Below are 57,671 nucleotides of genomic sequence, written 5' to 3' on the forward strand. Positions count from 1 at the left end.
CGCGCTGAGTACGCTTTCTGTTTGAAGAAACTAGCTTTTCCATCATAGGTCTCCAATGTGTAAACCTATTTCAGGACGGGACACTTGTTCAAAAAAAGCCCGGTTATTATAACCGGGCTTTTTTATTGAGCTGTGTATGACAGCAGCTTAAGCAGTGCCACCAACAGTGAGCAGATCCAGCTTGATGGTTGGCTGACCAACCCCTACAGGAACACTCTGGCCATCTTTGCCACACACGCCCACACCTTTATCCAAGGCAAGGTCATTACCTACCATGGAGATTTGCTGCATCGCTTCTGCACCCATGCCAATCAACGTCGCGCCTTTGATTGGGGCGCCCAATTTGCCATTCTCGATCAGGTAGGCTTCTGAAGCAGAGAATACAAATCGGCCCGAGGTAATATCAACCTGACCTCCGCCAAAGTTAGGGGCGTAAATGCCCTTCTCAACAGAGCCAATAATCTCTTCTGGCGAGTGCTGCCCAGGCAGCATATAGGTATTGGTCATGCGCGGCATTGGTAAGTGCGCATAAGACTCACGACGCCCATTACCCGTAGGTTTTTCACCCATCAAGTGAGCATTGAGCTTGTCCTGCATATAGCCCTTGAGAATGCCGTTTTCAATCAACGTGGTGTACTGGCCTGGCGTGCCTTCATCATCCATCGACAAAGAACCACGTCGGCCCTGCAATGTAGCGTCATCGACCACAGTGCAAAGTGGGCTCGCGACCTGCTGCCCCACTTTACCTGAAAACGCCGATGTGCCTTTTCTGTTGAAATCGCCTTCAAGCCCGTGACCGACCGCCTCATGCAATAACACGCCCGGCCAACCGGCTGCCAGTACTACAGGCATAGTGCCCGCCGGTGCGTCTATGGCTTCAAGGTTTACCAGAGCCTGACGAACGGCTTCGCGCGCGTAACCAAGCGCCACCTTTGAGCCATTTTCCTCAGCAAAGAACATGCTGTAATCACCACGACCACCACCGCCAGCAGAGCCTCGTTCGCGCCGCCCATTGTGTTCGGCCAGCACGGTACAGTTCAGTCTCACCAAGGGACGATAATCAGCTGCCAGCGTGCCATCAGACGCTACGACCAACACTTCTTCGTAAACACCAGAAATACTTGCGATAACCTGCGTTACTCTGGAATCTATCTGCCTCGCTTCCGCTTCCATCTCATGCAATAGCGCGATCTTGGCCTGCTCATCCAAACTATTGAGTGGGTCTTCCGCTGGATACAATGCGCTAAATGCTGGCGTCTTCAGCGCAAGGGCACTTTTGCCCTCAATATCAGCTCTGGCAATACCACGTGCGGCGGAGGCGGCATTTCGGATTGCGGATTCTGATATTTCATCAGCATAAGCAAAACCGGTTTTTTCACCCTGCACAGCACGAACACCTACACCTCGTTCAATGTTAAAGCTACCCTCTTTAACAATGCCATCTTCCAACATCCAGCTTTCGTGGCGACTGGATTGAAAATAAAGATCAGAAAAATCGAGCGGTTTTTGATGCAAAAATGCGATTGTCTGCTCAAGTGAAGCGATGGTAAGTCCTGAGGGCTCAAGCAAATTTTGCTGCGCCAGTGCGATAGACATTAAGACTCCTTATCCCAATGACTGAAAAAACGGGAATGTTGCATAACAGGCATATTACTACGGACCTGAGTGAGTTTCTCCCTGTCCATTATGACGGTTACACAAGCTACACCTTTATCCTGCATGGCGAGGACTTCACCCCATGGATCAATGACCAATGAGTGGCCATAGGTTTCTCTGCCATTAGCATGCACACCGGCCTGATCTGCGGCGACAATGTAACACTGGTTCTCAATCGCTCTGGCTCTGAGTAAAGTTTGCCAGTGGGCTTCTCCCGTTACCTGGGTGAATGCTGCTGGTAGAACTATAACTTCGGCGCCCTTCGCTCTCATCCAGCGAAACAGCTCGGGGAAACGCAGGTCATAGCAGATTGCCAATCCCACTCTGCCAAGCTCGGTGTCTATCACTATTGGCTGTTTACCGGCCTGATAGATATCCGATTCACGATAACTGCCAACAGCATCAGCCACATCAACATCAAACAGGTGCAACTTGTCATACCGGCCAACTTCCTGGCCTTCAGGCCCATAAACCAGCAGAGTTGCGGTCGGTTTATCAGCTGCCTGATTCAATATAGGCAAAGAGCCAGCCGCCAACCAGATACCGTGTTTTTTCGCCAATCCACTCAGTGCTGACTGCAACTCACCACGACCATGTAGTTCTGCTACGGCAGCAGTTTGGCGCTCACCACCGCCATAACATGCCCAATTTTCGGGGAGAACTACAAGCTGCGGACGAGTATCAGGAAGGTTATCGAGGGCCTTTTCAAGGTGTGAAAGATTCTGGGTAGGATCTGGAGAGCTCACCCACTGAAGCGCAGTTAAACGCATCAGGCAGCCTCTTGCATCAGCATTTTCAGCGGGATCGCTTTACCTCCAAGCTCGTCTGAACCTGAAGACGATGCAGGCTTACTCAAAACGGTAGGAGGCTCTGCTGGCGAAGAATCATCACCAACCGGCTTAGCAGGCTCGCCAATAGCTTCAGGGGCGGCTTCTTCTCCATCCTCTTTTTTCAGGTCTTTCATCTTCATATCCTTACTCTTGCGATCAACTTCTCGCACGTTCGGATCAGATATGGTGCCATCAATCTTAAGATTTACCTGATAAACGACTTCAACCACAGGATCCAGTACTGTCGACAAGGCCAGCACATACAGCCCGGTTACCGGCGTAATCGCAAATGCGGTCAAGACTGGCAGGCTGGCGGTTAGCTTGGGATAGAAGACAACATCATAATTCAGGGTCTCATCCACCAGCGAAGTACTGCCAAGGATATCCATGGTTCCGCTGGGACCATCCATCTTCAGGTTATCGGTACTGACAACACCTTGTTTAATACCAAAGTTGCCCCGAAAGCGATTGAAGTAAAGACCTTTATCAAACATGTCACTGAAATCAAGCCGCAAACGACGAACCAGGGAGTCCAGACTGAGCAGACTAATCAAGCCCACTCCCGCGCCACCGGCTTCAACGATATAACCATTCTTCATATCCATTGAAATATCACCATTGAAGTTTTCATGGCGATACTCTTCAGGATACCCGAGCCAGGAGAGACTGAATCGCATATCCATATCGGCGTCTCTAACCACGCTCGGAAGCCCCATATACTGAGAGCTTCTACCGGTATTGCTACTGCGGATCCGGCCTTCAAACTTGGACTCCATGCCGGCTTCGCCCAGTTGCCAACCTCCGGTAACATTGACTTCACCATCTCGAGGTTTCACCTGCAATTGGCTAAGCTCCATCCCCTCTCGTCCATCTTCCCAGGGCCTAATATCTAGTTCAATTTCACCAAATGTATACTTGTCGATTCCACACCGCCCACAACGTAAAGAGATCGCGGGCAGCTCTCGTGTTTTCGCCTTATCCAAGTCCTCAGCCAGCGCCTCTTCAAACGCATCAAACTGTTCTTGAGCAGTTGACGCTTCAGCATCCGGGTCGCTCGGCAATTGTTGGCGCAAGCCAAGACGAATCGACTCTGCATCGATCACCACAGAGTCGTCGGCATAGGTAAACCGCAGATCTGTGTCGTGCCCTTTAATAAGTCCGTTATAACTGTCGCCTTCCGCATTCAATTCCAAGTTTGCCTGCTCTAATAACAGTCCACTGATAGAAAGACGCCCTACATTTGCTTTTAATCGGCTGAAGCTGACCCGGCTGGGCTCATCAGGTGGCGCAAAACCAGACGGCTCAATTTTCTCTGGATGCAGTGTTGACGCCATCTCCAACCAAAGCGACAAATCAAGAGAATCCAGACCAATGCCTACACGGACATCGCCATCTTTTAGCGTCGGCAGTTGCGCCCGACCGATAGCGACACTAATCGCATCGAGCAACAGCAGTTCACCATCATCTGTCATGGTGACTTTGGCCTCTCCACGTTCAGGCATATCAACATCGATTGCGAGAGTTTGCTGATCATGGGCAAGTGATACAAGTATTGGCCAGGCAGCATCGGACGGCTTATCAAAAGGTGCTGGCAGATCTAATTGGATCCCCTCCAAGCTGGTACGAACATCGATTTGGCTACGCACTTTTTCACCAAATGTCTGAACCACAATAGAGCCTTGCCAGTCAGTTTTTCCTTTAGCAAGCTCCAGCCTGGGGTCATCCCACAGCGCTTTCAAAGCTGTCATAGGCCAGTGACCATCGACACTGGCATCAATGCGGTAATCTTCACCCCGCACCTCACGCCCATCCAGGTCAAAACGCACTGGGTGATCATACAGATTGCCTCGCCCACTTCTTATTTTGATGCGACTATCCACAAAGCTCAGTCTGCCAACAAAGTTTTCGATTGGCGTTTCAACCGCATCAATGGTGACCGTGTTGCCATTAAATGCGACATCCCCCTTTGCTACGACCTCTGCCGCTTCATAAAGTGGAATGGTGAGCTCCAGGTTTGCATTAATTGCTCCGGTGACAGGAATATCGGTTAGAACCTCCCCAACCGAATCCGCCAACGGTGATGCCTGCATCAGGCGAGTGGCATTCGTCCCATCACTGGAAGCTTTTGCGTTGATATACAACGTTGATTCGTCTTTAAATTCAGGTATGACAGCCTTTAACTCGGACAACTCTGTTCCCATCAGCTGACCTGAGGTTGACGTAATCTCCATCCCGTCATTTTCGAATTTCAGCATCAAGTTCACTGGGTCAAGCGCGGGCCATTCTGGATCGAACTTAAAAGTCGCTTCAGCTAAATCCACATACGCCTGAAAAATGCCATCATTGTTTTCATAAGGATATTGGGCAAAGCTGCCATGCCAAAGCAGTGAACCCGACTTCGTATGCCCCCCCTGCAGAGACTCTGTCAGGTATAACACCAGTTCTTCATCCATCACTGGCAGTGGGTAATAACGGTATGCTTTGGATGCATCTTTTAGCGAAGTATCAGCATATAAATAGAGCGAGGTCTGCTCTGCAAACTCAAGCATGAAGCTCGATGTGACTCCCAGTTCGGCTGTAGCGAGTCGCACGTGGTCAGAGAACAGCTTGGTTACGCCCTCCTGCTTCAGCCAATAAAACACACCATCCATGCGCGCTAGCGCAAAAGGCTCTGCAAACATATCATCAACATCAACAGGGAGGTCACGCCCATGCAGACTCATATGGCCGGAGTCAGGGTGGATAACCAACCTTCCCTCCAAGCCAGAAACACCAGGGATCCTGTTCCAAGCACTCCACCCAAGCCCGGACAGCTCTGTCCCAAGGTGAAGCTTCTGCTGTTTGACGTCTATATAAAGCGTCAGATCGTGAAGGATCCCGCGAGGCCGAAGTCCACGTAGAGGGTCCTCGATATCAGGAGGGATCTCTGGTGCGAGAGTTAACAGTGGAAGTACCCGGCTCAAATCCAGCTCTTTCACCGACATCACCAGTTTTTCATCGTCGATAATTCCGGAGACGTCATAATCCTTCCAGGCTTGGCCGTCGGTCGCAAACTGGGTTTTTTGAGTAGCGAACTTCCAACCGCCACTGTCCGTTGGTAACCAGCTGGCAAGCCCACCGCTCAGCGTGACGGTATGACTCTCGTCCCCCGATTTCCACCCAATATGGTTCTCACCAAATGACACCAGAATGCTTTCCAGTTTTTCCCAGCCAAAGTCGATCCATACTTCAGTGCTGACCTCACTCGAAGTAACTTCATAGAAGTCACCCAACACGCGGTTAAGGTAAGGCGCCAAATTGACTCGCTTAGCATCGATGTAGAGCTGCCCTTGAAGTGACTCCTTGTTGCCCAGCTCGCCTTCCAGCTCGAGGATAAAATTTGCTAACTGTTGAGTGCGAGGTTCAAGCACCACAGAGCCCTGGCCTTGGTGGCGACCATCCCGGTTAATCCATACCACGCTTTCAATTTCGACTTTTCGCCACTGCTGATCTTGCTCTTTCAACATGACTTCAGAGTTGGTCAGTTCAAAGCGGGTAAGGTGAAGGAAGAACAGTTCAGCCAGTGTCGTTCTGATGGAGCCGTCAGCGGATGTACTCGCTTGCTGTAATGTTGGGTCAATAGACAGGCGAACACCATCAAGCGTCAGCTGCTTAAAACGCCACTCCCGATGAAGCAAGGTTTGCCAGAAATCCAATTCAACTCTGGCTTCGGCGACCGATAACTGTAAGCCATCGTCGCTGCCAGCCAGGGAGAGTCCCTGAAGCGCCAGAGATGGTCCGAGCTTTTCCCAGCGAGCAGTCAAAGTGTCTATAGACAGTTCTATCTGGTACTCTTGATACATCCAGTCGATGATCTCATCGCGGTAGTCATCCAGATAAGGCAGTAGCGCCCTGACAGCACTCACAGCCATAGCCGAAAGCACCAGCACGATCGCTAAGACCAGCCAGGCTTTCTTTAACCAATAGAGTGGAGACAGGAAGCGTTTACTCACTTACATCATCACCACATCAAACTGCTCTTGAGCATAAAGGGCTTCTTGGTGCACCGAGACCTCTTTTCCTATAAATACTTTTAGCTCTGCCAGATTATGGGATTCGTCACCCTCAAGCGATTCAGCCACCCTAGGCGAAGCGTAGACTACAAAGCGATCTGCCTCATAGGCTTTATTCACTCGTAAGATCTCTCGCAGGATCTCATAGCACACGGTTTCAACACTCTTAACAGATGCCCTGCCCTGACATTCCGGACACACTGCACACAGAACATGCTCCAGGCTTTCGCGCGTGCGTTTACGTGTCATCTCCACCAAGCCTAACGATGAGAACCCGCTGATACTGAAACGAGCCTTATCCCGTCCAAGGGCCAGCTCCAGGCTGTGCAAAACCCTGCGTTGATGATCCTCATCCACCATATCGATAAAATCGATAATAATGATGCCGCCCAGGTTTCGGAGGCGTAATTGCCTGGCAATGGCTTGGGTAGCTTCCAGATTAGTATTGAAGATGGTCTCTTCAAGGTTTCGGTGGCCAACAAACGCACCCGTATTGATGTCAATGGTGGTCATCGCTTCGGTCTGGTCCAGGATCAGATAGCCACCGGACTTGAGTTCAACCTTGCGATCCAGCGCCCTCTGGATCTCATTTTCAACATCAAACAGGTCGAAGATGGGTCGATCACCTGCGTGGTACTCTGCTTTGTCCGTCAACTCAGGAACAAAGTCCTGCAAGAACTGCTTTAATCGCTGAAAGGTCTGACGGGAATCGATACGGATCCTGTCGATGCCGGTTCCGACATAATCACGCAGGATACGAAATGCCAGCGGTAAATCTTCGTACAGAACTGAGCAAGGCTGATTGGCAGCTCGGCGCTCCTGGATCTTCTGCCACAATAGCTTCAAGAACTTGGCATCATGCTCTACTTCTAAATCGCCAACGCCTTCGGCCGCAGTGCGTACAATAAACCCACCGATCTCATCGATATGCTTACCGGCAAGATCTTTCAGCCGAGCTTTTTCCTCTTCGCTTTCAATACGCTGGGAAACACCGACATGGCTTTGCCCCGGCATAAAGACCAAATAACGAGATGGCAGAGTGATATCTGTCGTCAGCCGGGCCCCCTTGGTTCCCAACGGATCTTTGACCACCTGAACCATCAGGTTTTGGCCCTGCTGAACCAGCTCAGCGATATTACCGGCTTGAAAGTGTTCCTGTTCAACATCCGCCACGCATTCAGTATGCGGTACGATATCCGACGCATGCAGAAACGCAGCTTTGTCTAAACCAATATCAACAAAAGCAGCCTGCATACCAGGTAATACACGGCTTACCTTGCCTTGATAGATATTACCGACAATGCCGCGCTTGGCTCGCCGTTCAATATGTACTTCCTGCAAAATGCCGTTTTCAACCAGCGCTACCCTTGTTTCACTAGGCGTCACGTTTATCAAAAGTTCGACGTTCACCCGCTACTCCCGATTAATTTTTTTGAATCTGTTGGTCTACGCGCTGCAGCAACCGCTCTGTTTGCACCAGTGGTAATCCAACCACGGCGCTGTAACTACCATGGATCTTCTCTACAAAGCGGCCGCCAAGGCCCTGAATGCCATAAGCACCGGCTTTATCAGCAGGTTCGCCTGTCGCCCAGTAGTCTGAAATGTCCTGAGGCGAAAGCATCCGAAACCAAACATTTGTGGTGATGCACTCTACGTCGCAGCGGCTGCCACAGGCTACCGCAATGGCCGTCATCACCTGATGTTCATTACCTGATAGTAATCCGAGAATGCGCGCGGCGTCTTGATCATCAATGGGTTTTCCCAAAATCTGGCCTTGAGCAACCACAATGGTATCGGATGCCAGTACCAATGCATCAGCGTGATTTTTCGCAATATGCAGTGCCTTTTGTTTTGCCAACCGGCAAACATGGGCTTCTGGAAGTTCACCTGGCAACGCTGATTCATCAATATCAGCAGGAAGCACATCAAAGGTAGGGCAAATCTGTGAAAGCAGCTCTTTTCTTCGGGGCGACGCAGAAGCCAAGATGAGAGGCGCACTAAATAGCCTGGTCATCACTTACTCCTTAACGAACTTTAAAACGCCGACGGATCTTTCTCAGCAGCAAAAACAACCAGGGCCAAAGCACCATACTGCTCACCACTGGAAGCAATATCCAGTAGGAGAGGGAAACATCATCGAATAGATATGCTGCCCAGAATCTGAGTAGCTGATGAAGGACACAGGTCACACCTACTAACAGTGACTGCTGCCATAAGGAAAAGTTTCTAAAGCGCTGGAAGTTAAGAGCAAAAATATAGCAGGCCAGGCTATAGGAGAGCGCATGGACGCCAAGAGGTGCACCAAGCAATACATCCTGAAGCAACCCAAACAACCAGGCATTACCCACATTGACCCGGTGTGGCAACGCCATGGTCCAGTAAAGCAATACCAGTAACACCCAGGTAGGACGCCATGCTGATGCAATGGCTGGCATCGGCATGATGGTCAGAACCAATGCCAGTAGTAATGAACCAATAATGACGATTCGGCCGTTAGGAAGCTGCAGATTCACTAATTTGCTCCCTCACTAAGTGGCTGGTCTATGGCATTTGGCCACAGCAACAACAGATAACGTAAGCGATCCAGTTCAGCAATGGGGCGAGCGGTCACCTGGGCGAAAGGAAAACTTTCATCGCGAACAACACTGGTGACTCTTGCCACGGGATATCCCTCAGGGAATCTCCCCCCCAAGCCCGATGAAATCAGCAGATCACCAATCCGAATATCGGTACTGTGCGCCACGTACTGAAGAACCAGTTTATCTACTTCACCGGTTCCCGTAACGATCGCTCGAACGTCATTTCGATGGATGCGCACCGGGATGGAATGAACACTATCACCGATCAAGATGACGCGACTGGTGGTTGACCCAACTTCATCGACCTGCCCCACCACACCATTATGATCCAACACAGGTTGACCAACATAAGCGCCATCGAAGCTGCCTTTATCAATCACTACCTGCAGACTGTACTGGTCGCTGTTAACGGAAAACACTTCTGCAACCATTTTGCGGACAGAGGAGCGTTCGGAGCTTCCCAGCAACTGCCGCAAACGCAGATTTTCCTGAGTTAGCTGCGCCAAAAGCTGCAGCTCAGCGCTGTCGATCAACGCCTGCTCTCTGAGTTTGCTGTTTTCTTCGATTAATTTCTGACGCGACTTGAGATGTTCGACAGCCCATGTCAGAGCACTCTGCGGCGCATTAGCCAGGTACTGCAAAGGGCTGACCAAGGTAGAAAGATAAAATTTAAACTGCGAAACCTGAGGCAGCGATTTATCAGCTGCCATCAGCGACAGTGATAGCAGCACGGCAATCACCAGCCTGAGTTGAAGTGAGGGGCCTCGGCCAAAGATAGGTTTCATAAAACAGGCCAACTCCTGACTGAAGTTGGCCTGTTTTCAGGGCGCATTTGCAAACGGCCCTTACTCATAGGTGAACAGGTCACCACCATGTACGTCTATCATTTCAAGGGCTTTACCACCACCGCGCGCCACACAGGTAAGAGGATCATCGGCAACCACCACAGGGATACCCGTTTCTTCCATCAGCAGTCGGTCGAGATCTTTCAGCAGACCACCACCACCGGTGAGCATCATGCCGCGCTCAGAAATGTCCGATGCCAGCTCAGGCGGAGACTGTTCCAGCGCTACCATCACAGCACTGACGATACCTGTCAGCGGCTCCTGTAGGGCCTCGAGAATTTCATTTGAATTCAATGTAAAGCTGCGTGGTACACCTTCCGCGAGGTTACGACCGCGCACTTCAATTTCGCGCAGCTCTTCGCCCGGGTAAGCCGAGCCAATTTCATGTTTGATACGCTCAGCAGTCGCTTCACCAATCAAGCTGCCGTAGTTGCGGCGTACATAGTTGATAATCGCTTCATCAAACTTGTCACCACCGATACGGACTGACGATGAGTAAACCACACCGTTCAGAGAGATGATGGCAACTTCAGTGGTACCACCACCAATATCTACCACCATTGACCCACGCGCTTCCGATACCTGCATACCGGCACCGATGGCTGCTGCCATAGGTTCTTCGATCAGGAATACTTCTCGGCTACCTGCACCCATCGCAGATTCGCGAATGGCACGTTTTTCTACCTGAGTAGCACCACAAGGCACACAAACCAGTACGCGAGGACTTGGCCGCAGCAGGTTGTTTTGATGCACTTGTTTGATGAAGTGCTGCAACATTTTTTCGGTAACGTAGAAGTCAGCGATCACCCCGTCTTTCATTGGGCGAATTGCGCGAATATTACCAGGCGTACGTCCCAGCATCTGTTTTGCTGCGTGTCCAACGGCAGCCACACTTTTTGGGCCACCAGCGCGCTCCTGACGGATTGCAACTACCGAAGGTTCATTAAGCACGATACCTTCATCACGCACATAAATCAGAGTATTGGCTGTCCCCAAGTCGATGGAGAGATCATTTGAAAACAGGCCGCGAAGTTTCTTGAACATAGGGAGCGCCTACCAAGATGCCGAATTGAGGGTTTAGATTAACCGCGTAACTTTACCAACGCCCCCTGTTTTCAGCAAGCAGACGAGTGTGATAGCTTTCAAGTAATAACGGCCCCAACCGGTTTTTGCGCCTTATCTGACGCTTTTTTAAACGTTTGGTATCGTTTCGATAACAAAACCTGCAAAAATCGTCATCTCTCACAGGTACACTGAGCTATGGATCCAGTCACCAACAAGCCATTACTCAATCAGCCATCGCTAAACCAGCAAGTCAGGAACCTGCTTGAAGAAAACGGTTTGGCCTATGAGATCATCGACCACGACCTTGCTCCTACCTGCGATCATAGTGCCCGGCATCGGGGCACGTCGCTAACCATTGGCGGCAAATCGCTACTGTTCAAAAGTAAGCGCGGATTCAGCATGTTTGTCATATCAGCAGCATGTAGGATCAATTCGAACCGGGTACGCAAGATACTGCAGACTCAGAAGGTCAGGTTCGCCTCAGATGAGGAGCTAATGGCTGTAGCAGGCGTGGAAAAAGGGGCGCTGCCACCTTTTGGTGGCAAACTGCTGGAATGCGAACTGTTTATCGACGAAACCATCTTTGCCAATCAAAAAATCGCCTTTACCTGTGGCTCCCTGACTCAGTCGGTGGTCATGAACGTCAGTGACTATTTGACACTGGTAGACGGCGTGCGAGTAGACTGCTGCCACCCGCCAGAAACAAAAGACTAATTAGAACCCGTTTCACGCCAGTAGATCACACGATCATTCCCCCTGAAGCGACCAAAGTAACCTTCAGCCACCGGTGGATCGCTGATACCCGTGCCATCACAGGTGGTCAGGTTGGCTGCACAGTCCCACTCAAACCGCAGGAATTGCAGGTCGCTCAAGTCAAACCGGATTTCAGCTCTACCCTCATGGCCCTCGCCCGGTGCCGACAAGGTGAACTGCAGTTGCCCTTCGTCGACGGGGCGCAAAAAACTGGCATCCGTCTGACCCGAGCCATCATATAGCGGGATATTATCCAATTGCCCCTGCGGTTCGCTGTTCAGGGTGACCCTGTTGATCGGGATTTGCGTACAGAGATCATCTGTTTCAGTGACAAAACGGGTACCATCAAACGATTCGATCTGAATAGGCATCGCAAGCGCCTGCAGTTCAGAGCCATAGGCATTTCCTGTGGCTAACCTGCCATACCGTAGTTCCAGAAGGGTGCCGATGCCACGACTGGTACAGCTATCTTCAGCACTGCAATCATCCGTCGTGGTTGCGTTTTGATCCAGAAGGTCAAAATTAACGTCATCCTGTTCACTGGAAACCAAAAGACTTAACTGCAGTTCTGAGAAAGGTCCATCCACAATGCCTGACTCTCGGCTGAAGTTGGCATCGCTCACAGCGAGTGTATATTCCCCCTCCAGCCACTCTGCGAGAACATTCTGCAACCGCAGCCCCAAATCAGTACCACTGTTCGCATCTTCCGCTGCGAGTACGAGCTCTCCGACGTTATAACCGATCGAATGATCATAATTGAGAGTGATGCTGCGCTCACTGCTCGCATTCACAGCGGTGACCTGGTATTCGACAGTCAGCGCATCATCATCCATGTAAGTAAAGCTGGGCCCACAAGTGGCATTGCTGCTATTGCCATGACCTGTTGCTGAGGAAACCAATTCAAATGTAAACGGATAAAAGCGCCCAATATCCGGCTGCGAACCAGAGTCTAATGACAGCCTGTTATCTGGGTAAAGCCATTCATCAGTCAGCACGGCCAAGCGAATACTGCCGACTTCGGCATAAGTCAGCCCATTGATATTGGCAATGCCTTTATCTCCCACCTGATCAAAAACTCTGGAAGAGATCACTGTCGCTCCTACTGGTGCCCAACCAGGCGGTGGCGTAATCCTGTCTGAATGATAAAGCACCCCAACCACTCCACCATTAGCCACGGCAGGCGTTGTCATTTCTGGGGTCAATGCAATATCAACGCTATAGGAAGGCGTCACCGTCGCTCTGTCGACAGCCACCGCTTTAATGTTGACATTAAATGGAGCTCCAGCAGGCACAAAACCCTCACCCGAGCTGGCAGTACCTTCAGGGTTCAGCTTGTCCGTATCAGCATTATCGACAACTGATTCGATCACCAACGCTGCCGGACTAAACAGGATTTCGCTACTTCCCTGAATAATCTCATCAGCGCCATCAGGATCACTTGGCGGTCCACCAACATCAAACTCATCTCGCGCATGGATTGATATGGATCCCGCATCCCAATATACAAGGTCTGACAGTGTCGCGACTCCCCCGTTGAAAACAGCCGACACGTTTGTCGGGTCATCAGGGTCAATGGACAAGTCACTACCACCAATTTTCAGGTACCGCTGGTCGTCTACAGCCGGAACCGGTGTGATATAACTCTGCCACATCTCCAGGGACTTGTTACCCGCATAATCCACAATCGGCTGGCAGCCGGGCAAGGTTGGGTCTTCACCTACGGCAGTCAAAACCAAACTGAAGCTCTGTCCCGCTAGTTGATTGGGTTTACTCCAACTGGGTTCCTGCCATGGTGTGACCTCGGCAATAAAACCCTTCGCCCGAAAAGTAATATCCACACTATTACTGCTTAAACCGTCGGCCACGGTCACGGTGACTGTTTCTTGAATATTGTTATAAAGTCCCAAGGTCACATTGCCACCATCACTGGCAACGAAGCTGTAGCGGGCGTCACCATTACCGAGGTCCTGCAAAGTGCCATCAGCATCAACTTTGGACCAAACTCCGGTATCTGAGCTTGTCGAGATCTGAACATCACCAAGAAAACCGGTGACCGGCACACTGTTTTGATAAACAGCGATACCAATGTCATGCACTTTACAGGTGAGTGCATCAACTGAAGTGGTGATCACATAGTCGTAAATGGGTGCCGTATTGTCCGGGTAACTCAGAGCCAGATAGCCGACATCTTCGCCATAATGACTGCGCTCGCGATCCTCTGATTGATCCTCGTCGTTCACAAAACTCGCTGAACGGGCGAAGTTCTGACAACGGCGCAGCCAGCCACCATCACCACCGTTACGCGTATTGCGATTGGCGATCAAAACTGGCGGGTCTATGTAGTTGTTTACGTGTGTGTTGAGGTACTCGCACTGAGTATCCAGATCTCTTGTACGGTTACCAGCGGAGTGGGTTAATCCCCGGCCAAATTCATAAAGAATCGTTTCATTATTCTGTTGAAAACTGCCGCTACCAGTTCCTGCCAGGTAAGCAATAGTTTCGGAGGTCGATGGCCTATTATCCCACCCGCTGGAACGCCCTGGCATCTCTGACATCTCAATTGAGAACTCGGCGCTACTCGTCGACACATTCCTGATTGCCGTAGTTTTCCAGAGGTCTGGATTATTGTTAGTTTGGATCTGCCCTAACAACGCCGGAGTGGAGCCAAAGACCGCGGAGAAGTTAACATCTTCCCACCCGCCTTTACCTGTACCGTTCGCGGAGCGACGCCCCTGGTACTTTGCCGTATCAACGGTGCCAGCTTCAAACTCGCCCCCCCCAGGCATCTGAACTCGCCCTGGCAGGGTTACAAAGTAATCCACCTCTACCATCGCCTTACTTCCGGGCTCGTTACTGTAGCGATTAGGCGGATCCAGCTGAACAAGGTCAAACCCAGTGGCCGTAATGTTCCGGACAGCAACGGTTGCGGGACCATCCTCTTCCGCATCGGGATAGACAATAGTTGGCATAACGAAAACTAACGGCGACTGGCCCAAATAATCATTGGTTAACGTGACAGAGCCATTGCCGTTGTTCATTGTCACGCGGCCCCACTCGTAAGTGGGGGGAGGACAGCGCTCAAACACCGAATCCGGCACGATGCTAAAGCTGTCTTCGCTAGGGGGTGACCACATAAGGCGGTAAACAGCCTCTCCCCCACCCTGCTCGTGACGATACTCAATGGTGTGGTAACCCGCTTCCAACCCGACTGCGGCTTGATAAGTAGTACAGTAATTACAATCACTGTGGGCGCCATACCATCCGGTGACCACCTCACCATCAATCAGGATCTCGACAGCATCATCACCGTCAACGGCAAATTTATACTGACCCGTTTCAGTCACATTGATGTAGCCGATAAACCGGCTTAGGAAATCATCTGGCCCAGCATGGGGATTGCCTGAACCATCTATCACCGCAACAACACTACTGCCCTGCTCTGTTCCCAAGCGACCATAACTATCAACTTGCTGCTGAAAAGCAACGGCGTCCGCAGGTGAACCGACAGACTTGTCAAAGGTGTAGAAGTCTAACCCCGCGACAGGAGCAGGACACTCGGGTGTAATTGGAGGCTTGGTCTCATAACAGGTAGAGAGCTGTGCATTGGGTACAATAACAAAGTTGCTACCATTCGCTATCTGGGTGGGTGTACGCCAATACAGGTAGAAGTACTCTTCTCCGCTTCGCTCATGATGACGAAACTCTAGGGTATGAAAGCCCTGTTGAAGGCCTATCTCGGCTTCAAACCTGGGTCCACCCGCTCGCGAGTGAGGGCCGTACCAGCCGGTCACCACCTGGCCATCGATAAGAACTTCGACGGCATCATCACCATCAAGAGCAATTTCATATATGCCGTCTTCCGGTGCTTCGATATAACCGATAAAGGTGCTGAGATAAAAGTCTTGCTGGCTACCGTGGGGATTAATATCGGTACCACCGAAGTTAATGTCATCGATGACGGAGCTGCCAATCAGGTAAGTGTCATTGGCAAACCCATCAATAACTTGCTGAAAGGTGGCAGCGTCTTCAGGGGAGCGAGAGGTACTCCAACTCTGTGTGTTGTGGGTTGTCCACTCAACACCCGCTCCCAAGGTTTCGCCTATCGGACATGTTCTGTCGACCGGAGGTAGCAAAACTGGAGAATCACCACACACAGGATAAAAATCGATACCACTGACATCTTCGCCATTAATATCACCATTATTCATCACAACATTCATCGCATTGACAGCGCCATTTAACTCACTGCCGTTGTTCATCACGAACTGATTGTCAGCAAACAAAGTGGCCCACACCCTGCCGTCATTGAGTCTCGTTGTTTCCCCTGAATAAAACAGCATTTTTTTCGGATCGCCGTTATTGTTAATCCGACCGTTACCGCTATTCACTTCAAAGTGGTCGCGAACCATCACGGTCGCTACATTGTTACTATTGATTAGCTCAACTCGACCATCATTCAAGGTGAAGTTACCGTTGACCCATACGGTGCTACTATGCAGTCTCAGGCGAGAACTGTTGTTATTAATCTGTATCCAACCAACCTTGTATTCACTGTGCTGCGACGAAAACTCAACCCTGCCACCATTTAGTTGAATATTGCCAAACTCGTTGCCACTGTATGCCCCCTCACCCAGTATGATGGTGTCGCCATTATTAGCCTGAATAAACCGATTACTACCCGTGGTTTGAAAGCTAAAACTGTCTCTATTTGGCGCAGGGGAGCCGGTCACAGTGCAGACATCTGGGCCTGGAATACTGCGACAAGAGTTGTTTGGAAGTGGGTTTGGCGTACTATTGACGAATGGTAAAACACCATCAGCACTGTTAGATATCTGGGAGTTGTTATACATGGTCAATCGGCCACTGCTGCTCCATGACTGCGCTGGTTTCGCAAAAATGTCATCGCAACTTGCCGCCCAACTGACCTTTGATATAAACAACGTGAGCGAAATCAGAAACAAAGGTAAACGGGCATTCATAATGACTTCGCCTCAACTTCAACCTGGCGGCTAATCACCAACGCAGTACTACCTCCGCCCACTGTGCAGGTGGCGGTACTGATGATGTGGTAATAAGTTATCCCCTGATGTTTCAGGTCCGCGCACTGAACCTCAACAACGCTGCAGTTTTCCAGCCCTTCAACACCAGAAAGATTAAGTGCCGGAAAGATCGTGCTCGATGAAAAATCATCATCTGTAACAGAGGTCAGCTGCCCATCACAATGCAGATCTGCAGCACCAGGCGTGAACAGGGTAGCCAAACCCGCCTCTGCCCCTGCCTGTGCGGCCTGCATGGCACGAACGCCATACACTTCATAAGTCACACTCTCAGATGATGAACCCAAAATTCGCGTCATCGCACCACCAAGAATCACCAACACAATAACGATAAACAGTGCCAACAACAGCGCACTGCCGTGCTGTCTTTTTAACGGCGACCGCTTCGAACTAAGGAACATTGGGCACCTGCACTTCATGGTTGTAAGCCAAGGTTTCTCCATCATCAGGTCGGGAGAGCTTTAAGCGAATAATGACCAACGCATTGCGATTCTGGTTCGCACCGGCGTAACGAAAAACAGGCTCAACCAGCAGGTTGTTACTGATCTGGTTCGCCATTAACGCCCCGCCTGCACCAAATACCTGCTGGTTTGTGTTGTAACCGTAACCTGTGTGCAAATAGAGTTGACCGCCTCTAACACAGTAGCTGATTGGCTGAGCAGCCAGATAAAAACGATTGGTAGGAGAATCCGCGGCAAACTGAGTAGCAGATCCAAACTCCAATTGCTCTAAGTCATCCTCACCGGGCACACTATTGATCGCTGTCACCTGGTAGCGACGAGCGCTGCTTGCGTCATAAACATGATCTGTCTGCAGAGGATACACCAGCATCTGATCGCCACTGCTGAAGCTATAGCTTTTGATTGATATTGCCTGTGCTGTTGTGGCTGACACGGTCACTGGCAATGCGGTATAGCTGGAACTGCCTCTGAGTGGCAGCAGCTCCATACACTGAACGGTTTCTGTGCCGCTGATACCACTGGTGACCCGCACACTGTTCGGGACGGCAGCCCGCACATCACGAGTCATGCGTTCCAGCGCAAACCGACTTTCACTCAGCAGCTGCTCTCGTGCGGCGACGTCGACATATATTTCACTACCGACTTCGATGAAACGCGTAATGCTTACCGACACGATCCCAAGTAACAGAATCGTCACGATCATTTCTATCAATGTAATACCGCGAGCTTTCTTTAACCTATAGCAGGCCATCAGTAGTTCCCCCGATAACCCGAAAAATCAATCTGTTCGCCAGAGGGGAGTGTCACTCGAATAGAAACCCGTTTTGCAGCGCGGTTATTGGCAAACCCCAGCGCATTTCCGTCATAAGCTACCAGCACTTGAACCCGGTAGTTGTGATAAAAGTCGACCAGAGGCTCGCCTAAAGCATTTTCAATTTCATCTCCGGATTGGTCCAGGCAGTGGTAATCATCCACATCATCATAGTTAACGCGATTATTGGCACCCTCTTCGGTGGCACTGGAGATAGTACTTGAGGGACATCGGGGAATAGTATCAATGCAAGGGATAAACACGCCGCTGGGGCCTGCTTCGTCACAACGATAACTCCCTGACGGGTTGTTGGTGCAATCCAAATCTGAGCGCACATCACCAGTATGGTTTGAGCACTCATCAAATTTCTTGGTCAGGATCTCATTGAGCAGGCTATGACCCAACTCAGATGCGCGAACCTGATGGAAGGGATCGACACTCCGCTCTGCCTGAGGAAACAGTAACGTCGTCATCAAAGTCAGGGCGATAGCCAGCACTACAATGCCAACAATAACCTCTATCAGGGTAAAGCCACGAGCAGCAGAGAAACCACGACCTGAATTAGAGGTGTTAGCAGGCATGCACATACCCCTCTGACTCGATACAGATATTTAGTACTACTTCGCCACTAACTCGGACCTGACATCCTCCCGAGCAGGCACCAATCGGTCGGCCCAGGCCATCAAAACGAATATCCAATGGCAAAGTCGCCAAAGCTAGGAAACTAACACGATCATTATCAGTGAGATCTGCGCTCCGATTTGGCTCTAGCACGTCGTCAAAATACTCATCGGAATAGCTCTGCGAAGCAGTACACGGGTTACTATCTGGTACACCGTAGCGCTTTGCTTCGAGCAAGAGTTGATGACAGGTTTCAGTACGGTGATTCATGGCGTTGTACTGCACCAAACGTAAGCTGGCCAACAGACGATCTCGGTAGGTATATTCTTCAAAGCCACCACGGCCAAAAAACTTGCCGACCACCACAACCGACAGGATCCCAACCAGAATTAACACGGTGATTAGCTCTACCAGAGTAAAGCCCCGCTCCGTTCGCTGCATCACAGGCAACAAATAACACCTAACAAATTGAGTTAATTAACTTAAATAGCATAGATGGGATTTAGAAGGCTTGACCCCTTCCACAAAGGCAATAAAAAAGGCGCCTGAGGCGCCTTTTTTATACCAAACCAGAAATTAACAACCAGTAACTTCAGGTGTTATGACTGGTCTGCTGTTTTCATCAACAGCTTCAACATAGCGAACTTGGCATTCAGTATCATCAAGTGGATCGACGGCAGCCGTGTTACGCAGAGTAATAATGACGGTATTGGCAACACTTTCATCTGCATCCCACTCTCGATCATCATTGGCAAAGTCAATCTCCAGCACTTTACCCAAATCCACTGCTGTTGCTTCCGGATAACCATAAACTACGTTGACTTCATTCAGATTGGCTGCTGCACATGTTGCAGCAGCCTGATCACCGGCCAACGCTAGGCAATCAGAATCTGCTTTTTCCAAACCGGCAATTGCAGATTTGCTATAAGTCAGGGTTGATGCACCTTCCAACGCTGCTTTCATCCCCTGAATGGTAGATGCACGAGCATCACCCTGCAGATCGATAAATTTAGGTGCCGCGGTTACAGCTAGGATACCCAGGATGATGATCACCACCACCAACTCAATCAGCGTAAAGCCTTTTTGATTTCTCATTTTGTTACCTCAGAATTTCAATCAATTAGTTATTGATGTTGATGGTTACACGACCCGTTGCAGGGAAGTATTGGAAGTTATTGCCAACAGTGTTATCTCCAGGCGACACGAAGAGACCGTTGCCGTCTTTATCTAATGTGGTCACAAGGAAATAGCTACAGAACGTATCATTTGCGTTGGTATTTTTAGTAGAAAAGTACCTAAATGCATTCTTGTTGTCTGTATTATTCAGGTCTGTCAGGCTATCGGTGATCGTAGGTGGGTTTTGTAAAATCCCATCCCAGACCTGCAAACAATCAGCTGAAGCAACGTCTGCTTGAGGGCTAGTCGCCAAGGGGTAGCCTGGAGATACGGCCTCAAAAACTTCCTCTGTCAGATAAACTCGGGTACCGTCATACCAAATTGAGTTTACATTGTTCTCTGTTGGGCGACCTTCTGCTTCCCACTGCGCACGCACCAGCGACACACCAGTGGCAAATCCGCCTGCGATCCCTTCGATATTGGCGGCCTCAGCTTCATCCGTAACATTTAGGAACTTGGGTAAGGCGGTCACTGCCAGAATACCCAGAATAATCACGACGATAACTAACTCAATCAGTGAGAAGCCGCGTTGTTGTTTCATCATACTTAACCTGTCAACTTCAGTTAAAAATTTAGGATCACTACAGCCCTAATATAAGAGCCATATCAGCTATTTGCCCAGCATTTCATTGCCATTTTGTTGGATCGCTCTTAATTTTTCTGCTCGTTGTGACAATGTGCCATGACGTAAATCAACATCGAAATACACTTCATCACTCAGCAGGTAACGGCAATATTCGCTTTCCAACCGTTTATCTACCATCGCCAGCGCTGTAATCGGGCGCTTATTGACCAACATAGGTTTGTCTAACATCAAGCGCCACAAAGCCTGGCAGTTATAGCTTCCGTGAGGGGTTCTAAGGTCTGGAATGCCCAAACTCCCCATCTTTACCAGCATTCCCTTCAATTCAGTCTGCGCTGGTCGCCCATGAATGTTCCATTGGGTACGAACCATGTTCAGATGCACCAGAAACAGATTCGTTAACTGGTGAAACTGAGCGCTATCCACCTCTTCCTGCGTATCCTCCTGACTCCGAAGCAGGACAGCAGCAAAAATCATTACAACTGCCAGCGCGGGCAGAAAGTAAATCAGCTTGCGCTCGGTTTCCAACTGTCGATTTTCAGAGCCCGTCATCGTCCTTGATTAACCTCCCTTAATGGCACTCATCATGTCCCACATAGGCAGGTAGATGCCCAGTGCCAGAATAATCACCATGACAGCGACAACGATGATTAAAATGGGTTCAATACGCGCGGTAATAGATTTCAAATCGTAATCCACTTCCCGCTCGTAATATTCAGCAACCTCAAGCAGCAAGTCATCAACCTGGCCGGTCTCCTCACCCACAGCAATCATCTGCATCACCAGTGGGGTAAACAGGTCAGACGCATTCGCTGTGCGCAGCAAACTTTCACCACGCTCAATACCTCGCCGCATATCGAGGATCTTTTGTCCCATAAACTCGTTATCGACCGCATCAGCAACTAAGTTTAGGGCTTGTGTCAGCGGTACACCGGATTGCAGCATCAAGGCAAAGCTTCGAGCGTAACGGGCTAACGTCGAGCGATTAATAATGTCCCCTACGATCGGCATTCGCAGTTTGAACTTATCCCAGCGCCAATGCCCTTTCGGTGTGCGCTTCCAATACATAAAGCCGCTAATAATGCCGATCAGCCCCAGCAACAAAGCCCACCAGTAATTGACAAAGAAATTGCTGGTAGCAATCAACACTTTGGTGGCCCAGGGTAGATCCGCACCAAACTGCTTAAACATGTCAGCGAACGCCGGGATCACCATGATGTTCAGGATCACCATGGCAACCACAATGAAACCAACCACCATCATAGGGTAACGAAGCGCAGTCTTAATCCGTTTGCGGGTTTCAATTTCCAGCTCCAGATAACCTGAAAGCTGCAAAAACGCCTCCTCCAGACGCCCTGTGTTTTCCCCAACATGCACAATGGCAACAAACAGGCGATTGAATATTTTGGGGTGCTGACTCAGGGCGGTGGAAATAGTACGGCCACCTTCCAGTTCTTGGGCAACCTCTGCCAATGCTTCTTTTAATGCTTTTGAGCTGGCGGTTTGGGAAAGCCCTTGAATAGCCCGAAGAATAGGTACACCGGCCTTAGCCAGTGAATACATTTGGCGCGTGAACAAAGAAAGTTCATCCAAGCCAACACGATTAGGTAGCAGATCTCGAATATCAAAATCTTCACCACCTGCAGCCGCGCTACTGGCTGAAACCTGTAACGGGATCACCTGCCGCTGTGCCAACAGGTCCGCAGCCGCATTGGCAGAAGCGGCGTCAATCACGCCTTTAACTTCCTTACCACTGTTATCTCTTCCTCGATATTCAAAGGTTGGCATAGGCGGTTACTCTTCCATAACTTCGGAAGGCTGGGTTTTAACGGCCTCGGGGATGTGTTCGACATGCTCGGCCAGACGTAGCACCTCTTCCACCGTAGTAATACCACTAAAAGCGTAATCCAACGCGGCTTCAGCCAATGGCTTAAACCCTCGGCTACGTTTAGCCGCTTGCGAAAAGGCTTCAGGGTCATTTAGTCGCAGGGCAGCCATCATGGCATCATCCAGTTCCAACAACTCAAACACACCGATACGGCCTTTATAGCCAGTGTAGTTACATGACTGACAGCCAACGCCTTTGTGAAATACCTTATCTGTCAGTGAGTAACCACAAATGCTCTCCAACCAAACTTTTTCACTGTCAGTCAGGTCGTGGGGCTTACCACAGTTTTCGCAGATACGTCTTACCAGACGTTGAGCCACAACAGCTCGAAGTGCTGACGCGACCAAGTAGCCAGCAGCCCCCATATCAATCAAGCGCAGAGCAGATGTCACTGCGTCATTGGTATGCAGAGTGGTTAGCACCAAGTGCCCGGTCAATGCGCCACGCAGGCCAATCTCAACAGTTTCATGATCACGCATCTCACCAACCATGATGATGTCGGGGTCCTGACGAAGTGTTGTTCTTAAGATCTGGGAAAAGGTAAGGTCAATCTTGCTGTTTACCTGTACCTGATTAATACGCGGCAAACGGTATTCCACCGGGTCTTCGACCGTAATGATCTTTTTGCCCGGCTCATTCAATTCACTCAAAGCGCCATAAAGCGTGGTTGTTTTACCGCTACCGGTTGGGCCTGTTACCAACACCATGCCATGGGGGCGTTTAAGCTGCACTCGTAAGCGATGTAACAGATCATCCGGTAATCCCGTTTGCTCCATGGTCAGAATACCTGCCGACTGGTCCAGCAAACGCATCACCACAGATTCACCATGTTGCACCGGCATGGTAGATACACGCACATCAATCGAGTGGCCGCGAACCTTGATATTGAAACGACCATCCTGAGGCAGGCGCTTCTCGGAAATATCCAGACCCGCCATCAACTTCAAACGTAATACGAGTGCTGATGCAATGCGCGATTCTTCGAGTATGTTTTCCTGCAAAATCCCATCGACACGCTGCCTGATGCGCAGCGCATTTTCATCAGGCTCCAGATGCACATCGGAAGCTCGCACCTGTACAGCATCTTCAAAGATAGATTGCAGCAAGCGGGCAACGGTAGAGCCTTCGCCCTCTTCATCATCGTCACTACCACCTAACGAAAACTCTTCCGTTTGGGAATATTCTTCCCCCAACTGGTTCGCAAACGACGCGATCTCGGCGGTTCGACGATACAGCTGGTCATACGCTTCAAATAGCTGCGACTCTTTAACCACAGCCAGATCCAGCGGTTTTTTCAGCAACATGGCCAGCGCATCTTGCGCATTTAGATCCGCCGGGTCACTCATGCCCACCAGCAGACTGGCACCTTTATCCTGCAATACCAGCGCGCGGTGTCTGCGCGCATGCACTTCAGGCAGCAGCTGCGCTATTTTGGGATCCAAGCGCAACGTCTGTAGGTCGATAAAAGGAATATTCAGCTGTTGAGAGAGAAACTGGAGCAGCTGCTCTTCTGTTACATGTCCCAATTCAATCAGGGTCGCCCCTAGTTTTCGGCCGCCACTGCGCTGGGCCTGAAGGGCTTGGGTAAGCTGCTCCTCGGTGATGATGGACTCATGCACCATCAAATCCCCAAGTCGCATGCGTAACTTAGCCTGCGCCATTACTGCCCCCCAATCTGTTCAATTCGTTGTTTCGCATAGCTCATTGCGGCATCTGAAACACCGCCAATCACTACCGCTTGCTGATACGCATTTAACGCCGATGCATAATCGGCTTTGGCGTCTGCAGCAATGCCCCAGCCGAGCCACCAACGGCCATGATTTGGTTGATACACTGCCAAACGCTGATAGCTGTCTGCGGCTGCATCATAGTCTTTCAGTTGCTGCGCTAGCGCACCTCTAAGTGCATGAAAATCTGTCTCTTCCGCTGGTGGCATCGGACCTTTGTTCAAAAAGGCCAGTGCCTGACGTTCATTTTTTCCCTGCTGGTAAATACGCGCCAACATCAATCTGAATTCGGCATTCGCTGGTTCCAGCTTTACACCTTTGTTTAACAGAGCAACCGCTTTTCCTGTATTGCGCTGACCGTAGTACAAGCTGGCCAACTTAGCTCTCGCATCATGCATATCTGGTTTAATCGCCAGAGATTCATGGAGTAGCTTTTGTGCTTGCTCGATCTTGCCTTCATCGGCCCGCTCTATTGCTTTATTGTACTTGGCAAGTGCTAACTCCGATTGTGATAGCTGAACTTCTTTAATCGCTACTTTCTTTACGGCGGGTTTCACTTCTTGCATTTCCGCTACCAGCGGAACGCCTTCCTGCTGCGATTTAATCAGGGGCTTGGCTTCTTGTTTAACGGTGATAGGAGTTAACGCAGATTCACCTGAATCTGCGGAAGGGGACGGCTTTGGCGGTGCCGGTTGCGCTTCGGGTTTTGCCAACTCAAGCGTTGGCGCTGGTTTCGCCATGTCGACTTTGACCGGTGCTTGCGGTACCCGCTGTTGCGCGATGCGGGACAGTTTCTCGGCCGGTCCCGCAAGGTCGGCCGGTTCAGCAGATTTAACTTCTATCGCGTCACTTGGTTCGGCTGATACGGGTTGTGGCTTTGCGCCTGCTTCAGCACCTGTGCCTGAGGCCAACACTGAATCACCCACAATCCCCTTGCCTGGATTTGCAGGATGTGAGGACGACAAATAGTAGGCCAGGACCAAGCCAGCCAACACAAGCGCGCCCGCAGCAACTCCCATCACCATGAGAGCTGGAGATTTAGATTTAGCCGGCTTAACGAGAGGCGTTTGTGGTGCTGGCGTCGGTTTCTTATCGCCATCACGCTGCTCAAGATCCTTGAGCATTTGATTAATCACACTCACAACAAGCCCCTCAACCCAAACTGCCAGGCAAGCAGGACAGCACACCCAGAAACGGCAGCAACGCCAAACCATGACCAGATCATCAGACGACTCCGTGTTGCATCATCCGTATCCTCTATCGCCAATCGCACATCGTTTCTGGTCAGTTGATGGCGTCCCTGACCATAGGCCAGGATCAACGCTTTGTGTGTTAGTACATTGACCAATCTGGGGATGCCTCGGCTCCCCCTGTGTATCGCTTTTGCTACCGGCATACTGATTAACTCTGGCAATTGACTGCCAGCCACCTTGAGTCGATAGCTGATGTATTGAAACACTTCATCTGCGTTTAGCGCCCTCAGGTCGTAAGAGAAGGTAATACGCTGTCGAAGCTGACGCAGTGCATCACCTGATAACCGAGCATTAAGCTCAGGCTGGCCAAACAACACCACCTGCAATAATTTACGTCGCTCGGTTTCCAGGTTCGTAAACAGGCGCAGTGCTTCTAAGCTTTCTTCTGGCAAAGCCTGTGCTTCATCCAGAATCAACACAACGGAATGCCCTTTCTGGTGTAACTGCAGTAACTTGTCCTGGATCCGTTGAGTGAGCTGCTGTTGATCCGGTTTACCCGTCGTACGAACACCTAGCTCCGTTGCCACGGCGAAACGTAGCTCTTCGGGATTCATGTAAGGGTTAGGAATATACGCAGTAACGAAGTGGTTAGGCAGGTCGTTGAGCAGCTTTCGACATATCAGGGTTTTACCTGTACCAACCTCGCCTACGACTTTAATAAAGCCCTCGCCAGTTTTTAATGCTGTTAGCAAGGTTGCCAGCGCCTCTTGATGCGCTGGCAAACCGAAGAAGAACTCCGTATTCGGAGTTAGAGTGAAAGGCAGCTCACGCAACCCAAAGTGATACAGGTACATGATGTCAGAACGCTTTCTCCGCGTCGTCTACCTCTGGATACCAGCGCTTCAACAGCTCGGCTGAACGTTCCAGTTCCTTGTTCCAGCTACCACGCTCAATCAGGGTCGGTTTAATCAGGATAACCAGCTCAGATTTACTTTCAAACTCACGCTTGTTGGTAAAAAATTCACCCATGAATGGAATATCTCCCAGCAGAGGGACTTTGGAATCCGTATAACCAATCATCGACTTCATCAAACCACCAATAACAACGACATCACCGCTGTGGGCTTTGATAATGGTGTCTGTTTCGCGAATATCGCTCACCGCCAAAGGCAGGTCGATGGTGTCGGAACCGAAAGTGATCACCTTGCTCTCTTCTGCTACATCCGTGATCGCCGGATGCACATGCAGCAACACACCGCCATCCTGATCGATCTGCGGCGTTACATCCAGAGAGATCCCACTGAAGAATGGAGTCAGTTCAATGTCTGGCGTAGTGGATGTAGCCGTACCTGTCACCGTGGTTGTCGAAACGTCGGTCACAAAGTATTCGTCGGTACCCACCTTAATCAGCGCTTTCTGGTTGTTCGACGCAGAAATTCGGGGGCTGGACAGCACATTGACTTCACCCTGAGTCGACAACAGCGATATCACACCATTGAAATCACTGTTGGAGAAACTCAGATTGACTATACCGCCCAAACCCGTGGTGATCTCGTTACCCAACGTAGGTGCTGTCGTAGTGAAGTTGAAATCGGTACTGCCAATATGGCTGACTGCTCTCTGCCAGTTAATACCCTGCTGGTAATCATCATTGAGTGTGACTTCAATAATCTTGGCTTCCAGCAGCACCTGGCGCTGCAGGGTTTGTTCTGACTTCTTGAGGTACTCGCTAACTTTACGCAGTTCATCGGGATAGGCGTGAACAGTTACCAGGCCCGATTGCGGGCTGACAATGACCTTGCGGCCACTACCGTCACCGATCAAGGTATTGAGTATCGTATCCAACTCCAGCCAATAGTCGGTTTCGCTGCGAGTTTTAATCTGGGTGCCACTGAGTCCTTCGCCACTACCACTGCCGGAACCAGTGCCACTTGAGCCACTGGAGCTATCGCCAAAATCACCGCCGCTGGAACTGTTGTTGCTACTATCACTTTCGCTCAAACGTGTTGTGAGGATGGTGGTTCGGGACTCGCCATCCCGCTTCATAAACAGATAGTTGAGTGAGAAGGTTTCGGTACGCATGCCCGCAGGAAATACATTCAGCACATTGCCGGTACGACGCAGATCGTAACCGTAGATTTCCGAGACCACATCTAGGGTCTCCATCAGGGTCACCTGCTTAAGTTGCAGCGTGATTTCGCCGGTGACCTGAGGATGGATTGCCACGCTGTACTTGGTACCTTCAACCAGGCTGGCAAAAAACTGACGAGATGAAACACCATCGGCACTGATATCAAACCGGCGCTCGTTCAATATTGCTTCGCCTGCTTTGGTTGGCTGCGCTGGCGCCGCAGGCATCAGTTCGGCCATCACATCGGCAGGTGGCGCCGTCACTTCAGCCAAAGGCTGCTGATTAGCGGCATTGATCTCTATGGCATCTTGCAGTGCTTGCTTCTGTGCGGCAGGTTCAGTCTTGGGGGTTGTCTCGCACCCCAGTAATCCAGCCATGACACACAAGGCAACAACACTTCGTTTCATCAACATGCTTACATTCCTATTTCGACGTCTGTTTCACCGACTTGAACAGCGTCAATTGAACTCGTTTTTCACCGCGGATCAGCTCGACCTGATTGGTGCTTATTTTGCCCACGGTGTAGCCACGGATTTTTTCGCCGCGGCGTAATTGTTTTCCACTAATAATCGCTAAGCTCTCCGAGCCATTAACGATCACCTGCTGCAACACCAGATTAGTTGCCGCGCCGGCTTGTCCGGAACCGCCAGCGGTCGAGGTCAGACGCCCTGGTGGTCGAGTGGGATCTTTCAATGGTGTGGCCGCCATCAAAGGCAATGCGACCAATATCCACAATGGCAGGATCCATCGTTTCATCTTAACTTCCCATAAAGGTTCGGCTGGTACTCAAGGTAAACAGCTCAAGCTCGAGCTCGGCCTTGGGATAACTCTCTACACCGTAATCAAAGCGCTTCCAGTAGAAACGGGTATCCAAACCCTCCACTGCACCGATAAAGCGCATCAAGTCGAAGTATCTACCCTCTACCTTCAGCACAATGCCATGCTGATACAGGTTGATCTGCTGCCCTGACTCATCAACCAGATCCAACATTGGCTGAGGCGCCTTGGAGTTGAGAGCCAACACGCGAACGCCCTTGGCTTTGGATAGCACTTCTTCCAGCACTTCTGCCATACGATAAGCGGGTACCAGATCTGTGGTTTGCGACTGTAACTGCTTATCAACTTCAGCAATCGCCTTTTCCGCTTCAGCAATTTCCTGTTCAAGCAGCTTGTTCAGGTCTTTCCGCAGACGAGCCTGTAGATCGGCAATTTGTGCTTGCAACTGACTTTGCTCAGATGCGGTTTTATAGATGGCGCTTTGGGTCTTCTTAAGATCCAAATAGAGCGGATCAACAAACAGGCTGTAGCCGCCAAACAGCACCAATACCAATCCTGATACAAATATCAGCAAACGTTCCCGCATCGACAGCGCATGATACTTAGCATTTAAAGCCTGCCATCTACTCATCTGCGGTCTCCGTCAAGCTGCTAAGCGTGAAAACTAAACGTTGGTTTTCGTCGCGGCTCATCGAGAGCGAACTGAATCCCGCTTGCTGCAAGCGCTCTCCATGTTGGAACTGCTGCACCCAACGAGGCACGGCATGCGAAGCGCGGGTAAAACCCGATAACGCTAGCTGGGTTTCACTCGCCCTGATACCATTCAGCCAGATGTCATCGTCGTGGTATTTGGACAGTTCCAACATTAACTGACTGAACCCCTGATTTTTCAAAGGCGCTCGGTTCTGCAGTTCAGCCAACAGCTGCTTCTTCACTTTCAGCTCGGCTTGAGTTTGGTCCTTACGTCGAGTCAGCGCCGCAGAAGGTTGTCTCGCTTGCAGCTCTCGGGTTAGATCTGCGACCTGCTGATTCAATTGCTTGTTAGTCATGCGCGCCATGTTGAGCTGATAACGTGCATTGCTGAGGGAGCTACTCAGCCAAAACGCAGCGACGGTTATCAGCAAAACAGCGATAGCCCATGAGGTCATAACCATAGGCAGAGAGAGCGATTCTTTTTGTGGCCTCAAGCTCTCAACGTAGAGGTTAATCTGTTGCTTCATCAGCTGGCCCCTTCTGAAGCAATAATGCCTGCAAGCCCTAACAAACCTGACGAATCCAGATTTGCAGAAACGGCCGCTTCAGGCTCAAAAGATGACACAGGAATAAAGAAGTTGGCGGACAGTAGTTCAATAATCAGCTCTGAATGAGCGCCCGGCAGTGACACCAATATCTGCTTCACAGGCGGTTGACGTAGCTGACTCTCGAAATAATCCAACGAGCGCTGTGCTTCCAGGCTCAAATTATCCACCACACCAGTACGCAACTCTTCTGGTGTCATTGTCGCCAGCAGGTCATAACCTCGAACCCGGCGTGAAAAGTAAAGCATGCCCTGTTTAACGATCACCAACAGCAGCTCTTCATTTTCTTGCTGAATAACCAACAACTGGGCTTCATCTATCACCGGAAACAGTTTTGGCAGATTTAACTCATCTACGCATACATTGCTCAGTGGCAATTTGGCACTATGAAGTACGTCCACCATGGGTTTAAGCACACTGGTATCGGCGCACACGACATTGATCTTATCGGCACCTGCAGGCTGTACCGGCAACTCAAAATAATCCAACGCCATCTGATCTGGGGGGATAGGAACAAGATCCTTGATAGCCCATGATAGCGCTTGGGCCAGTTCAGACTCATCAACCCTGGGTCGGTCGACTTGAACAATGTGATAATGCTTTGGGCCCAGGGTAATTTGGCAATCGGAAGCATTGGCAGGAAGAGCCTCCGCGCTGCTATGAAGCGCCGCGTCAAAATCCTGCTCCGCTGAGAGGCTTAAGCGCTCCGCAGAAATAGTACTGGGTGCGCCGGCATGATAGCGACATAGGGTAAGAGTGTCGTTTCCAACTCTTACACCAATGCGCTCTCCAGACGCTTTGCGGCCAAAAAGACGACCGAGCGGCATGTAAATCTCCCGTTGTAAGCCTCTGTAGGGCTTTTAGATGAGGTTACAGTTTTCACCGTATCGTTTAGGATTATCGCTGAAAAGGCTCTGTTATCAATAAACCAAAACTCTAAACTGTTGTCTCTGTGGCAAAAATTGACGAACTTCTAATAAAAATGCGAGCTCTCAAGCACTCCTCCCCACTTCAGGAGCTCTCTCTGCCTGTCTGTCGCCGACATAATGTGCGCTTGTTTATAAAGCGTGATGACCTACTGCACCCGCAGATTTCCGGCAATAAATGGAGAAAACTGAAGTTCACCTTACTCAAAGCAGCATCCGAAAGTCGGGAGCAAATTGTTAGTTTTGGTGGCGCTTTCTCCAATCATATTGCCGCACTGGCGGCCGCTGGTAGCGCATACGGGTTTAAAACCACAGGCATTATTCGAGGCGAAGCGGATCCTGATAATCCGACCCTGAGATGGGCGCAACAACAGGGGATGGAACTGAAATTTGTCGATCGCTCCATCTACCGCCAGCGTCACGACTCTGAATACCTCACCAAACTGCATTCAGAATTTCCCAAGGCGCTGATTGTGCCAGAGGGCGGCACTTCAAAAGATGCCCTGGCAGGCGTGGGGGAGTTATTGGATGAGATCCACGCTCAGATGGACATGCCAATCGATAGCTTGGTGACGGCAGTAGGATCAGGAGGCACCTTGGCCGGACTTATTGCCAAAGATCAAAGCAACCTCCAGCTCCTGGGAGTGCCCGTCGTCAAAGACGCCAGCCTGGAAAGTAAAATCCGGGGCCTATTGGAAGGAATAGAGCGAGAAAATGATGAGAATTGGAAGCTTATGATCGAGCCTTCCTGGGGAGGATACGGAAAAGTACCAGCGCATCTTGCTACCGAACTAAACTCGCTGGCAGAGCAACTGGAAGTCCCCTTGGAGCCGGTATACACAGGCAAAGCCTTTTTGACCATGCTGGCAGCCATTGAAAGCCAAACCATCCCGTCAGGCAGTCGGGTTGTTTTTCTTCACACAGGTGGCCTGCAAGGTTTAAAAGGGCTGGCCTATCGAAATATTTTTCATACACCAGCCCAGTGGCTAAAAGGCCTACCAGAAGATCTATCTGCTGAACTTAATGCATTAAGAAAAATGGCCTAAAAAGATAAACCAGCACAGAAATCAGTGCCCTTCGGTGCATTCAGCAACACGTTCCAGCGATTCAGAAAAATAGTGCCCCTGGCCACCAAAGACACCCAGATTCTTCAACGTTCGCCACTCGGCATCGGTCTCGACACCCAGCGCAAAGATATTGACCTGATGCTCGCCAATTGCGCTAGAGAGGCTGCGAACAAACAGCTGATTTTCAGGTCGATTCTGTATCTCTCGTACCACGCTGTGGTCCAGTTTTAGGTAATCAACACTAAGGTCATTGATATACTGGCTGCCCACAACGGTTTGCCCCACCCTATCCACCAACAACTGGCAGCCTGTAGACTGGATCTGTCTGAGTGGCTCCCGGATTTCAGCCTGATGATGAGTAACATGATATTCAGCGATCTCGATGATCATGCGATGGGCAAGTTTGGGGTGCGACTTAAGGGTATCCACCAACCAGCTCATGAATTCCTTGTTGAGCAGAGAATCGCAGGACAAGTTAACACTGCAACGTTCAGTATCCGCCTTTTCGTACTCGAGCAACTTAATCAGCTGTTCGATGATGATTCGGTCAATCTTTGGCAACAGGCCACAGCGAGATGCCATCGGTAGAAACACTCCCGCATTGACCAGTTGGCCCTTGTCATCTCGCACTCGCGTCAATACTTCGTGGTGATGAATGCGGCTGCCAGATGCGGTCACGGCACTTTGAGTAAACATGACAAAGGTGCGACGTGATATCGCATTCTCCAATAATGCACGCCAGCGAACCGAACCCAGCGCCTGCCCTCGTTCAATCACACCATGGTCATACATATACCAGCAGCTCGGTCCCTGAAGCTGGGCGGCACGCAACGCCATATCAGCCTCTGACAGCACCTGATACGCTTCATCACCCGGGATAAAGTTGGCCACGCCAATATGAAAGAAGCAATCACGATCCACAAAGTCGGGTAATGCCAGCCGCCTGAAGCCTCGAAGCATTTTGTTGGCCAGATCATCAACCTCACGGGGCATCAGGTTTGGTACCAGCGCGGCAAAGTCAGCCGATGAGCGACGCGCGATCACCGCATCGGTACAACTGGACAGCAGCTGACTTAAAATATCACTGAACTCTGCGACCAGCTCCGCCACCTGGTGCTCATCCAATCTCTCTTTGACCAGATCCAGTTCCTGCAGCTGCACCAAATACACCACGCCGGTGCTATTGCTCTCACCGTCTTTCAGTGCAGCCTCTAAGCGGTTGTCGAAGAAACGACGATTACCGAAACCCGACTCCATATCGGTAAAAGTACTGTCACGGATAAACTGATCAAAGCGGGAGCGCTCCTGCTGCGCCTGTTGGATCTGAGACACAAGCATATCCAGGGCCTGGCTGACCACTTCAGGGGATTCGTTCTGCTGCTTACTGACCAATTCACCATTCATCAAGGCCTTGGCACGTTTTTCCATGCAAACAAGACCACTGAGTTGTGCATCCAGCGCTTGCCTCTGACGATAGAGCAATCCTGCGCCAGCCAATAAAAACAGCATGATCAGTCCACCAAATGGCGAACTCAGAACAACAACGACCGGGTGGCGAAACCAAATTGACAGTGTCAAAGCCTGCTCCGCCTGAACAACCATTCGAGATTCACTAGGCCAGATCGTCTGCACTGACGAAGGAGAAAAGCGCGCTTTAACCTCTCCATTCTGTTTGAGTTCAACAGCAATTAACTCAGGTGTAAGCGCCAAAAAATCCAACACGTTTTGTTGTTGCAAACTGCGCTGCAGCGTATCGGCGTCGCTGCCCAAAAGAACCTTAATTGATGAGGCTTGCTCAGCTTGCACTGCCGAGCGCTGCCAAACCAAGGCGATACTCGTAAGCAACAAAAACAGCGCCATAGCACCTCCGAGAAGGCGGGCTTGATTACGTTTTATTGCCTGTAACACGTCCATCTGTATTCCTTTACTGCTTTCAGGTTTGCACCTTGTTTAGCTGGCCCACTGTTGCTGCCAGCTCGTCAACTCATTACCAATCATCGGTTGCGCGGCATAGTACCCCTGACAATAGTCACAACCAAGTGCCGTCATCAACTGCCAGCATGCATGGTCTTCAACACCTTCGGCGACTGTCGACAAACCCAGCCTTTTCGCGATATCTAAACTGGCTTCGACAATCGCCCGCAACTTAGGTTTTTGCGCAGCATCGCGAACGAAGCTCTGATCTATCTTCAACTCTGTAAAAGGTACCTGGCCCAGTTTCTCAAACGAAGAGTAGCCTGTGCCAAAATCATCGATGGCCAACTGCACACCATTCATACGCAAACGCGCCATCGTTTCGATCATTGAGCCCAGGTTGGCCGTTAACTCACACTCTGTCAGTTCAATCATGCACAACTTAGGAGGGATCTGGTATCGCTTAAGTAAGCGCAACAGGCGATCGCTGAATCGCGTGTCTGTCATTGCATTGGGAGGCAGATTGATGGCCACGGTAAGTTCCTGCCCCCAATTGAGAAACTCACGACACTGCCTCAGTGAAGCGCTGATCATGAGTTCGGAGACCAGCTCCATCTCATGCGCACGCTCTAATACCGGGAGAAAGAATCCGGGAGATATCACACCGCGGGTTGGGTGATACCAACGTACCAGACTCTCAACACCCACCCACTGACGGTTATCAAAACGCACCTTGGGTTGAAACACAGCTTGGAACTGGCCTTGCTCAAACCCCTCCATTATCTCATGCAGCGAAAATGGCAGGCCTGCCTGGCCATTGGGAACTGATGGAGGCTTTTTGATTAACAGCTCTGCTAATGCAGAGGGCTGCAAAGGCTTGGATAATGCACCAAAGACATTGAGTCCATACTCGGTCGCCATTGCATCAGCGGAGTGAAGTAATATATCAGACTCAGCGCTGACAAGAATAAGCCCGCCCTGATATGCCTTGCGCCCTAGATGACGAATAAACTCCAGCCCATCCATCTTGGGCATTTGCAGATCGCATATCACCAAATCAAACGCGTTTTCTATCGCCAGTAGCTCAAGCGCATGATGGCCATCAGTTGCTTGCCAACACTGCTCAACACCGAGTTTTTCCAGCAAAGCCATCTGGATCTGTCGTTGCACCGGCTGATCTTCCACCAGCAGTACCCGCAGCCGCTTGACCTGCTCCGTTTCTTCCATGGTTTCCTTCCCCAATGGGCAGCCAGCGCTATACTTATTGAATTGTCCTGCTAGAGGAGAAGCGGATGTTGACTCTCACTTACCTCAGGATATTGCTGGTAGCCTTCGTAACAGTATATCTACTTGGATGCAGCTCTACGACCTCACTACAGTCTCAAGTAAAGCCCATTCTCACAGATTCGCTATGGCATGATGTCGCTTTTGCAAAGCGCCCCTCAATCCCATCCCAACAAGCTATCTTTGAGATCTCACCTGAAATGCAAAACTATCTGGATAACAGTCTCAAAGGGCATAAAAAGGGCAGCTACACTCGGCTGGCAAGGTTGGTTGACCTGCTGCGCAGCAAAGACGAATTGATGCTGGACTACGATAACCGTGCCACGCTGACAGTTTCAGAGGCTTATCAACAGCGTTTAGGTAACTGTTTATCACTCTCTTTGATGACCATGGCCATTGCTGATGCATGGGAGCTGGATGTCAAACTGCAGCAACCAGATTTTCCGGAGCTTTGGGAGCATAGAAACGATATCTATCTGGTGAGTCAGCACGTTAATGTGCTTATAGATATTCCGAGAGCCTATGGCGCAGGCGAAGATACCAGTGACAATGCGCATACCATAGATTTCAGCGGTAACCCAAGCCTGCGCTACTTACCTCAAAAAACCTTATCAGAAGAGCGCATAATTGCGATGTTCTACAATAATCGCGCAGCTCAGGCGATCACTGAGAAAAACTATGATACTGCCTATTGGTTGAGCAAAGCCGCATTGCATGCGGACGCAGGGTATATCTCGGGTTACGCCACCTTAGGTGTGGTCTATTCGCGGTCAGGTTATGCGGAAAAAGCAGCGAGCGCCTACAGGGAGGGGCTCAAGCACCAGCCGGCCCACCCTCTACTACTGGCAAACCTTGCGATTTTGTTGGAGCGCACTGGCGACGTTGACGGTCTTGCTGAAATCCAACCACGTTTAGATAAGCTTATCGAAAGCAATCCGTTTCATTACCACGATCAGGGTGAGCTTGCATTTAACGCAGGTGAGTATCGCAAAGCACTCCGGTTTTATGAGCGAGGCTTAAAGCTAAGCCCCTATATCCATGACCTGTACTTCGGGCTGGCCAAAAGCTATCACGCCCTTGGCCACAAACAGAAAGCAAAAAAATACCTCGAAGTCGCAATGGAGCTCAGCAGTAGTTACGCAACCCAGCAGCGATACAAGCGCAAGTTGGAAGCGCTGCAAGGTCGCATTCCAGCCACGGCACGGATCAACCGTTAACGGTCAGTTGCCTGCTGCTCTTAACCCTCTGCGATAAGCCGAAATGGCCGGTATCGTGCTGACAACGACGGTTGCGCCAATCACGCTGGTGAGCATCACTATGTTGGACGAGCTGAGAAAGTTGGCGCTGATATGCAGTCCAAACTCAGCGCTAATAAGGCTCCCTGTTGCCAGCAACAATCCACTCAGTAGTGCGCCAGCAATGCTTGCCGCAAGCAGCACAATTATCAGCGCCTCGGCTTGGATCAGCCGGAACAGAAACCAGGGCGAAGCGCCAATCAATCGCATCACTTGGATCTCTCTTTGCCGCTCTCTGATAGACGCCAGCATCATGGCACTGAGCCCAAGCAAAGAGGCGACCAATATCAGCGCCGAAATCAGTCGCAGTGTATCTTCCATCACTGCCATCATTTGCCATAGCTCACTCAATGCTACGCCGGGTAGGATCGCCGTCAACGGCTCTGCACGGTAATCGTTGATCGCGCGTTGGACCTGAAAGGTTGCCATTTTTGATTTCAACCCCACCATCATCGCGGTGATGTTTTTGGGCACCAACATTGCGGGATCGATATGCTCATCGGCACCGGGTTTGGTGGGTAGTTTAATTCCTTGCTGCCAATTGATATGGATAGCTTCGATACCCTCCAAGCTCACATACAAAGCTTGATCCACAGGAGTGCCGGTAGGCGCCAGGACCCCCACCACGGTAAACGGCTTATCATCATGGTCACTGAACCCGGTGCTGACTATGCCGTGGGATAAGATAAGGCTCTCTCTCAGCTGATAACCGAGTTTGCGCGCAACGTCTGCCCCCAATACCACATCAAACAGGCCATCAAATTCTCGACCCTGAGCAAACCGCAGCGTTTGCTGCTGGCCATAACGAAAATGGGTGAAATAGTCTTTGCTGGTGCCCATCACCCGGTAGCCTTTGTGTGAGTCCCCCAAAGAGATTGGGATTGTCCAGGCAATATTCGGCATCGCCTGAATCTCTTGATAAGTCGACCAGTCGATATTGTTGGTGGCGTTGCCCATTCGAAACACCGAATAAAGCAACAGGTTGACCGAGCTGGTACGCGCGCCAGCAATAAGATCGACGCCAGAAACGGTTTGACTGAAGCTTTGTTTGGATTGATGGCGGATGTGTTCAACCCCCAGCAAAACCAGGATACTGACAGTCAGCGCCATCAAGGTGAGTAGGACCGAACCTTTACGGCTAAGCAGACTTTTCCAACTGAGGCGTAAAAACATCAGGCCACCTCCGCAGCTTGGTTGATCTCAACTATCGACTCATGCCGGCTGAAATGGCTGGCAAGCTCATCTTCATGGCTGACAAACACTAAAGTCGCAGGCTGCTCAGTCAGCAGCTCCTTCAACAATGTCATAAACTGGTCGCGATTTTTCTTGTCCAGTGCCGATGTTGGCTCGTCCATAATCAGCAGTTCCGGGCGGTTAACCAAAGCTCGGGCGATTGCTACCCGTTGTTGCTGCCCCACGCTCAACTGGCTGCTTGCCTTGTGCCACAGCGACTTAGGAATGTTCAGGTGCGACAATAGATCTTCTGCTGACCGACTGGCGCCTCTGCCACTGGTGCCACTGGTGCCACTGGCAAAATGGCTGGCCAACCGCACATTGTCGAGCGCACTGAGGTAAGGCACCAGGTTAAATTGCTGAAATACACAGCCTATGTGATTGGCACGAAACTTATCCCGCTGACGAGCACTCATCTGATCCAATCGATGACCGCAGATCTCAATCTCGCCCGTCGAGGCAGGAAAGATACCATTGAGTAGGTTGATCAATGTGGTTTTGCCTGAGCCAGATGGCCCTTGCAAAAATACCTGCTCGCCAGCGTCGGCTGACCACTCAGGTATATTCAACACTGGCACGTTTGGCTGCTCAGCGTAAGCATATGAAAGCGCGCGAATAACTATCGACATGGTAATCTATTCTGCTCGGGCAATTTGAAGGCAGTCCCACGCTTTGCAAGATAGTTCCCGCATGGGCGTTATGATATAACGTCGGTATTGATACACGTTTATGACTCCTCAGGAAAGACCGCTGTGAATCGGATCCAACCTAATCGCACTTCTATCGCTCGTGCTTTGATGTTTCTCATGTTTTGTTTTGGCATTGTGTCGTGCAGTGAGCCAGGTTATGAGGCTGCCCCTCAAGCCGGCCCAACGGCCGATGCCAAACCGAAGGAATACCAGACCATCCAATGGATCGAGCTGATGCCTACTGAGGACCTAGATGCCTTGCTCAACCCACCAGAGTTCTTGGGTAGTATTGCAGACGGCTCAGATGAAGATTTGGCCGACAGTAAACTTCAGCTTGATGCCAGCAATGTTGGTGATAGCCCGTATGAGCAAGCCTTGGTTTCCACCCGTGTCATCGAAGAGATGAACAATCAAGCCATTCGTCTTCCAGCGTTTGTGGTGCCACTGGATTTTGATGACACCATGGTTACCAAGGAATTTTTCCTGGTGCCGTTTTTCGGCGCTTGCATCCATGTGCCACCACCACCACCCAACCAGATCATTTACGTTAAGCACCCTAAAGGCGTGCAGTTAGGGTCGCTTTACGACGTGTTCTGGTTCTCGGGAACCATCAAAACCGAGATGATCGAAAATGATATGGCGAAAGCCGCCTATACCATGCAGATCGATCAAATCGAGCCTTATCTGGATTAATCTTTTTCGGACTCATCATAGAGGCCCAGCGAACAGCTAGCTGGGCCTAATTCAAACAAAGCAGGTTTAACCCCGGTCAAACCGCAGCGCCTCGCCAATCGGTGCACTTTGCAAAGGCTGCTCGCCATCGTAAACCACTTGGCCATTCACTAACGTGGCAACAACCCTGGCACTAAACGTCACGCCATTAAACGGCGTCCACTGGCATTTATAATAGGTATTGTCGTGAGTCACAGGCGTGGTCTGATTTGGATCCACCAGCACCAGATCGGCGTAGTAACCCTCACGAATAAAACCACGTTCAGCCACCCGATAGCGTAATGCAGGGTTATGAGCCACTTTCTCAACCACTTGGGCAACGGTTAGTTCCTGCCGTTTCACTTGGTCAAACAAAGTTAGCAACGCGTGTTGCACCAATGGCAGACCCGCAGGTGCAGATAGATAGGGCTGCCCTTTCTCTTCCCAGGTATGAGGCGCGTGGTCGGTGGCAATAATATCAATACGCTGATCCCTCAGTGCCTGCAGTAATGCCACGCGGTCCTGCTCCCGCTTAATTGCAGGATTACATTTAATCTGATTGCCCAGTGCAGCATAGTCATCTTGTGAGAACCACAAGTGATGAACACACGCCTCAGCGGTGATCGACTTATTCTCTACCGGTCCTGCATCGAACAATGCCAGTTCTTTCGCCGTGGTGATATGTAATACGTTTAGCTGGGAGCCAAAGCGTTTTGCCAACGACACGGCCAACGATGAGGACTGATAACAGGCTTCGTCATCGCGCAACAAAGGATGTTGGTCGATAGTGAAGTCTTTACCAGGCAGCGCAAGTCTCTCTGTGTTTTTAGCGATCACAGGTCCGCTTTCACAGTGCGTGGCAATCAATACAGGAGACTCGCGGAATATCGCCTCAAGTATTGCAGGCTCTTCCACCAGCAGATCGCCGGTAGATGCGCCCATAAACACTTTTACGCCACATACACTGCTAGGGTCCAGCTGCTTAATCTGCTCCAGATTATCCGGTGAAGCCCCCAGGTAAAACGAATAGTTAGCCAAGGAAGATTGAGCAGCAATAGCATGTTTGGCAGCCAGCGCATCCAAGGTAGTGGTGGATGGCTTAACGTTTGGCATCTCCATATAGCTGGTGATACCACCGGCAACCGCTGCTCGGGATTCTGTGGCAATGGTGCCTTTGTGCACGAGTCCTGGTTCACGAAAATGTACCTGGTCATCAATCATCCCAGGCATTAGCCAGGCGCCTTTCGCGTCGATGACCTGATCTGAATCTGCTACAGCGATGCTGGAGGCGACCTTATCAATCCGGTCGCCAACGATTTGCACATCGCCTTCAACGACCTTACCTTCATTAACAATGCGCGCGTTTTTTATGACTAGTGCTGACATTTATCCACCCGACAAAAACGAAAATTCTGAATATGGCCGTAGGCGACCATTGCTGACCCCAATAGGGTCATGCCCTTCTCTCCAAATTCTCCAAAAACGTCGTGCCCAATAACCAAGGCTAAGACCAGCGAAAGCAATCCTGCGGCGCCCCAACCAAGCACACGCCAATGACCATGCTTACGACAACCAAACAGTAGCGCCAGCGCACTGGTAGGCAAAACGACGCCCACCAGGATCATATGAAATGACTCATCCGCAAACATGGTGCCCGCCATCGCTGGAATCATCGCTATCGCCACCGGAAGCAAGGCGCAATGGATCGCACATAGCAATGAAACACCGATGGCGAATCTATCCAACGTTTGAGTTTTTACATTCATTCTCTATTCCTTTTTGCTTGCTCAGTCGCCGGTCAGACAACTCTGGCAAACACAATTCAATTCCAACTGAGGTGAGGCTAAGTGATAACCGGCCGCCTCAATATTCCTTTGCAGCGATTCAACAACTGCCGCATCTGCACCGAGTTCTTTCACCTCACCACATCGCTGGCAAATCAAAAACTGCGGGATACCGTGTTTATGCTTACAACAGATATGGGCACAGGCGACGTACTTATTTGCCAGCTGCAATTTGTGGATCAAGTGCTCCTGCTCCAGAAACTCAAGCATGCGATAAACCGACATGACAGGAATCGTCTGCCCCTGCAGCTCCCGGCAGACGTCAGCGATCTCATAAGCTGAAAGCGCTTTATTCGAATGCAACAATGCCAAAAGCACTTGTTTGCGTTTATCAGTCAGGCGCGCACCAGCTTGCTTACACTGCTGCTCAGCGGCTGCCAGGACCTGCTCTGCCCTTCCCATATCGGTTACCTTAATCTAAGCGTCTGCTGACCTTGTTTGAGTGTGGCGGCCCCTTGCTTACCATAGGCAACCCACTGCACATTCAAAGTTTCCATTGCCGGAAAAAATGACATCAGCTTGATATCCAGCGACTGAACAGACGCTGCACTATCGCAAGTGAATTGATAGCTCACCGTGATATCTGCATGCTCGCCATGAGCTTCGTGATCATGACCGTCATGATCATGTTCTTCATGATCGTGTCCTTTGTGCTCATGTTCATCATGGGCATGCTCATCGTGAGAACCATGGGCGTGATCATCATGTTTGTGCTCGTCATGGTGATCATCGTGTTTATGACCGTCGTGCCCGTGGTCGTCATGGTCATGGTCATGGTCATGGTCATGGTCATGGTCATGGTCATGGTCAGCCAGCATCAATTGCTTAAGATCGCTTTGGTATTCAGAGAGTTGACAATCTGCGCCTTGAATAGTGAACAAAGCTCCGGCATCAGCCAGGTGCTTAGCCGCGTCTTCAACACGCTTAATCTGCGCTTCAGTGGTCGCGCGATGTTCAAAACCAACCAAATTATCGGCAGGTGATCTCAACTCAACCATCAGCTGGTTTTGATCGGCAATCAGGTCCATCGCAGCAATGCCGTGCACATGGGGCTGACTTGCCTGGGCAGCAGAAAAGACAACGGGTAACGTCATGGCTGCACCAATAACAGCAGCTAACCTGTGAGCACTTTTCTTAACTAAACACATAGTGACACTCGCCATATTAAAAGTATTCGCTGGCAATAATGTTACAACATATCATTTGCTTATCAAGCGGAATAAAAGTGCCTAGAAGAGATATCAGTCATTCCCTGAGGTCCTTGGGCGAGCCCATCACCACATGGGTGCTGATTGTGGCCACCCCTGGGATCATACCCAGCACATCGGTATGAAATGACTTATAGGCGGTCAAGTCGTTGGTCTCTACACGCAGCAGGTATTCGTAAGGACCGGTGACGTTGTGACATTCCAATACATCCGGTGATTGGATAATTGCCTGCTCAAACGTTAACTGTGCTTCTTTGGTATGTTCCGACAACCCCACCGCCACATAAGCAGCAAAGCCTTTGCCCAACTTAAGTGAATTGAGTTTGGCGCGATAGCCTTTAATGACCCCTTCCCGCTCCAACTCCTGTACACGGCGTAAACAGGCGGAAGCCGACAAACCAATGCGTTCAGCCAGTTCGGCGTTGGTGATACGAGCGTCCCTGGTTAGCTCATGCAATATTCTGTCGTTATATCTGTCTTTCTTCATATTTTATTGCTTACAAAACTACATATAAGCAATTTTAGCAAAATAATTTCGCCAGTAACCGATTAAGCTAGCTCCCATTCAAAATATGGGAGCCTTCAATGACAATCGAAATTCTTGCCGCACTGAGCTTATTCGCTCTGGTTTCCTCTATCACACCCGGCCCCAACAATATGATGCTGCTGGCGTCTGGCGCCAACTATGGCCTGCTTCGCTCTCTGCCTCACATGCTGGGTGTCGCTATCGGTTTTTCATTGATGCTGGTGATCGTTGGATTCGGCATTATGCAGTTGTTTGAGTTATACCCCACCAGCTATACACTGCTTCAGGTGGTGAGCATCAGCTATCTGCTCTACCTTGCCTTCAAGCTGGCAACAGCTGCGCCTATGTCGACTGATACTGCAAAATCCGGCCGCCCGATGACCTTTATCCAAGCGGTACTGTTTCAGTGGGTGAACCCAAAGGCCTGGACCATGGCGGTCACGGCCATCAGCATCTACGCGCCAAACCAGGACACCCGCGCCATCTTATTGGTCGCCCTGGTTTTTGGTGTGGTTAACCTACCTGCGATATTTACTTGGCTGATGATGGGCAAACAGATGCAACGCCTGTTGACCAAACAAAAACACCTGAAGGTATTTAATGTCTCGATGGCACTGCTATTGGTGGGATCGCTGTATCCGATGCTGGGATGAGCTATATAGCTCCATCGATAATGCGTTTTTCTTCATCATTTGTGCAGTAAGTGGACAAGACCGCTCTAGAAGTGTCGCCTGGTTCACTTTCGCCAAGCAGACACATGCGAGCAATACAGCACTTTAATGGAGTAGGCAGCTTTACGTATGGCTCATTCCAAATCGAGTCTAAAACTTCACTTAGCTCAGTAATTCTAGCCGTCGTTATTCTCCATAGGCAGTCATCATATGCACGAAAATAACGCTCATCATTAGCGAGATCTAGCTTTAAAAGGTCATCTAAACCAGACTTTAACCAACTCATAAAATGTCGATACTCCCCGGAGTTTATTTAAGCTAAACGTACTTCGTTTCGGTTTTGTTTGTCCATCTCTGACAAAGCATATAAACAGTTATGTAAAGCTGTTCGGTTTGTCGCTGAAGTTGACACCGACAACTCCCCTTCTATGTGCCTGGAGCGAAGCCAAGTGTCTGCGTAATGATGGGCAAGGATGCCCATCATAGGCTCGTTAAACAGGGAGGTTTATCGAGCCGTTAGCGCAGGGTCTGGTGAACTTTAGCGGGTGTTTTTTGCAGCAAACAGTTGGGGATTTAGGCAAGGCAGAGGTAGCGAAGTTGAGTGGATCTCAATAAGCTGCCGATAACGTAGAATAAATCCCCAACTGATGCTGCCCGAAGGGTTCGTCGAAACGCACTTTCGCTGTGTCATTCGTTACTTGCTTAGCTCACTAAGCTACGCAACTCATTTCTTGCTCAATTGCGCGTTTCGTTCGAACAAAACTCATCCGCCAAAGGCCACCAGACCCTATGCCAGCGAGAGCGAAGGACAAGCACATAGTTGGGGCGCCTTCTTTGTTGGTCGAGAATGGTTGTTAGGGAGCGAACGCGCATTCGCTCCCTAACTTGGGCGCAGAGACCAAATTCAGTAAAAGAAAATGAGCGAATTGCGCCCGAAAAATCTCACTCAAATTTGGAAAATACCTTCCCAACCCAAGACACAAAAAAAGCCCCAGACAGGGGCTTCTTCAACGATAACAACCAAATTCCAAAATCTTAAAACGGAATATCGTCATCAAAATCCAGTGGCGGCTCGTTACCCATTGGCGCTTGTTGCGCAGGCTGCTGCGCTGGCGCGCCAGCAGGCTTTTGCGGAGCGAAACCTTGTTGCTGTTGAGCAGGTTGCTGCATCGGCTGTTGTGCTGGCTGAGCGGCAGGCTGCTGTGCCGGCGCTTGAGGCTGGAAGCCACCCGCTTGCCGCTGTGGTTGGAAACCACCCTGCTGCTGTTGTGGTTGGAAGCCACCGCCTTGACCCCCCTGGCCACCCGCGCCGCGGCTGTCCAGCATCTGCATTTCGTTGGCGATGATCTCTGTGGTGTAGCGATCCTGGCCTTGCTGATCCTGCCATTTGCGGGTCTGCAGACGGCCTTCGATATAAACTTTTGAACCTTTACGCAGATATTCACCTGCGATCTCGGCCAAGCGACGATACATGGTCACACGATGCCACTCAGTCTGTTCTTTCTGTTCGCCGGTCTGCTTGTCTTTCCAGGTTTCACTGGTTGCCACGGTAAAATTGGCGACGGCTGCGCCATTTGGCATATAGCGAACTTCGGGGTCTTGCCCCAGGTTTCCGACCAATATGACTTTGTTTACGCCTCTGCTGGCCATGCCATGCTCTCCACTATTTCGCTTATCTTGTTTCTAAAATGAGTTAACTCTGGCGACCAGCCACGACGGCCTTTGCTGTCGCCAGTTCAAATGTTTCGTCCACCTTAAGGTAGGTGAGTCCCTCGCCAGCCACGACCGTGACCTCTTTTACACCTGGCAACTGTTGCAGCTGCTCCATTAACCAGGTTGGCGAAGGGATACCTTGCTCATCTTCAGGCAGGTTCAGAGTAACACTTCGATAACGCCCTGCTTCCTGCATGCCCCAGGCAGCAATCCCCCATAATACCACTATGAACGCTGCAGCCCAGAAAAGGATTTGAACGCTGTACCACTGCACCAGCACACCGCCCAGTACGCCGCCTAAAAAGGCGCCGAAAAACTGGCTGCTGGCATAAATCCCCATCGCACTGCCCTTTGCTCCCGCAGGCGCAAAACGCGCGATCAGGGTGGGAAGGGTCGCTTCAAGGTAATTAAAACCGGTAAAGAATACTATTATTCCGGTCACGAGTAGCCAGTTAGTTGGCGCAAACGCGAACAGGATCAAACTGGCGATCAGAAGAAGCTGGGCGAATCTCACACCACCCCGACTATTTCGCTTTTTGCCGGTGACAATCAACACAGGGATCATCAGCACGAACGACAACAATAATGTCGGCAAGTAAACATGCCAGTGACTAGGGGCCTCATACCCCGCTCGGATAAGCTCTCCCGGTAAGCCAACAAACATAGCCGTCATCACCAGGTGCAGCGCAAAGATACCGATATTGAGACGACTCAGCTGCGGGTCTGATGCCATCTGCTTTAACCTAGATGGGATAGGCGCCACATCGCCCTTTGGTGCACTTGAAACAGTGTTGGGTACAGCACGCCACACCAACAGGCAAGAGACAATCGCCAGCCCCGACGTTAGCCAGAACAACCCCGGCAGATGCAGTTTAGGAGCGAGCACTGGCCCCGCCACCAAGGCAACGGCAAAGCTGATACCGATAAACATGCCGATCAACGCCATCACTTTAGGGCGATTTTCATCTCGGGTCAGATCTGCTGCCAGCGCCAATACCACACTGGAAATCGCCCCCATACCCTGAAGTGCGCGACCAATCGTCACACCGTATACGGAATCACTCAGCGCCGATACCACACTGCCGATAAAGAACAGCAATAAACCAAAGTAGATAATTGGCTTACGTCCGAACCTGTCTGATGCCAGTCCCATGGGGATCTGAAACAACGCCTGAGTCAGGCCATAAGCACCAATCGCTAATCCCACCCAAAGTGGCGCATAACCGTCCAGCTCACTGCCATAAAGTGCAAATACCGGCATGATCATAAACAGGCCAAGCATGCGCGCGGCAAATACGGTTGCCAGCGAATAGGCGGTTTTTGATTCAGTAGGTGAAAGTCCGAGAGCCATCGACGTCAGGAGCTAAATGAGATTTATTATTAGGAGGCAGAAGTCTAACACGCTCCTTTTCATGCATCATCTTCGAATCGACTTCTTGCAATCGAATTCTTTCAATCAAAAATGAAACACAAAAAAGGCGCCCTCATTCCAATGGAATGCTGGGCGCCAAAACAAAGGGAATGGCCAGGGCCATAAGGGCCCTTTGGTTTTACTTAAAAGTTATGAATGCTTACTGGCTCACTTACGCTGCGCTTGAATACATTCACTTTACCGCACTGAGCGAAATGGTTGCCTGAAGCATATGGAGCGCCAGATTGGGCTACATCAGCTTCCCAGCCTGGACCGTTACTGATGTAGGTTTTCAGCTCAAACCAAACGCCGTCAACCGCCTTGCTACAATCCATTTCAACGTCGAGCATCCAGTAGTGGGCGCCATAGACGTTCAGCACTTCAACACCGTAGCCATCAACTGCGACAGTTTTTTCTGCACCCCAGTCAGCAGGCCATTGGTCGATAGTCCAGTCAGCTGCTGAACCTTCAGCCGCGCTGCTTTGGCCTGACTCAGTGCCATACCAGTCGAGGTAGCTGTCATTCGCTTTCCAAGGAGCCGTAGTCTCATTCTTCAGGTTCAAATGACGAATAGGCATCGCACAGGCGTAGTTGGTTTCAGTACAGTTGCGACCCAATACGTTCGCCGCGTAAGTGTGGTCGATACCACCACGGATAAACATATCCTGACCAGATTCAGTCTGACCTTCTACCAGGATAACAGTACGCTGCCAGTCTCCAGGTTGGTCGCCTTTGGTCCAGATAGCCCAGTCAGTGCCTGAAGCAGTCACAGACCAACCTGTGCCACTTGGGCTCCAGTTTTTGTTACCCATCTTCATTGCCAGCTTGTCGCCAATATAGGCAGCATAAAGGCCCTGCTCAGCACGCTCGATTGAGATAGAAGAATCTGAGTGCAGACCTGCGTCACGACGCACCTGCATCAGTTGTTTGATCTGCTCGCCCAAACCCCAATCGAAGTAGTGAGCCCAATAGACTGAAGGCACACCTGGGTGAGTCAGAATGTAGGCATATGCCTGCATCACCTTGTCACAAGGTACCGGCCAATGGCTTTGACCGTTACCACACATCTCACTTGGGCCCGTATCGTGGTTATCAACAAAGGTCACTGAGCGGCTTGGCCAAGCACCAATCGTCCCCTGTGGATTGCCGTTACCATCGGTCAGGTGGCTGTAGTCATAGGTTTCCAGAACCTTGTTCAGAATACCTTTGGTTGTGAAATCGAATACGGCGCTGTTACCGCCAGTCGAATCAACCCAGTCGATCTGAAGTTGACGATGGCTGTCAGGATATTCACCGCCGAAGAAGCAACCTTCGCCGTTATAACAAAGCGATGTCCAGTACTCACCAACACTGAAATAAGGTGACGTGGCGTTGTTGTATTCACCGTTGTAGCCACCCCAGTAACCTTTGACATAGTCGTAGCGCCAGCCATCGAAGCCTACGCCTTTGAGTACTGTGTTCATCCAGGTTTTCAGGCTATCGCGAACATAGAATTGGCTGTGGTCAATATCACGGGCCGCATCGTAGCCACCGCCTGAGTCAGCCGCACCACGTGTACCGGTGCAGTTTGAGCCCGGCGCACCCCACGCCTCGTCATCCGACGTAATTGCGTCATGACCCCAGTCAGGGTTTACGAAATCACACCAGCTGCCACTGCCGTTACGGTGGTTGATAACGATATCAGCAATCGCTTTGATACCCTTACCATGCAAGGCTGCGATCAGGTCTCGCAGATCCTGTTCAGTACCATAGTTTGAGTTCAGGTTGTTGTACTGTTCAGGCAGGTAGCCTTCAAGTGAGCCAGCCTGTGATGCAGGCGGCAACCAGACCATATCGAAGCCCGCGTCAGATAGCTCATTAACTTGATGACCGACCTGTTGATACCAGTCGCCAGAGGATGCAGAGTGCCAGTGAAAACCTTGGATCATGACATCGTCATTGTTCTCTGAAACGGCGGCATGCGCTGAAGAGGCAAACGCCATCGCTACAGCTGCAGAGAGCAGATGCTTATTCAATTTCATCAGATTGTCCTGTTGTAGTGTTAAGAGTAAGCGTGTTCTAATTAACTTATTGTTATCGGTTTCATAACATTTGAAACCGGGGCTAGAATGCGGTCAAAAATGAAACAATTCAGTGATCGTTATCACATCCGACCATATTGGCGTCAATTTATTGACGTCAATCAAATTACGCTTCACACCCAGATTGATCCGAACGGATCTAATACAGGTAATACCGATAAAAATGTGCGATGCTACGCGTTTGTCTGCTTGGTATCCGAATACGCTTCTATGGATAAAATTGAGATCCGCGGTGCCCGCACCCACAACCTGAAAAACATCAGTCTCACCCTGCCCCGAGACAAGTTAATTGTGATCACCGGCCTGTCTGGCTCGGGCAAATCGTCGCTGGCATTCGATACCCTTTATGCGGAAGGGCAGCGTCGCTATGTAGAATCACTGTCTGCCTACGCCCGCCAGTTCTTATCCTTGATGGAAAAGCCGGATGTGGATGCCATTGAGGGGCTGTCCCCCGCTATTTCCATCGAGCAGAAATCGACGTCCCACAATCCGCGTTCGACCGTGGGAACCATTACCGAGATCTACGATTACCTGCGCCTGCTGTTCGCCCGTGTTGGTGAGCCTCGCTGTCCGGTACATGACGCTCCGCTGGCGGCTCAGACGGTCAGTCAGATGGTGGACCACGTACTGGCGCAACCGGAAGGCAGTAAATTGATGCTGCTTGCGCCCGTCGTTCAGGAGCGTAAAGGCGAGCACACCAAAGTTTTAGAAGGGCTCGCAGCCCAAGGCTTTATTCGTGCCCGAATTGACGGTGAAGTATGTGACTTGAGCGATCCACCGGTACTGGAGCTGCAGAAGAAACACACCATCGAGGTGATTGTTGACCGCTTTAAAGTTCGTGCAGACCTACAACAACGATTGGCCGAATCATTCGAAACGGCGCTTGAGCTTTGTAACGGCAACGCCAAAGTTGCCTGGATGGATGAGCCTGAGAAAGAAGAGCTGATTTTTTCAGCCAATTTCGCCTGTCCGCACTGTGGCTACTCCATCGCGGAACTGGAGCCTCGCCTGTTCAGTTTTAACAATCCCGCAGGTGCCTGCCCGACCTGTGATGGCTTGGGTACCCAGCAGTTTTTTGATCCTGACAGAATCATCACTAACCCAGATCTGTCTCTGGCTGGCGGAGCGATACGAGGTTGGGACAAACGTAACTTCTACTACTACCAGATGCTCAACTCTCTGGCGGAGCATTTTGGTTTCGAACTGGATATCCCGTTCAAAGATCTCACCGACAATGCCAAAGATGTACTGCTCAACGGCAGTGGCAAACAGGAGATCGAATTCAAATACCTCAATGATCGCGGCGACATAGTGATCCGCCGTCATCCGTTCGAGGGGATCGCCAACAATTTCTCGCGCCGCTATCGCGAAACTGAATCAAGTTCAGTCCGTGAAGAGCTGGCCAAATATATCAGCCACAAACCCTGTCGCAGCTGTGGTGGCACGCGTTTGCGCCAGGAAGCTCGTCACGTATTTGTAAACCAGACCAACCTGCCTGAAGTCGTTGAACACTCTATTGGCGACTGCCTGGAGTTCTTCAAGAACCTGGCTCTCGGAGGCCAAAAAGCCAAGATCGGTGAGAAGATCCTGAAGGAGATCATCGACCGCCTCACCTTCCTGGTGAACGTTGGCCTTAACTATCTGACCCTGTCCCGCTCTGCTGAAACTCTGTCCGGCGGCGAGGCACAGCGAATTCGTCTGGCCAGCCAGATTGGCGCTGGTTTAGTGGGGGTCATGTATGTGTTGGATGAACCATCCATTGGTCTCCACCAGCGCGATAACGAACGCCTGCTAAAAACCCTCAACCACCTGCGCGATCTGGGTAATACGGTGATCGTAGTGGAGCATGATGAGGACGCTATCCGGTGCGCGGACTATATCGTTGATATCGGTCCTGGCGCAGGTGTCCACGGCGGCGAAGTGATCGCAGATGGTTCTCTGGACGACATTATGTCCAGCGATAAGTCGCTGACCGGAAAATACCTCTCTGGCGAAGTCAAAATTGAGGTACCAGAGACTCGTACACCACACAAGGAGCAATGGCTGACCCTGTCTGGCGCCACCGGCAATAACCTGAAGCAAGTTGATCTGACCCTGCCAATCGGCCTGATGACCTGTGTGACAGGCGTTTCTGGCTCAGGTAAATCAACACTGATTAATGACACGCTGTTCCGTATCGCTCACCGCGAACTCAACGGCGCAACCACAGGTGAGCCTGCCCCCTACACTGAAATTGAGGGCATGGACCAGTTGGATAAGGTAGTGGATATCGACCAGAGCCCGATTGGTCGAACCCCGCGCTCAAATCCAGCGACCTATACAGGTATCTTTACGCCTATTCGCGAACTGTTTGCTGCCACCCAGGAAGCTCGCTCCCGCGGTTACAAACCGGGTCGTTTCAGCTTTAACGTCAAAGGCGGTCGCTGTGAGGCCTGCCAAGGGGATGGCGTGATCAAGGTTGAAATGCACTTCCTACCGGATGTGTATGTGCCTTGTGATGTCTGTAAAGGCAAACGTTACAACCGCGAAACACTCGAAGTGCGGTACAAAGGCAAAACCATCGACGAAGTGCTGCAGATGACGGTGGAAGATGCGAGAGAGTTCTTTGATGCGGTACCAGCGATCGCACGTAAACTGCAGACCCTGATGGATGTGGGACTGAGTTATATCCGCCTGGGACAATCTGCGACCACCCTGTCCGGTGGTGAAGCGCAGCGAGTGAAGCTGGCCAAAGAGCTGTCTAAAAGGGATACAGGCAAAACCCTCTACATCCTGGATGAGCCCACCACAGGCCTGCATTTCCACGATATTCAGCATCTGCTGGATGTACTGCATCGACTCCGTGACCATGGCAACACCGTGGTCATCATCGAGCATAACCTGGACGTCATTAAAACCGCAGACTGGATCGTAGATTTGGGACCAGAGGGCGGCTCAGGTGGCGGTCAGATCCTGACCAGCGGGACACCTGAGCAGGTAGCCGAACACGAGAACTCCCACACCGCACGGTTCCTGAAACCTATGCTCGGCTGATACGGCGTCAATCAGGCACAGCAAAAGGGCGGTATTTACCGCCCTTTTTTGTACCCATGACCTTCAAACCGCTCTCTTTAGCGGTTCGGCTCTAACTTCAAGCCTTCACTTGGTAAAGTGCTGCTGAGTGGCGCGCCGATACCTGAAATAGGCGGCGTAAACTGACTGTTAAGCATGTGCGCCAAATGCTTGAGGTGACCGCGTACATGGTCATCCACCACCATCTTGTCGGTAAAGGCGACATTCTCCAATGCGCTGGCCAATCTGCGAGCACTTTCCGGGGACATTTCTTTTAACTGATTGGCCATCAGTTGTTGTGCTACTTCAATAGCGGTCAGGCGTCGATGCACGGCGTTTAGCTCGTGTTGCAGGTCAAGATCGCTCATTCGGTGCTCCCATCGTTGAATTCTTTACATTCGATTGGCTATCGAGTTCTGTGATGTTACCTAAAGGATTGAATATAAAAACGTTAGCTGACGAACAGTTTTACAGAAAATTATTTGCAGCTGTATGAATAACCCAGTCAACTTACTGATTGTCCACCAAATTCTTTATACAGGTTATTTACCATGATCAGGAGTGCCAGCCACGAGTGGCGGTCGGAAGATCTACTGGCGTCGTTTGTTGCGACCAATCAGTTAGGTCAGGGAACGACCCTCGTACAGGTCTTCAGCAATGACAACGAGCATGTGCTGAAGCAGGCCCTGCGCGCTGTGCACACCCAACTACCCAATGCGACGGTTATCGGCTGTAGTGCTTATGGTTTTATCCGCGGCGATAAACGTGAGCTGGAAGGCACCCTGCTCAGTTTTACTCAGTTTGAGTCAACCCACCTGCACGGTGCCAGCCTGCCTATAGCTAGCGACAGCTATTCCGCCGGTCAGGATCTGGCAAAAACCCTGGTGCACCAGGACACCAAGGCAATGATTCTGTTTGCCGATCCGGTTGCCGGTGACGTCGAGACTCTACTCAAAGGGATCGCCTCAATCGCACCCCAGGTTATGGTCGCTGGTGGCTTGTCTGCGGATCATTTTGACTTCAGCGGTACTCGCACCCTTCTGGGCCAGGAGATATTAACGAACCAGGTGACAGGTGTAAGTCTGAGCGGCGAACAATTGCATCTGTGTAATCACCATTGCTTTGGCTGGCGGCCGGTAGGCAAGCCCATGACCATCACTAAGGTCGATGGCAGCCGTGTCTATCAGATCGATAACGAGTCGGCTCAAATCATTTTTAACAGGTATCTGGGGGCAGATGCCTGTCAGCAGATAAAAAACCATGCTATCGACTTCCCACTGCTGATTGAACGGGGAGATATGGCGATCGCCCGAGCACCAATGCAGCAGCATGGGGATGGCTCTATCAGCTTTGCAGGTAACTTTCGCGCCGGGGACAAAGTCAGATTTGCTTACGGCGACAAGGGACAACTGGCCAGCATTACACGGGGCGCGATATCCAAACTCCCTCTTGAAGATGCTGAGGCACTGTTTGTGTACGGTTGCGCAGGCCGTAGTCATTACCTTGGCAACAGTGCTGAGTTGGAGCTGGAAGCGTTGTCGGATGCGCCTCATACCTGCGGTTTTTTTGCGTTTGGTGAGCTTTATCATCAGTTCGCACCACTGTTACTGAATCATACTCATACCTATCTGGCATTGTCTGAAACAAAGCCACTCAAGCTAAAACAACTTGAGCTTCAAACCGGTTCAAGCAATACCCAGGCAATGAGTGAAGCCGCCCTGTTCAACCTGATCCGAACCACCAGTGATGAGCTAACTGAGCTAAACAACCGACTGGAAAGCAAAGTCGAAGAGAAGACCGAAGCACTGCATCGCCAATACTATCGTCACAGCATTACGGGCTTGCCTAATCGGCGTCAATTGCTGCGCGACATGCGCCCTGACAGCCCTTTTATCCCTGCCAAACTTTGCCTGTTTAACATCGATGGTTTTCGACAGATAAATGACTTTTTTGGCAGCCACACAGGTGACCAGGTGCTGCTGAACATCAGCCAGAAACTGGAGCGCGTATTTGCCCAGTATCTGGATGATGACTACCTCAAACTATACAAACTACCTAGTGATGAGTTTGCCCTTGCAGGCACGGCAGAGATCGCCAATGCGCTGTTTCTGGAAGTCGCCGGCAAAATGGAGCGTGAAGTCGAGGGCTTTCCAATTCAGGTTGCCGACAGTCATTTTGATATTCAGATAACGTGCGGCCTTGCCCTGCCATCCAGCACTGGTAGCGTACCCCAAGCCGACCAGCATGTATTACTGAGTCAGGCGGACCTTGCATTACGTCAAGCCAGGCAGAGCCACAAAAACAGTGTTATCTATGAGGAGAACATGCCGATTCTGGCGGTGACCTCCCATAACCTGGCATGGACACGTAAGCTGAAAAAGGCGATCCGCGAACAGAGAGTGATCGCTTACTATCAACCTCTCTACGACCTCAGCTCGGGTCGTATATGCAACTATGAAGCGCTGGCCAGGGTCATTGATGAAGAAGGCAACATAGTTCCGCCGAACAGCTTCCTCGATGTTTCTAAAAAATCCCGTCTCTACCATCATATTACCCAAGCGGTACTAAACCAGTCGGTAGAACTATTTCGAGGCACCGGGGCCCGATTCTCGATAAATCTGACCTTGCAGGACCTTCGCCACCAGGAGACTCTGAGGAACATTTACCGTCTGGTAGAAGATCGACGACTAGCACAACAGATCACCTTTGAACTGGTTGAAAGTGATAGCTTTGAGGACTATGACCTGGTCCATGAATTCCTGACCAAGGTGAAGCAGTGTGGTTGCCGCGTTGCCATAGATGATTTTGGTGCCGGGTACGCCAGCTTTGAACGCTTGGCAACGCTGGAAGTGGATTACCTAAAGCTGGATGGCTCACTGATCAAGTCACTGGATATCGATCCGAAGATGGCTGAGGTCACCCGTACCATTGTTGAGTTTGCCACTCGCCTGAATATGCGTACCACGGCAGAGTTCGTTCACAACGAAGCTATTCACGACAAAGTGAAAGAGATGGGATTCCATATAGCGCAGGGCTTCCACCTGTCACACCCCATCCCCGCAGAACAAGTGAAAGCACAATTAGAGTGTCGACACGCAACCGAAGAAAGTATTACTGACGAACAATGTTCAGGCGATGACGGTTTTACCGACCCGGGTAATGTAACGGCCTAGTTACTTAGACATTCGCCAATATGCTTACCTGACTCAGTTAAGCTCGTCGTCCTGCCAGTATTTAGTGCCGCGAATGGTCGCTTGCAACGCCAGGCCACTCTCAGTCATTTGGTAGATTTCAATGTCCCCGATCACCGCCTTACCACTTGCTTGCCCACCGTCTTCACCCGCTTTAGCCGCTGCATCAGCTTCACCACCGAACTCCCAGCCGCTCTCAATGAAAGAGTTCATGACTTTCTCGGTTTTAAAGATAAATACGGCTCGAAAATCTTTTACACCCAGGCCTAAACCTATGCCTGCCGTACCCATCTTCATATAGGTCTTCTTGCCAGAGCTGTTATTATTCACAACACCATAACCACCACCGACAGCGGCAATCAGCAAGTTGACATCAGCATTTTTAAACACCGCGTAGCCCGGTGCTGATTGCAGCTTCTGCTTTACGTCAGGCTTTGCCTCATAAAGGTCAGCAAGGGCTTTGTCATGCATCTTCATCACATTGGCGCGTTGCTCTTCAACTGATTCAGCCCATACGGTTCCAATGCTTGTTACAAACAGCACCAGAGCCAACCACAAATTCTTCATATATTCCTCGCAGTAACAGCAAGTTATCTGTTGTTACAAAGCTAGCTACCCGAGATAAAAGATCCAGTGAATTTGATTAAAAATTGGCACTGCATTGCACATTTCCTGTCTATTCCTGCGCCAATGTAACTTAACGTAACAGCTAGGTAACCCTCTGTTATTTAGTGTTTTTCGACTGTCCAAAAGTGATCTTGCGCAATTTTTTCCTGCTTCTATTGCCTAGAATCGTCCGCAATTTCATTCAGTAGGAGTCGACATGGCTATCGCTAAGCACACAGATGAACGCCAGCATTCAAGCCGATCTCTGATTCTCAAGGCCCCCCTGAGCGGCCTGGTTTATGACCTTTCTGAGGTACCGGATCCCGTTTTTGCACAGAAGATGGTTGGCGATGGCATTTCCATTGACCCCACCACTGACACTCTGATCGCGCCATGCGATGGCAAAGTGATCCAGCTTCACCCATCTCACCATGCGGTAACACTTCGCTCTCCTGAGGGAGTCGAGATCCTTATGCACATCGGCCTCGATACCGTGATGTTGCGTGGGGATGGTTTTGAGCCATTGGTGAAAGAAGGTGATCAGGTGGTTCACGGTCAACCTTTGATTCGTTTCTGTGCCGACAAAGTGGCACTGAACGCCCGCAGCCTGATGACAGAGATTGTGATAACCAATGGTGAATTGGTTGACCGCCTGATCCCTTCTCAGGGCCGAATTCAGGAACGTGATGACACCTTACTCGAAGTGGTACTGAACGAGAGTGCCAGCGAACAGTCCGAACAGACTGAAACAGCCAGCATGGCGTTGTTAAGCAGCAATCCTGTACTGGTCCCGAACCCAACCGGATTGCATGCTCGCCCTTCAGCCACGCTGGCAAAACTGGCGAAAGAGAGCGGTTGTGACGTGCTGCTTGAGTACAACGACAGTCAGGTAAATGCTAAAAGTGTCGTTGCACTGATGGGATTGAACGTGCCTTTCGGTGCTTCTGTCATCATTCATGCGGCGGGGCAAAATGCCGAACAGACAATCGCCACTATCAGTCAGGCTATCGTTGATGGTCTGGGTGAAGAGGTAAACCAAGCCGCAGAGGCAACAGCGCCAGCTGAGCCAGAGGAAGCTTCACTGCTACTGCCAAAACAGCAGCAAGCAGACCAACTGGAAGGCGTGGCAGCATCCCCAGGCCTCGCAATCGGCCAACTCTACGTTATCCAACCTGAGCATTTCGATATCTGCGAAACCGCCAGCGAGAGTGATGCCGAACAACAGAAACTGCTGCAGGGCATGACTGAAGCCGACAACCAACTGGCTGAGCTTGCACAAAGCTGGAAGGATAAAGGGGATGCCGAACGCGCCAAGATTTTTGAAGCGCATCAGGAGCTGTTAACCGACCCCACCCTGCGCGAAGCCGCAGATCAGTTGATTAGTCATGGTAAGTCGGCAGCATTTGCCTGGCGCCAAACCGTACAGACTCAGGCAGACAGCTTCCGCCAGATGGACAATCCACTGCTGCAGGAGCGGGCCAGCGATTTGCACGATGTGGGTAACCGTGTTCTGCGTATCATGCTGGGCATGCCAACCGATGGACCGGCACTGCCAGAGAATTCTATTCTGATCGCAGATGACCTGACCCCTTCAGATACTGCCAACCTGGATAAAAACCGCGTTGTGGGATTTGCCACGGTTCAGGGTGGTTCATCATCACATGTTGCCATTATCGCTCGCGCCATGGGCTTGCCTGCCATCGCTGGTATTGACCCTGAAGCGATGAAACAACAAAACGGCACCAAGGCGGTACTTGATGGCCAACAGGGTGTTCTGAAACTCAATGTCACAGAACAAGCTCTGGCAGAGATCCGTCAGCGCCAGCAGCGAGCGACAGAGCGTCAGCAAGCGGCATTGGCAGCTAAAGAACAACCCGCCACCACGCAAGATGATCACAATGTAGAAGTGGTCGCCAATATCGGCGGCATCAAAGACGCAACTAAGTCAGTTGAAGTCGGGGGCGAAGGCGTCGGTCTACTGCGCTCTGAATTCCTCTACCTGGACCGCGTAACAGAGCCTACAGAGCAGGAGCAATACGAGATCTATCGTGATGTATTGCTGGAACTCGGCCCAGAGCGCCCGCTTATTGTACGCACACTTGATGTAGGTGGCGACAAGCCTCTCGCCTACCTGCCATTACCAGAAGAGGAAAACCCATTCCTGGGACTGCGCGGTATTCGAATCGGCCTGGATCGCCCTACTTTGCTGCGCAAGCAGGCCCGCGCCATCCTTCGCGCCTCTGAGCACGGCCGCATCCGCATCATGTTCCCAATGATCGCTAACCTAGCTGAGCTTCGTCTTGCCAAGCAGGTAGTCGAAGAAGAGCGCGTCAAATTAGGGGTTGAGCCTATCGAGATCGGCATCATGGTGGAAGTCCCTTCCACTGCGGTTCTGGCAGAGCAATTTGCCCCTGAGGTCGACTTCTTCTCTATCGGTAGCAACGACCTGAGTCAGTACACCCTGGCCATGGATCGCGGTCACCCCAAACTGGCGGCTTTTGTTGACGGTCTCAACCCTGCGGTACTCAGCCTAATCAAGATGACGGCTGATGCAGCCCACAGACATGGCAAGTGGGCCGGCGTATGCGGTGGCATAGCCAGTGACCCACAAGCTGTACCACTGCTGGTCGGTCTGGGAATCGATGAACTGTCTGTGAGTGTTCCGGTACTGCCAGAGATCAAAGCACAGATACGACAACTTTCTCTCGCTGATTGCCAGACGCTGGCAACACAAGCACTGGCGTTAA

The 57,671-nt window shown here is 50.7% G+C and carries 48 protein-coding genes (1 of these 48 running past the window's edge); 8 read left to right on the top strand and 40 right to left on the bottom strand.

Annotation, left to right across the window (positions count from 1 at the left end):
- Positions 1-147: 147 nt before the first annotated feature.
- Genes tldD through ABEA14_RS17245 form a run of 8 tightly spaced genes read right to left on the bottom strand, consistent with a single transcriptional unit; the run spans position 148 to position 11,006 of the window.
- A complete protein-coding gene (gene tldD, locus ABEA14_RS17210; protein WP_345341721.1) occupies positions 148-1,596 on the bottom strand; it encodes a metalloprotease TldD in 1,449 nt (482 codons plus the stop codon).
- Positions 1,596-2,426, bottom strand: a complete 831-nt coding sequence (locus ABEA14_RS17215) for a carbon-nitrogen hydrolase family protein (protein WP_345341723.1) — start codon at positions 2,424-2,426, stop codon at positions 1,596-1,598. The genes tldD and ABEA14_RS17215 overlap by 1 nt, the downstream gene beginning before the upstream one ends.
- Positions 2,426-6,478, bottom strand: coding sequence for a YhdP family protein (locus tag ABEA14_RS17220; RefSeq protein ID WP_345341725.1), 4,053 nt, complete (start codon positions 6,476-6,478; stop codon positions 2,426-2,428). The genes ABEA14_RS17215 and ABEA14_RS17220 overlap by 1 nt, the downstream gene beginning before the upstream one ends.
- The gene (gene rng / locus ABEA14_RS17225; protein ID WP_345341727.1) at positions 6,479-7,948 is read right to left on the bottom strand and encodes a ribonuclease G; all 1,470 of its coding nucleotides are present in this window, start codon (positions 7,946-7,948) and stop codon (positions 6,479-6,481) included. It abuts the gene before it with no gap.
- 13 nt (positions 7,949-7,961) lie between these two features.
- Complete coding sequence (locus ABEA14_RS17230) at positions 7,962-8,552, bottom strand: Maf family protein (protein ID WP_345341729.1); 591 nt, start codon at positions 8,550-8,552, stop codon at positions 7,962-7,964.
- Between the two features lie 10 nt (positions 8,553-8,562).
- Positions 8,563-9,051 carry a rod shape-determining protein MreD gene (gene mreD, locus ABEA14_RS17235; RefSeq protein ID WP_345341731.1) on the bottom strand — a complete coding sequence of 163 codons (489 nt, stop codon included), beginning with the start codon at positions 9,049-9,051 and terminating at the stop codon, positions 8,563-8,565.
- Positions 9,051-9,902, bottom strand: coding sequence for a rod shape-determining protein MreC (mreC, locus tag ABEA14_RS17240; RefSeq protein ID WP_345341732.1), 852 nt, complete (start codon positions 9,900-9,902; stop codon positions 9,051-9,053). The genes mreD and mreC overlap by 1 nt, the downstream gene beginning before the upstream one ends.
- A gap of 60 nt (positions 9,903-9,962) precedes the next feature.
- Positions 9,963-11,006: a rod shape-determining protein gene (locus ABEA14_RS17245; protein ID WP_345341734.1), complete on the bottom strand. Its 1,044-nt coding sequence runs from the start codon at positions 11,004-11,006 to the stop codon at positions 9,963-9,965.
- 216 nt (positions 11,007-11,222) lie between these two features.
- On the opposite strand from ABEA14_RS17245, the gene ABEA14_RS17250 reads away from it, so the two are divergent.
- The gene (locus tag ABEA14_RS17250; protein ID WP_345341737.1) at positions 11,223-11,741 is read left to right on the top strand and encodes a YbaK/EbsC family protein; all 519 of its coding nucleotides are present in this window, start codon (positions 11,223-11,225) and stop codon (positions 11,739-11,741) included.
- Here the strand turns inward: ABEA14_RS17250 and ABEA14_RS17255 are convergent.
- The 17 genes from ABEA14_RS17255 to pilM form a co-directional block, all read right to left on the bottom strand.
- Complete coding sequence (locus ABEA14_RS17255) at positions 11,738-16,759, bottom strand: DUF6701 domain-containing protein (protein ID WP_345341739.1); 5,022 nt, start codon at positions 16,757-16,759, stop codon at positions 11,738-11,740. The genes ABEA14_RS17250 and ABEA14_RS17255 overlap by 4 nt on opposite strands.
- Positions 16,756-17,238, bottom strand: a complete 483-nt coding sequence (locus ABEA14_RS17260) for a hypothetical protein (protein ID WP_345341741.1) — start codon at positions 17,236-17,238, stop codon at positions 16,756-16,758. Before ABEA14_RS17260 ends, ABEA14_RS17255 begins: the two co-directional genes overlap by 4 nt.
- Positions 17,228-18,049 (bottom strand): PilW family protein, encoded by an 822-nt coding sequence (locus ABEA14_RS17265; RefSeq protein ID WP_345341743.1) that lies wholly within the window; start codon positions 18,047-18,049, stop codon positions 17,228-17,230. The genes ABEA14_RS17260 and ABEA14_RS17265 overlap by 11 nt, the downstream gene beginning before the upstream one ends.
- Complete coding sequence (locus tag ABEA14_RS17270; RefSeq protein ID WP_345341745.1) at positions 18,049-18,690, bottom strand: type IV pilus modification PilV family protein; 642 nt, start codon at positions 18,688-18,690, stop codon at positions 18,049-18,051. Before ABEA14_RS17270 ends, ABEA14_RS17265 begins: the two co-directional genes overlap by 1 nt.
- Positions 18,680-19,171 (bottom strand): pilus assembly FimT family protein, encoded by a 492-nt coding sequence (locus ABEA14_RS17275; protein WP_345341816.1) that lies wholly within the window; start codon positions 19,169-19,171, stop codon positions 18,680-18,682. The genes ABEA14_RS17270 and ABEA14_RS17275 overlap by 11 nt, the downstream gene beginning before the upstream one ends.
- 135 nt (positions 19,172-19,306) lie before the next feature.
- Positions 19,307-19,825 (bottom strand): type II secretion system protein, encoded by a 519-nt coding sequence (locus ABEA14_RS17280; RefSeq protein WP_345341747.1) that lies wholly within the window; start codon positions 19,823-19,825, stop codon positions 19,307-19,309.
- A 25-nt stretch (positions 19,826-19,850) separates the two neighbouring features.
- Positions 19,851-20,447 (bottom strand): type II secretion system protein, encoded by a 597-nt coding sequence (locus ABEA14_RS17285; protein WP_345341749.1) that lies wholly within the window; start codon positions 20,445-20,447, stop codon positions 19,851-19,853.
- 69 nt (positions 20,448-20,516) lie between these two features.
- Positions 20,517-21,041, bottom strand: coding sequence for a hypothetical protein (locus ABEA14_RS17290; protein ID WP_345341751.1), 525 nt, complete (start codon positions 21,039-21,041; stop codon positions 20,517-20,519).
- A 9-nt stretch (positions 21,042-21,050) separates the two neighbouring features.
- Positions 21,051-22,277, bottom strand: a complete 1,227-nt coding sequence (locus tag ABEA14_RS17295) for a type II secretion system F family protein (RefSeq protein ID WP_345341753.1) — start codon at positions 22,275-22,277, stop codon at positions 21,051-21,053.
- Positions 22,278-22,283: 6 nt separating this feature from the next.
- Complete coding sequence (locus ABEA14_RS17300; RefSeq protein ID WP_345341755.1) at positions 22,284-24,038, bottom strand: GspE/PulE family protein; 1,755 nt, start codon at positions 24,036-24,038, stop codon at positions 22,284-22,286.
- Complete coding sequence (locus ABEA14_RS17305; protein WP_345341757.1) at positions 24,038-25,246, bottom strand: tetratricopeptide repeat protein; 1,209 nt, start codon at positions 25,244-25,246, stop codon at positions 24,038-24,040. The genes ABEA14_RS17300 and ABEA14_RS17305 overlap by 1 nt, the downstream gene beginning before the upstream one ends.
- The gene (locus ABEA14_RS17310) at positions 25,243-26,151 is read right to left on the bottom strand and encodes an ExeA family protein (protein WP_345341760.1); all 909 of its coding nucleotides are present in this window, start codon (positions 26,149-26,151) and stop codon (positions 25,243-25,245) included. Before ABEA14_RS17310 ends, ABEA14_RS17305 begins: the two co-directional genes overlap by 4 nt.
- A gap of 4 nt (positions 26,152-26,155) precedes the next feature.
- A complete protein-coding gene (mshL, locus tag ABEA14_RS17315; RefSeq protein ID WP_345341762.1) occupies positions 26,156-27,841 on the bottom strand; it encodes a pilus (MSHA type) biogenesis protein MshL in 1,686 nt (561 codons plus the stop codon).
- Positions 27,842-27,851: 10 nt separating this feature from the next.
- Entirely contained in the window at positions 27,852-28,184 is a 333-nt protein-coding gene (locus ABEA14_RS17320) for a hypothetical protein (protein ID WP_345341764.1), read from the bottom strand.
- 1 nt (position 28,185) lies between these two features.
- The gene (gene gspM / locus ABEA14_RS17325) at positions 28,186-28,836 is read right to left on the bottom strand and encodes a type II secretion system protein GspM (RefSeq protein WP_345341766.1); all 651 of its coding nucleotides are present in this window, start codon (positions 28,834-28,836) and stop codon (positions 28,186-28,188) included.
- Entirely contained in the window at positions 28,829-29,425 is a 597-nt protein-coding gene (locus ABEA14_RS17330) for a PilN domain-containing protein (RefSeq protein WP_345341768.1), read from the bottom strand. Before ABEA14_RS17330 ends, gspM begins: the two co-directional genes overlap by 8 nt.
- Positions 29,425-30,330, bottom strand: a complete 906-nt coding sequence (pilM, locus tag ABEA14_RS17335) for a type IV pilus biogenesis protein PilM (RefSeq protein ID WP_345341770.1) — start codon at positions 30,328-30,330, stop codon at positions 29,425-29,427. Before pilM ends, ABEA14_RS17330 begins: the two co-directional genes overlap by 1 nt.
- Before the next feature lie 155 nt (positions 30,331-30,485).
- Between pilM and ABEA14_RS17340 the strand changes: the two genes are divergently transcribed.
- The gene (locus ABEA14_RS17340) at positions 30,486-31,475 is read left to right on the top strand and encodes a 1-aminocyclopropane-1-carboxylate deaminase/D-cysteine desulfhydrase (RefSeq protein ID WP_345341772.1); all 990 of its coding nucleotides are present in this window, start codon (positions 30,486-30,488) and stop codon (positions 31,473-31,475) included.
- 21 nt (positions 31,476-31,496) lie between these two features.
- Here the strand turns inward: ABEA14_RS17340 and ABEA14_RS17345 are convergent, their stop codons facing one another.
- Both ABEA14_RS17345 and ABEA14_RS17350 read right to left on the bottom strand, forming a co-directional pair.
- Positions 31,497-33,410: an EAL domain-containing protein gene (locus ABEA14_RS17345; protein WP_345341774.1), complete on the bottom strand. Its 1,914-nt coding sequence runs from the start codon at positions 33,408-33,410 to the stop codon at positions 31,497-31,499.
- A gap of 36 nt (positions 33,411-33,446) precedes the next feature.
- Positions 33,447-34,637 carry an EAL domain-containing response regulator gene (locus ABEA14_RS17350; RefSeq protein WP_345341776.1) on the bottom strand — a complete coding sequence of 397 codons (1,191 nt, stop codon included), beginning with the start codon at positions 34,635-34,637 and terminating at the stop codon, positions 33,447-33,449.
- Positions 34,638-34,702: 65 nt separating this feature from the next.
- On the opposite strand from ABEA14_RS17350, the gene ABEA14_RS17355 reads away from it, so the two are divergent.
- Entirely contained in the window at positions 34,703-35,911 is a 1,209-nt protein-coding gene (locus ABEA14_RS17355; protein WP_345341778.1) for a tetratricopeptide repeat protein, read from the top strand.
- A 3-nt stretch (positions 35,912-35,914) separates the two neighbouring features.
- Here ABEA14_RS17355 and ABEA14_RS17360 read toward each other — a convergent pair whose 3' ends face one another.
- A complete protein-coding gene (locus ABEA14_RS17360; RefSeq protein WP_345341780.1) occupies positions 35,915-37,162 on the bottom strand; it encodes an ABC transporter permease in 1,248 nt (415 codons plus the stop codon).
- Complete coding sequence (locus tag ABEA14_RS17365; protein ID WP_345341782.1) at positions 37,162-37,851, bottom strand: ABC transporter ATP-binding protein; 690 nt, start codon at positions 37,849-37,851, stop codon at positions 37,162-37,164. Before ABEA14_RS17365 ends, ABEA14_RS17360 begins: the two co-directional genes overlap by 1 nt.
- A 123-nt stretch (positions 37,852-37,974) precedes the next feature.
- Here ABEA14_RS17365 and ABEA14_RS17370 point away from each other — a divergent pair, with 123 nt between their 5' ends.
- Positions 37,975-38,604: a DUF3299 domain-containing protein gene (locus ABEA14_RS17370; protein WP_345341784.1), complete on the top strand. Its 630-nt coding sequence runs from the start codon at positions 37,975-37,977 to the stop codon at positions 38,602-38,604.
- Positions 38,605-38,670: 66 nt separating this feature from the next.
- On the opposite strand, the gene ABEA14_RS17375 is transcribed toward ABEA14_RS17370, so the two are convergent.
- The 5 genes from ABEA14_RS17375 to ABEA14_RS17395 all read right to left on the bottom strand — a co-directional run bounded on the left by ABEA14_RS17375 (position 38,671) and on the right by ABEA14_RS17395 (position 42,161).
- Complete coding sequence (locus ABEA14_RS17375) at positions 38,671-40,008, bottom strand: dihydroorotase (protein WP_345341786.1); 1,338 nt, start codon at positions 40,006-40,008, stop codon at positions 38,671-38,673.
- On the bottom strand, positions 39,996-40,388 hold the full coding sequence (locus tag ABEA14_RS17380) for a MerC domain-containing protein (protein WP_345341788.1): 393 nt from the start codon (positions 40,386-40,388) through the stop codon (positions 39,996-39,998). Before ABEA14_RS17380 ends, ABEA14_RS17375 begins: the two co-directional genes overlap by 13 nt.
- Positions 40,389-40,409: 21 nt before the next feature.
- A complete protein-coding gene (locus tag ABEA14_RS17385; RefSeq protein ID WP_345341790.1) occupies positions 40,410-40,868 on the bottom strand; it encodes a Fur family transcriptional regulator in 459 nt (152 codons plus the stop codon).
- A gap of 5 nt (positions 40,869-40,873) precedes the next feature.
- On the bottom strand, positions 40,874-41,614 hold the full coding sequence (locus tag ABEA14_RS17390) for a ZrgA family zinc uptake protein (protein ID WP_345341792.1): 741 nt from the start codon (positions 41,612-41,614) through the stop codon (positions 40,874-40,876).
- A gap of 97 nt (positions 41,615-41,711) precedes the next feature.
- Positions 41,712-42,161: an Lrp/AsnC family transcriptional regulator gene (locus ABEA14_RS17395; protein ID WP_345341794.1), complete on the bottom strand. Its 450-nt coding sequence runs from the start codon at positions 42,159-42,161 to the stop codon at positions 41,712-41,714.
- Positions 42,162-42,259: 98 nt separating this feature from the next.
- On the opposite strand from ABEA14_RS17395, the gene ABEA14_RS17400 reads away from it, so the two are divergent.
- Entirely contained in the window at positions 42,260-42,853 is a 594-nt protein-coding gene (locus tag ABEA14_RS17400; RefSeq protein WP_345341796.1) for a LysE family translocator, read from the top strand.
- A 1-nt stretch (position 42,854) separates the two neighbouring features.
- Here the strand turns inward: ABEA14_RS17400 and ABEA14_RS17405 are convergent, their stop codons facing one another.
- From ABEA14_RS17405 to ABEA14_RS17420, 4 genes are all read right to left on the bottom strand, one after another.
- On the bottom strand, positions 42,855-43,157 hold the full coding sequence (locus ABEA14_RS17405; RefSeq protein ID WP_345341798.1) for a hypothetical protein: 303 nt from the start codon (positions 43,155-43,157) through the stop codon (positions 42,855-42,857).
- 749 nt (positions 43,158-43,906) lie between these two features.
- The gene (gene ssb, locus ABEA14_RS17410; RefSeq protein ID WP_345341800.1) at positions 43,907-44,521 is read right to left on the bottom strand and encodes a single-stranded DNA-binding protein; all 615 of its coding nucleotides are present in this window, start codon (positions 44,519-44,521) and stop codon (positions 43,907-43,909) included.
- A 43-nt stretch (positions 44,522-44,564) separates the two neighbouring features.
- A complete protein-coding gene (locus tag ABEA14_RS17415) occupies positions 44,565-45,935 on the bottom strand; it encodes an MFS transporter (protein WP_345341802.1) in 1,371 nt (456 codons plus the stop codon).
- 203 nt (positions 45,936-46,138) lie between these two features.
- Positions 46,139-48,016, bottom strand: a complete 1,878-nt coding sequence (locus ABEA14_RS17420) for a glucan 1,4-alpha-maltotetraohydrolase domain-containing protein (RefSeq protein ID WP_345341805.1) — start codon at positions 48,014-48,016, stop codon at positions 46,139-46,141.
- A 270-nt stretch (positions 48,017-48,286) separates the two neighbouring features.
- Between ABEA14_RS17420 and uvrA the strand changes: the two genes are divergently transcribed.
- A complete protein-coding gene (gene uvrA, locus ABEA14_RS17425) occupies positions 48,287-51,109 on the top strand; it encodes an excinuclease ABC subunit UvrA (protein WP_345341819.1) in 2,823 nt (940 codons plus the stop codon).
- 77 nt (positions 51,110-51,186) lie between these two features.
- Here uvrA and ABEA14_RS17430 read toward each other — a convergent pair whose 3' ends face one another.
- Positions 51,187-51,495 carry a hypothetical protein gene (locus ABEA14_RS17430; protein WP_345341807.1) on the bottom strand — a complete coding sequence of 103 codons (309 nt, stop codon included), beginning with the start codon at positions 51,493-51,495 and terminating at the stop codon, positions 51,187-51,189.
- Positions 51,496-51,678: 183 nt separating this feature from the next.
- Between ABEA14_RS17430 and ABEA14_RS17435 the strand changes: the two genes are divergently transcribed.
- On the top strand, positions 51,679-54,300 hold the full coding sequence (locus ABEA14_RS17435) for a bifunctional diguanylate cyclase/phosphodiesterase (RefSeq protein WP_345341809.1): 2,622 nt from the start codon (positions 51,679-51,681) through the stop codon (positions 54,298-54,300).
- Between the two features lie 33 nt (positions 54,301-54,333).
- On the opposite strand, the gene ABEA14_RS17440 is transcribed toward ABEA14_RS17435, so the two are convergent.
- A complete protein-coding gene (locus ABEA14_RS17440) occupies positions 54,334-54,885 on the bottom strand; it encodes a lipid-binding SYLF domain-containing protein (RefSeq protein WP_345341811.1) in 552 nt (183 codons plus the stop codon).
- Between the two features lie 256 nt (positions 54,886-55,141).
- Here ABEA14_RS17440 and ptsP point away from each other — a divergent pair, with 256 nt between their 5' ends.
- Positions 55,142-57,671: the 5' portion of a phosphoenolpyruvate--protein phosphotransferase gene (ptsP, locus tag ABEA14_RS17445; protein ID WP_345341813.1), read on the top strand. It continues 44 nt past the right edge of the window; only the first 2,530 of its 2,574 coding nucleotides appear in the window; it begins with the start codon at positions 55,142-55,144; the stop codon falls past the right edge of the window.

Source organism: Corallincola platygyrae, from assembly GCF_039544265.1.
GTDB lineage: Bacteria > Pseudomonadota > Gammaproteobacteria > Enterobacterales > Neiellaceae > Corallincola > Corallincola platygyrae.

What these genes read in the sequence shown, in the direction of transcription:
- tldD (WP_345341721.1), bottom strand. Translation starts at nt 1,596, where the DNA reads ATGTCTATCGCACTGGCGCAGCAAAATTTGCTTGAGCCCTCAGGACTT.
- ABEA14_RS17215 (WP_345341723.1), bottom strand. Translation starts at nt 2,426, where the DNA reads ATGCGTTTAACTGCGCTTCAGTGGGTGAGCTCTCCAGATCCTACCCAG.
- ABEA14_RS17230 (WP_345341729.1), bottom strand. Translation starts at nt 8,552, where the DNA reads ATGACCAGGCTATTTAGTGCGCCTCTCATCTTGGCTTCTGCGTCGCCC.
- mreC (WP_345341732.1), bottom strand. Translation starts at nt 9,902, where the DNA reads ATGAAACCTATCTTTGGCCGAGGCCCCTCACTTCAACTCAGGCTGGTG.
- ABEA14_RS17245 (WP_345341734.1), bottom strand. Translation starts at nt 11,006, where the DNA reads ATGTTCAAGAAACTTCGCGGCCTGTTTTCAAATGATCTCTCCATCGAC.
- ABEA14_RS17250 (WP_345341737.1), top strand. Translation starts at nt 11,223, where the DNA reads ATGGATCCAGTCACCAACAAGCCATTACTCAATCAGCCATCGCTAAAC.
- ABEA14_RS17255 (WP_345341739.1), bottom strand. Translation starts at nt 16,759, where the DNA reads ATGAATGCCCGTTTACCTTTGTTTCTGATTTCGCTCACGTTGTTTATA.
- ABEA14_RS17260 (WP_345341741.1), bottom strand. Translation starts at nt 17,238, where the DNA reads ATGTTCCTTAGTTCGAAGCGGTCGCCGTTAAAAAGACAGCACGGCAGT.
- ABEA14_RS17265 (WP_345341743.1), bottom strand. Translation starts at nt 18,049, where the DNA reads ATGGCCTGCTATAGGTTAAAGAAAGCTCGCGGTATTACATTGATAGAA.
- ABEA14_RS17270 (WP_345341745.1), bottom strand. Translation starts at nt 18,690, where the DNA reads ATGCCTGCTAACACCTCTAATTCAGGTCGTGGTTTCTCTGCTGCTCGT.
- ABEA14_RS17275 (WP_345341816.1), bottom strand. Translation starts at nt 19,171, where the DNA reads ATGCAGCGAACGGAGCGGGGCTTTACTCTGGTAGAGCTAATCACCGTG.
- ABEA14_RS17280 (WP_345341747.1), bottom strand. Translation starts at nt 19,825, where the DNA reads ATGAGAAATCAAAAAGGCTTTACGCTGATTGAGTTGGTGGTGGTGATC.
- ABEA14_RS17285 (WP_345341749.1), bottom strand. Translation starts at nt 20,447, where the DNA reads ATGAAACAACAACGCGGCTTCTCACTGATTGAGTTAGTTATCGTCGTG.
- ABEA14_RS17290 (WP_345341751.1), bottom strand. Translation starts at nt 21,041, where the DNA reads ATGACGGGCTCTGAAAATCGACAGTTGGAAACCGAGCGCAAGCTGATT.
- ABEA14_RS17295 (WP_345341753.1), bottom strand. Translation starts at nt 22,277, where the DNA reads ATGCCAACCTTTGAATATCGAGGAAGAGATAACAGTGGTAAGGAAGTT.
- ABEA14_RS17300 (WP_345341755.1), bottom strand. Translation starts at nt 24,038, where the DNA reads ATGGCGCAGGCTAAGTTACGCATGCGACTTGGGGATTTGATGGTGCAT.
- ABEA14_RS17310 (WP_345341760.1), bottom strand. Translation starts at nt 26,151, where the DNA reads ATGTACCTGTATCACTTTGGGTTGCGTGAGCTGCCTTTCACTCTAACT.
- mshL (WP_345341762.1), bottom strand. Translation starts at nt 27,841, where the DNA reads ATGTTGATGAAACGAAGTGTTGTTGCCTTGTGTGTCATGGCTGGATTA.
- ABEA14_RS17320 (WP_345341764.1), bottom strand. Translation starts at nt 28,184, where the DNA reads ATGAAACGATGGATCCTGCCATTGTGGATATTGGTCGCATTGCCTTTG.
- gspM (WP_345341766.1), bottom strand. Translation starts at nt 28,836, where the DNA reads ATGAGTAGATGGCAGGCTTTAAATGCTAAGTATCATGCGCTGTCGATG.
- ABEA14_RS17330 (WP_345341768.1), bottom strand. Translation starts at nt 29,425, where the DNA reads ATGAAGCAACAGATTAACCTCTACGTTGAGAGCTTGAGGCCACAAAAA.
- pilM (WP_345341770.1), bottom strand. Translation starts at nt 30,330, where the DNA reads ATGCCGCTCGGTCGTCTTTTTGGCCGCAAAGCGTCTGGAGAGCGCATT.
- ABEA14_RS17340 (WP_345341772.1), top strand. Translation starts at nt 30,486, where the DNA reads ATGCGAGCTCTCAAGCACTCCTCCCCACTTCAGGAGCTCTCTCTGCCT.
- ABEA14_RS17345 (WP_345341774.1), bottom strand. Translation starts at nt 33,410, where the DNA reads ATGGACGTGTTACAGGCAATAAAACGTAATCAAGCCCGCCTTCTCGGA.
- ABEA14_RS17350 (WP_345341776.1), bottom strand. Translation starts at nt 34,637, where the DNA reads ATGGAAGAAACGGAGCAGGTCAAGCGGCTGCGGGTACTGCTGGTGGAA.
- ABEA14_RS17355 (WP_345341778.1), top strand. Translation starts at nt 34,703, where the DNA reads ATGTTGACTCTCACTTACCTCAGGATATTGCTGGTAGCCTTCGTAACA.
- ABEA14_RS17360 (WP_345341780.1), bottom strand. Translation starts at nt 37,162, where the DNA reads ATGTTTTTACGCCTCAGTTGGAAAAGTCTGCTTAGCCGTAAAGGTTCG.
- ABEA14_RS17365 (WP_345341782.1), bottom strand. Translation starts at nt 37,851, where the DNA reads ATGTCGATAGTTATTCGCGCGCTTTCATATGCTTACGCTGAGCAGCCA.
- ABEA14_RS17375 (WP_345341786.1), bottom strand. Translation starts at nt 40,008, where the DNA reads ATGTCAGCACTAGTCATAAAAAACGCGCGCATTGTTAATGAAGGTAAG.
- ABEA14_RS17380 (WP_345341788.1), bottom strand. Translation starts at nt 40,388, where the DNA reads ATGAATGTAAAAACTCAAACGTTGGATAGATTCGCCATCGGTGTTTCA.
- ABEA14_RS17385 (WP_345341790.1), bottom strand. Translation starts at nt 40,868, where the DNA reads ATGGGAAGGGCAGAGCAGGTCCTGGCAGCCGCTGAGCAGCAGTGTAAG.
- ABEA14_RS17390 (WP_345341792.1), bottom strand. Translation starts at nt 41,614, where the DNA reads ATGTGTTTAGTTAAGAAAAGTGCTCACAGGTTAGCTGCTGTTATTGGT.
- ABEA14_RS17395 (WP_345341794.1), bottom strand. Translation starts at nt 42,161, where the DNA reads ATGAAGAAAGACAGATATAACGACAGAATATTGCATGAGCTAACCAGG.
- ABEA14_RS17400 (WP_345341796.1), top strand. Translation starts at nt 42,260, where the DNA reads ATGACAATCGAAATTCTTGCCGCACTGAGCTTATTCGCTCTGGTTTCC.
- ABEA14_RS17405 (WP_345341798.1), bottom strand. Translation starts at nt 43,157, where the DNA reads ATGAGTTGGTTAAAGTCTGGTTTAGATGACCTTTTAAAGCTAGATCTC.
- ssb (WP_345341800.1), bottom strand. Translation starts at nt 44,521, where the DNA reads ATGGCCAGCAGAGGCGTAAACAAAGTCATATTGGTCGGAAACCTGGGG.
- ABEA14_RS17415 (WP_345341802.1), bottom strand. Translation starts at nt 45,935, where the DNA reads ATGGCTCTCGGACTTTCACCTACTGAATCAAAAACCGCCTATTCGCTG.
- ABEA14_RS17420 (WP_345341805.1), bottom strand. Translation starts at nt 48,016, where the DNA reads ATGAAATTGAATAAGCATCTGCTCTCTGCAGCTGTAGCGATGGCGTTT.
- uvrA (WP_345341819.1), top strand. Translation starts at nt 48,287, where the DNA reads ATGGATAAAATTGAGATCCGCGGTGCCCGCACCCACAACCTGAAAAAC.
- ABEA14_RS17430 (WP_345341807.1), bottom strand. Translation starts at nt 51,495, where the DNA reads ATGAGCGATCTTGACCTGCAACACGAGCTAAACGCCGTGCATCGACGC.
- ABEA14_RS17435 (WP_345341809.1), top strand. Translation starts at nt 51,679, where the DNA reads ATGATCAGGAGTGCCAGCCACGAGTGGCGGTCGGAAGATCTACTGGCG.
- ABEA14_RS17440 (WP_345341811.1), bottom strand. Translation starts at nt 54,885, where the DNA reads ATGAAGAATTTGTGGTTGGCTCTGGTGCTGTTTGTAACAAGCATTGGA.